General features: G+C 72.9%; 44 protein-coding genes, 1 pseudogene and 1 riboswitch (2 of these 46 only partly in view). Of the genes and pseudogenes, 19 read left to right on the top strand and 26 right to left on the bottom strand.

Features of this window, described 5'->3' with window-relative positions:
* From Sco07f_RS16145 to Sco07f_RS16135, 3 genes are all read right to left on the bottom strand, one after another.
* Positions 1-1,150 carry the 5' portion of a vWA domain-containing protein gene (locus Sco07f_RS16145; RefSeq protein ID WP_167468117.1) on the bottom strand. The gene continues 50 nt to the left of window position 1, outside the view, so the window shows 1,150 of its 1,200 coding nt (coding positions 1-1,150); its start codon is at positions 1,148-1,150; its stop codon lies off the left edge, out of view.
* Complete coding sequence (locus Sco07f_RS16140; protein WP_108988220.1) at positions 1,147-3,591, bottom strand: DUF5682 family protein; 2,445 nt, start codon at positions 3,589-3,591, stop codon at positions 1,147-1,149. Before Sco07f_RS16140 ends, Sco07f_RS16145 begins: the two co-directional genes overlap by 4 nt.
* A gap of 126 nt (positions 3,592-3,717) precedes the next feature.
* Positions 3,718-4,827, bottom strand: a complete 1,110-nt coding sequence (locus Sco07f_RS16135; protein WP_108988219.1) for an ATP-binding protein — start codon at positions 4,825-4,827, stop codon at positions 3,718-3,720.
* Between the two features lie 131 nt (positions 4,828-4,958).
* Here Sco07f_RS16135 and Sco07f_RS16130 point away from each other — a divergent pair, with 131 nt between their 5' ends.
* Both Sco07f_RS16130 and Sco07f_RS16125 read left to right on the top strand, forming a co-directional pair.
* Positions 4,959-5,996, top strand: coding sequence for an SWIM zinc finger family protein (locus tag Sco07f_RS16130; protein WP_108988218.1), 1,038 nt, complete (start codon positions 4,959-4,961; stop codon positions 5,994-5,996).
* 240 nt (positions 5,997-6,236) lie between these two features.
* Positions 6,237-7,991, top strand: coding sequence for a DUF5691 domain-containing protein (locus tag Sco07f_RS16125; RefSeq protein ID WP_244942062.1), 1,755 nt, complete (start codon positions 6,237-6,239; stop codon positions 7,989-7,991).
* A 256-nt stretch (positions 7,992-8,247) separates the two neighbouring features.
* Here Sco07f_RS16125 and icmB read toward each other — a convergent pair whose 3' ends face one another.
* On the bottom strand, positions 8,248-8,664 hold the full coding sequence (icmB, locus tag Sco07f_RS16120; RefSeq protein WP_108988216.1) for a coenzyme B12-dependent isobutyryl CoA mutase small subunit: 417 nt from the start codon (positions 8,662-8,664) through the stop codon (positions 8,248-8,250).
* 467 nt (positions 8,665-9,131) lie between these two features.
* Here icmB and Sco07f_RS16115 point away from each other — a divergent pair, with 467 nt between their 5' ends.
* Positions 9,132-10,151, top strand: coding sequence for an esterase/lipase family protein (locus tag Sco07f_RS16115; RefSeq protein ID WP_108988215.1), 1,020 nt, complete (start codon positions 9,132-9,134; stop codon positions 10,149-10,151).
* Positions 10,152-10,347: 196 nt separating this feature from the next.
* Positions 10,348-12,045 carry a M23 family metallopeptidase gene (locus Sco07f_RS16110; protein ID WP_108988214.1) on the top strand — a complete coding sequence of 566 codons (1,698 nt, stop codon included), beginning with the start codon at positions 10,348-10,350 and terminating at the stop codon, positions 12,043-12,045.
* Positions 12,046-12,146: 101 nt separating this feature from the next.
* On the opposite strand, the gene pcrA is transcribed toward Sco07f_RS16110, so the two are convergent.
* Complete coding sequence (pcrA, locus tag Sco07f_RS16105) at positions 12,147-14,636, bottom strand: DNA helicase PcrA (RefSeq protein ID WP_108988213.1); 2,490 nt, start codon at positions 14,634-14,636, stop codon at positions 12,147-12,149.
* A 254-nt stretch (positions 14,637-14,890) separates the two neighbouring features.
* A riboswitch (cyclic di-AMP (ydaO/yuaA leader) is annotated at positions 14,891-15,076 on the top strand.
* A 6-nt stretch (positions 15,077-15,082) separates the two neighbouring features.
* Between pcrA and Sco07f_RS16100 the strand changes: the two genes are divergently transcribed.
* Positions 15,083-16,279: a C40 family peptidase gene (locus tag Sco07f_RS16100; protein WP_007444076.1), complete on the top strand. Its 1,197-nt coding sequence runs from the start codon at positions 15,083-15,085 to the stop codon at positions 16,277-16,279.
* A gap of 27 nt (positions 16,280-16,306) precedes the next feature.
* Entirely contained in the window at positions 16,307-17,326 is a 1,020-nt protein-coding gene (locus Sco07f_RS16095; RefSeq protein WP_108988353.1) for a tellurite resistance/C4-dicarboxylate transporter family protein, read from the top strand.
* Here Sco07f_RS16095 and Sco07f_RS16090 read toward each other — a convergent pair.
* Positions 17,304-17,657: a hypothetical protein gene (locus Sco07f_RS16090; RefSeq protein WP_007444092.1), complete on the bottom strand. Its 354-nt coding sequence runs from the start codon at positions 17,655-17,657 to the stop codon at positions 17,304-17,306. The genes Sco07f_RS16095 and Sco07f_RS16090 overlap by 23 nt on opposite strands.
* A 308-nt stretch (positions 17,658-17,965) precedes the next feature.
* On the opposite strand from Sco07f_RS16090, the gene Sco07f_RS16085 reads away from it, so the two are divergent.
* The gene (locus tag Sco07f_RS16085; protein WP_087789800.1) at positions 17,966-19,009 is read left to right on the top strand and encodes a C40 family peptidase; all 1,044 of its coding nucleotides are present in this window, start codon (positions 17,966-17,968) and stop codon (positions 19,007-19,009) included.
* A gap of 56 nt (positions 19,010-19,065) precedes the next feature.
* Here the strand turns inward: Sco07f_RS16085 and Sco07f_RS16080 are convergent, their stop codons facing one another.
* Complete coding sequence (locus tag Sco07f_RS16080; protein ID WP_087789801.1) at positions 19,066-19,821, bottom strand: LuxR C-terminal-related transcriptional regulator; 756 nt, start codon at positions 19,819-19,821, stop codon at positions 19,066-19,068.
* Positions 19,818-21,110 (bottom strand): ATP-binding protein, encoded by a 1,293-nt coding sequence (locus Sco07f_RS16075; RefSeq protein ID WP_007444081.1) that lies wholly within the window; start codon positions 21,108-21,110, stop codon positions 19,818-19,820. The genes Sco07f_RS16080 and Sco07f_RS16075 overlap by 4 nt, the downstream gene beginning before the upstream one ends.
* A 190-nt stretch (positions 21,111-21,300) precedes the next feature.
* On the opposite strand from Sco07f_RS16075, the gene Sco07f_RS16070 reads away from it, so the two are divergent.
* A complete protein-coding gene (locus Sco07f_RS16070) occupies positions 21,301-22,749 on the top strand; it encodes a PspC domain-containing protein (protein ID WP_108988212.1) in 1,449 nt (482 codons plus the stop codon).
* The gene (locus Sco07f_RS16065) at positions 22,736-22,981 is read left to right on the top strand and encodes a hypothetical protein (RefSeq protein ID WP_108988211.1); all 246 of its coding nucleotides are present in this window, start codon (positions 22,736-22,738) and stop codon (positions 22,979-22,981) included. The genes Sco07f_RS16070 and Sco07f_RS16065 overlap by 14 nt, the downstream gene beginning before the upstream one ends.
* Before the next feature lie 94 nt (positions 22,982-23,075).
* On the opposite strand, the gene Sco07f_RS16060 is transcribed toward Sco07f_RS16065, so the two are convergent.
* Positions 23,076-23,594 carry a DoxX family membrane protein gene (locus Sco07f_RS16060; protein WP_108988210.1) on the bottom strand — a complete coding sequence of 173 codons (519 nt, stop codon included), beginning with the start codon at positions 23,592-23,594 and terminating at the stop codon, positions 23,076-23,078.
* 166 nt (positions 23,595-23,760) lie between these two features.
* Positions 23,761-25,059, bottom strand: a complete 1,299-nt coding sequence (locus Sco07f_RS16055) for a hypothetical protein (protein WP_108988209.1) — start codon at positions 25,057-25,059, stop codon at positions 23,761-23,763.
* 238 nt (positions 25,060-25,297) lie between these two features.
* On the opposite strand from Sco07f_RS16055, the gene Sco07f_RS16050 reads away from it, so the two are divergent.
* A complete protein-coding gene (locus Sco07f_RS16050) occupies positions 25,298-25,783 on the top strand; it encodes a pyridoxamine 5'-phosphate oxidase family protein (protein WP_054099519.1) in 486 nt (161 codons plus the stop codon).
* Positions 25,784-25,803: 20 nt separating this feature from the next.
* Here the strand turns inward: Sco07f_RS16050 and guaA are convergent, their stop codons facing one another.
* Positions 25,804-27,384 (bottom strand): glutamine-hydrolyzing GMP synthase, encoded by a 1,581-nt coding sequence (gene guaA / locus Sco07f_RS16045; protein WP_007444013.1) that lies wholly within the window; start codon positions 27,382-27,384, stop codon positions 25,804-25,806.
* Between the two features lie 343 nt (positions 27,385-27,727).
* Here guaA and Sco07f_RS16040 point away from each other — a divergent pair, with 343 nt between their 5' ends.
* Both Sco07f_RS16040 and Sco07f_RS40130 read left to right on the top strand, forming a co-directional pair.
* Positions 27,728-28,015: a chorismate mutase gene (locus Sco07f_RS16040; protein ID WP_054099518.1), complete on the top strand. Its 288-nt coding sequence runs from the start codon at positions 27,728-27,730 to the stop codon at positions 28,013-28,015.
* A 519-nt stretch (positions 28,016-28,534) separates the two neighbouring features.
* Positions 28,535-29,605 carry an LPXTG cell wall anchor domain-containing protein gene (locus tag Sco07f_RS40130; RefSeq protein WP_167468116.1) on the top strand — a complete coding sequence of 357 codons (1,071 nt, stop codon included), beginning with the start codon at positions 28,535-28,537 and terminating at the stop codon, positions 29,603-29,605.
* Between the two features lie 108 nt (positions 29,606-29,713).
* Here Sco07f_RS40130 and Sco07f_RS16030 read toward each other — a convergent pair whose 3' ends face one another.
* The 9 genes and pseudogenes from Sco07f_RS16030 to Sco07f_RS15990 form a co-directional block, all read right to left on the bottom strand.
* Positions 29,714-31,540: a GMC oxidoreductase gene (locus tag Sco07f_RS16030; RefSeq protein WP_108988208.1), complete on the bottom strand. Its 1,827-nt coding sequence runs from the start codon at positions 31,538-31,540 to the stop codon at positions 29,714-29,716.
* Between the two features lie 38 nt (positions 31,541-31,578).
* Positions 31,579-33,192, bottom strand: a complete 1,614-nt coding sequence (locus Sco07f_RS16025; RefSeq protein ID WP_108988207.1) for a succinic semialdehyde dehydrogenase — start codon at positions 33,190-33,192, stop codon at positions 31,579-31,581.
* A gap of 185 nt (positions 33,193-33,377) precedes the next feature.
* Positions 33,378-34,076, bottom strand: a pseudogene (locus Sco07f_RS16020) (serine/threonine-protein kinase); the annotation flags it as partial.
* Positions 34,076-35,794 (bottom strand): serine/threonine-protein kinase, encoded by a 1,719-nt coding sequence (locus Sco07f_RS16015; RefSeq protein WP_167468115.1) that lies wholly within the window; start codon positions 35,792-35,794, stop codon positions 34,076-34,078. The pseudogene Sco07f_RS16020 and the gene Sco07f_RS16015, both read right to left, overlap by 1 nt.
* A 92-nt stretch (positions 35,795-35,886) precedes the next feature.
* Positions 35,887-36,969: a serine/threonine-protein kinase gene (locus Sco07f_RS16010; protein ID WP_108988351.1), complete on the bottom strand. Its 1,083-nt coding sequence runs from the start codon at positions 36,967-36,969 to the stop codon at positions 35,887-35,889.
* 94 nt (positions 36,970-37,063) lie between these two features.
* Positions 37,064-38,884, bottom strand: coding sequence for a protein kinase domain-containing protein (locus tag Sco07f_RS16005; RefSeq protein ID WP_167468127.1), 1,821 nt, complete (start codon positions 38,882-38,884; stop codon positions 37,064-37,066).
* 145 nt (positions 38,885-39,029) lie between these two features.
* On the bottom strand, positions 39,030-41,834 hold the full coding sequence (locus Sco07f_RS16000) for a serine/threonine kinase C-terminal domain-containing protein (protein ID WP_108988204.1): 2,805 nt from the start codon (positions 41,832-41,834) through the stop codon (positions 39,030-39,032).
* 185 nt (positions 41,835-42,019) lie between these two features.
* Complete coding sequence (locus Sco07f_RS15995) at positions 42,020-44,098, bottom strand: serine/threonine-protein kinase (protein WP_108988203.1); 2,079 nt, start codon at positions 44,096-44,098, stop codon at positions 42,020-42,022.
* Positions 44,099-44,212: 114 nt separating this feature from the next.
* Complete coding sequence (locus Sco07f_RS15990) at positions 44,213-45,919, bottom strand: glycerol-3-phosphate dehydrogenase/oxidase (RefSeq protein WP_054099508.1); 1,707 nt, start codon at positions 45,917-45,919, stop codon at positions 44,213-44,215.
* Positions 45,920-46,255: 336 nt separating this feature from the next.
* Here Sco07f_RS15990 and Sco07f_RS15985 point away from each other — a divergent pair, with 336 nt between their 5' ends.
* Complete coding sequence (locus Sco07f_RS15985; RefSeq protein WP_108988202.1) at positions 46,256-47,473, top strand: nucleotide sugar dehydrogenase; 1,218 nt, start codon at positions 46,256-46,258, stop codon at positions 47,471-47,473.
* A 125-nt stretch (positions 47,474-47,598) separates the two neighbouring features.
* Here the strand turns inward: Sco07f_RS15985 and Sco07f_RS15980 are convergent, their stop codons facing one another.
* From Sco07f_RS15980 to Sco07f_RS15965, 4 genes are all read right to left on the bottom strand, one after another.
* The gene (locus Sco07f_RS15980; protein ID WP_007444036.1) at positions 47,599-48,723 is read right to left on the bottom strand and encodes a GuaB3 family IMP dehydrogenase-related protein; all 1,125 of its coding nucleotides are present in this window, start codon (positions 48,721-48,723) and stop codon (positions 47,599-47,601) included.
* Between the two features lie 124 nt (positions 48,724-48,847).
* Positions 48,848-50,353, bottom strand: coding sequence for an IMP dehydrogenase (guaB, locus tag Sco07f_RS15975; RefSeq protein ID WP_054099506.1), 1,506 nt, complete (start codon positions 50,351-50,353; stop codon positions 48,848-48,850).
* Between the two features lie 127 nt (positions 50,354-50,480).
* Complete coding sequence (locus Sco07f_RS15970; RefSeq protein WP_007444033.1) at positions 50,481-51,068, bottom strand: sigma-70 family RNA polymerase sigma factor; 588 nt, start codon at positions 51,066-51,068, stop codon at positions 50,481-50,483.
* 287 nt (positions 51,069-51,355) lie between these two features.
* Positions 51,356-51,967 carry a response regulator transcription factor gene (locus Sco07f_RS15965; protein ID WP_003948568.1) on the bottom strand — a complete coding sequence of 204 codons (612 nt, stop codon included), beginning with the start codon at positions 51,965-51,967 and terminating at the stop codon, positions 51,356-51,358.
* 381 nt (positions 51,968-52,348) lie between these two features.
* Here Sco07f_RS15965 and Sco07f_RS15960 point away from each other — a divergent pair, with 381 nt between their 5' ends.
* Positions 52,349-52,687 carry a WhiB family transcriptional regulator gene (locus Sco07f_RS15960; protein WP_007444023.1) on the top strand — a complete coding sequence of 113 codons (339 nt, stop codon included), beginning with the start codon at positions 52,349-52,351 and terminating at the stop codon, positions 52,685-52,687.
* A gap of 47 nt (positions 52,688-52,734) precedes the next feature.
* On the opposite strand, the gene Sco07f_RS15955 is transcribed toward Sco07f_RS15960, so the two are convergent.
* Entirely contained in the window at positions 52,735-53,649 is a 915-nt protein-coding gene (locus Sco07f_RS15955; RefSeq protein WP_108988201.1) for a LysR family transcriptional regulator, read from the bottom strand.
* Between the two features lie 95 nt (positions 53,650-53,744).
* On the opposite strand from Sco07f_RS15955, the gene Sco07f_RS15950 reads away from it, so the two are divergent.
* From Sco07f_RS15950 to Sco07f_RS15940, 4 genes are all read left to right on the top strand, one after another.
* Entirely contained in the window at positions 53,745-54,413 is a 669-nt protein-coding gene (locus Sco07f_RS15950) for an MOSC domain-containing protein (protein ID WP_174855373.1), read from the top strand.
* A gap of 84 nt (positions 54,414-54,497) precedes the next feature.
* The gene (locus tag Sco07f_RS15945; RefSeq protein ID WP_108988200.1) at positions 54,498-55,271 is read left to right on the top strand and encodes an SDR family NAD(P)-dependent oxidoreductase; all 774 of its coding nucleotides are present in this window, start codon (positions 54,498-54,500) and stop codon (positions 55,269-55,271) included.
* An 88-nt stretch (positions 55,272-55,359) separates the two neighbouring features.
* Positions 55,360-55,491 carry a hypothetical protein gene (locus Sco07f_RS41090; RefSeq protein ID WP_280524564.1) on the top strand — a complete coding sequence of 44 codons (132 nt, stop codon included), beginning with the start codon at positions 55,360-55,362 and terminating at the stop codon, positions 55,489-55,491.
* A complete protein-coding gene (locus Sco07f_RS15940; protein ID WP_108988199.1) occupies positions 55,488-56,132 on the top strand; it encodes a LysE family translocator in 645 nt (214 codons plus the stop codon). The genes Sco07f_RS41090 and Sco07f_RS15940 overlap by 4 nt, the downstream gene beginning before the upstream one ends.
* Before the next feature lie 375 nt (positions 56,133-56,507).
* Here the strand turns inward: Sco07f_RS15940 and Sco07f_RS15935 are convergent, their stop codons facing one another.
* Positions 56,508-56,957, bottom strand: coding sequence for a hypothetical protein (locus tag Sco07f_RS15935; protein WP_007444030.1), 450 nt, complete (start codon positions 56,955-56,957; stop codon positions 56,508-56,510).
* 247 nt (positions 56,958-57,204) lie between these two features.
* Here Sco07f_RS15935 and Sco07f_RS15930 point away from each other — a divergent pair, with 247 nt between their 5' ends.
* Positions 57,205-57,671: the 5' portion of a hypothetical protein gene (locus Sco07f_RS15930; RefSeq protein ID WP_108988198.1), read on the top strand. The gene runs 505 nt beyond the window's last position; the window shows 467 of its 972 coding nt (coding positions 1-467); its start codon is at positions 57,205-57,207; its stop codon lies off the right edge, out of view.

The following is a 57,671-nucleotide window of genomic DNA, read 5'->3' as shown; positions in this document are numbered from 1 at the left end:
TCACCTCCGGGAAGAGATCGGGGGTGCAGGCGAAGGCCGGTGCGCCGAGCGCGGCGAGGGACGCCGCGTGTTCCCGGTCGTACGCGGGCGTCCCCTCGTCGGACAGCGCCAGCAGCGTCACGAACTCCACTCCCGCGGACTTCATCGCCGCGACCCGCTTGAGCATCTCGTCGCGTATGCCTCCCTCGTACAGGTCGCTGATCAGCACGACCACCGTCTCCGCGGGCCGGGTGATCCGCGACTGGCAGTACGCCAGCGCGCGGTTGATGTCCGTACCGCCGCCCAGACGCGTGCCGAAGAGCACGTCGACCGGGTCCTCCAGCTGGTCGGTGAGGTCGACGACCGTCGTGTCGAAGACGACGAGCCGGGTGTCGATCGCGCGCATGGACGCCAGCACCGCGCCGAACACGGACGCGTACACGACGGACGCGGCCATCGACCCGGACTGGTCGACGCAGAGGACGACCTCCTTCTTCACCGAACGGGAGGCCCGCCCGTAGCCGATGAGCCGCTCCGGAACGACGGTCCGGTGTTCCGGCAGGTAGTGCTTGAGATTGGCCGCGATCGTGCGGTGCCAGTCGATGTCGTGGTGCCGGGGGCGGCTGACGCGGGCGCTGCGGTCCAGGGCACCGGTCAGGACGGCACGGGCACGGGTGGCGAGCCGCTCCTCCAGATCCTCGACGACCTTGCGCACGACGGTCCGTGCCGTCTCCTTCGTCATCTCCGGCATCGCCTGGTGCAGGGACAGCAGGGTGCCGACCAGGTGCACGTCGGCCTCCACCGCCTCGAGCATCTCCGGCTCCAGCAGGAGGGTGTCGAGCCCGAGCCGGTCGATCGCGTCCCGCTGCATGACCTGGACGACGGGGGAGGGGAAGTAGGTCCTGATGTCCCCCAGCCAGCGCGCCACTGCCGGTGCGGAGGCGCCCAGCCCGGCCGCACGGTCCCGGCCGGCCCGCGGTGTGCCGCCCTTCCCGTAGAGCGCGGTGAGTGCCCCGTCCATCGCGGCGTCCCGCCCGGACAGCGCGTGGCCGGTGCCGTCGGCCGCGTCACCGCCGAGGACGAGCCGCCACCGCCGCAGCCGTTCCCGCGCCGCCCCGTCGGCGTCCACCGGCTCGGTCGCCGTCGTGTGTCCGGTCGGGTGCCCCGTCATGTGCCCACTCCCACCAGGTCGTTGTCGTCCGGTGCCGGGTCCCGGCCCAGCAGCAGCCGGATCACCGGCAGGACCGCGTCGGCCCGCGCGGTGTCGAGGCCGGCCGCGAAGCCCGGTATGCCGGAGCCCGCCGTCGTCACGCTCCCCCGTGCCTCCGGCCCGCGTCTGACCAGCTCACCGACGCTGCGGCGCACTCCCGGCTCGTAGGCGGAGAAGGTGCGGCGCAGCAGGGGCAGTACGTCCGTGAACGCGTCCGCCGGCACGCCGGTCAGCCAGGCGTCGATCAGGGTCAGCAGCCGCTCGTCGTGCAGGAGGAGCATGCCGCCGCCCGAGCCGCCGCCGACGAAGCCCTCGATCCAGGCCGCCGCGTCCGCCGGCGCGGTCCCCGGGGACAGCACCAGGCCCATGATCCGCGCCGCCTCGTCCGGCGCCAGCTCACCGTCGTCCAGCAGCAGCCGTACGGCACGCCCGCGGACGATGCCGGGCACCGCGTCCCGTGCGGAGAGGGTCCGCAGCACTGCCCGCCAGCGGGACCGCAGGTCGCCGTGGCCCGGCGCGGGAGCGTCGCCGAGCAGGCCCACGGCCGTGTGCACGGAGTCCACGTGACGGCGCATCTCCTCGGCCGCGTCGGCGTCCAGTGCGGCGCAGGCCGCGGGCAGGCCGACGAAGACGCGCTCGGCGAGGCCCGCGGCGACCTCGGCCAGCGCTCCGGTGTCCGTGCCGCGCACATCGCCGTAGCGCAGCGAACGGACGAGGGCGGGCAGGGCCTCGGCGAGGTGGCCGACGTCCGTGTCGAGCGCCGCGCGGTCGGCGAGGATCCGCATCACCGGCGTGAGCGCTTCCGGCAGTTCGGCCAGCAGGCAGCGTTCCGCTAGCGCGGTGACCTCGGCCAGGCCCCGGGCGGTGACGGCGTCCGCCTCGGCCCTGGCCGTGGCCGCGGCGAGCACCGTGGTGCCCCACACCCCGGCCTCGGCGACGCGCACCGACAGCTCCGGCTCCCACCGCAGCCGCCACGTCTCCCGGAACGTGCCGGTGCTGCGCGAGGCGGTCGGCTCGCCCCAGCCGACGCCGAGGAGCCGCAGCCGGTGCAGGAGTCTGCTGCGCCCGGTGTCGGTCTCCTTGCGCAGGTCCAGCTCCAGCTCACGCTCCGCGGCCTCGGGTCTGAGCCGCAGCCGCCGCTGGATCCGGGTCAGGTCCCGCTGCAACGGCACCGCGGGCGCCCCCGCGGGAACCTCGCCCAGCACGTCCCCCACCACCAGCCGATCGTGGACCAGCGCCAGCGGCACGTCCGAACCGTCGCACAGCACCGCCCGCACGGCGTCCGTCGTCTCGCTCAGTCCGGCCAGCGGGCGTCCACGGATCGCCGCGAGCGCCCCGGCCAGCCGCGCCGCCTCGATGACGTGCGCCGGGGAGACGGTCCTGCCCTCCTCCCGCAGCAGTCCGGCCACCCTGGTCAGCCATCGCTCGACGGGCCGGTCGACCGCGGCGAACAGATGCCCGTACCAGCCCGGTGACTCGATGCCCGCCCCGTACCCCCCGGCCCGGGACAACCGGCGATGGGTCCAGGGCACCCAGGTCATGTCCACCTTGGTCCTGGGCAGCCCCTTCACCAGGGCCCGGTCGGCGGCGACGGCGGCCCTGCGCCGCAGCGCGGGCACGTGCCAGGCCCCGCAGACCACGGCCACGCCCTCGGCGAACTCCCGCCGCGCGGCCCGGACCTGGAGCCGCATGTAGGCCTCCCGCACGAGGTCCCGGTCGTGCGCGGTGTCCCCCTCGCCGCCCTCCTCGGTCTCGCGCAGCGCCGTCATGGCCTCCTCCAGCGCCGTGAACGGGGCGAACACGTCCCCCTCCCCCGGGCCCCGGTGCTCGATCACGTCCTCCCACCAGCGCTCCGGGTCGTCGTGCCCGGCGGCCGCAGCGAGGACGGCGAGCGGGTCGCCCCGGACGTCGAGGGAAGCCGCACCGGGCACGTCCCCTTCTTCCCGGCCGTCCCCCTGCCCGGTCACCTCCTCGTCCGCCTCCCCGGTCGTCTCCCCCGTCTCCTCGTCCGCCACTCGCCAGGCGAGCGTGTGCGCGGCCGGGAGGTCGATGAAGCGGGCCGGGACTCCGTGTTCCAGGGCCCAGCGGACGGCCACCCACTCGGGGGAGAACTCGGCCAGCGGCCAGAACGCCGAGCGCCCCGGCTCGTCCACGGCGTGGGCGAGGAGGGCGACCGGCGGCCGCATGTCCTCGTCGGCGGCCAGCGGGATCAGGGCGTCGGCCTCCGGCGGCCCTTCGACCAGCACCACCCCCGGCCGGGCGGCCTCCAGCGCGGCCCGCACGGCCCGCGCCGACCCCGGCCCGTGGTGGCGGACGCCCAGCAGCGACAGCCAGCCTCCAGGTTCGCCGGTGCCGCCGGGACCGCCGGACCCGCCGCTCCCGGCCCGGTCAGTGCCCGCCACGCCGTCCCCCTCGCCTACGGGTCCAGCTCGAGTCCCCGTCGTCCCCCGCGCCCGCCGTCGTACCGGTCACCGCGGCTCCCGTCACCGCGGCGCCCGCCCCACCTCGCGTCCACATCCCCTTGCCGCTCATACGGACACCTCCCGGCAGGCCCGGTAGAAGTCCTGCCAGCCGTCGCGTTCGCGCACGACCGTCTCCAGGTACTCCTGCCAGACGACGCGGTCGGTTCCCGGGTCGCGGACGACCGCGCCGAGGACGCCCGCCGCGACGTCGCCGGGCCGCAGCACCCCGTCGCCGAAGTGGGCGGACAGGGCGAGGCCGCCGGTGACGACGGAGATCGCCTCGGCCGTGGACAGCGTGCCGCTGGGCGACTTGACCTTCGTACGGCCGTCGCTCGTCATCCCGTCGCGCAACTCGCGGAAGACGGTGACGACACGGCGGATCTCGTCGGTGCCGTCGGGCGCCGACGGCAGGTCGAGGGAGCGGCCGATCTGGTCGACGCGACGCGTGACGATGTCGACCTCGGCCTCGGCGCTCTCCGGGAGCGGCAGCACGACGGTGTTGAAGCGGCGGCGCAGGGCACTGGACAGCTCGTTGACCCCGCGGTCGCGGTCGTTGGCGGTGGCGATCAGGTTGAAGCCGCGTACCGCCTGCACCTCCTGGCCCAGTTCCGGTATGGGCAGGGTCTTCTCCGACAGGATGGTGATCAGGGTGTCCTGTACATCGGCCGGAATGCGGGTCAGCTCCTCCACCCGGGCGGTCATGCCCTCCGCCATGGCCCGCATCACCGGGCTGGGCACCAGGGCGTCCCGGTCGGGGCCGTGGGCGAGGAGCCGTGCGTAGTTCCAGCCGTAGCGGATCGCTTCCTCCGGTGTGCCGGCCGTCCCCTGGACCAGCAGGGTCGAGTCGCCGCTGACGGCCGCGGCGAGGTGTTCGGACACCCAGGTCTTCGCCGTACCGGGCAGCCCGAGCAGGAGCAGTGCGCGGTCGGTGGCGAGGGTGCTGACGGCGACCTCGACGACGCGGCGCGGGCCCACGTACTTCGGGGTGATCACCGTGCCGTCGGGCAGCGTCCCGCCGCGCAGGTAGAGGGCGACCGCCCACGGCGACAGCCTCCAGCGGTCCGGACGCGGACGGTCGTCCTGCGCGGCGAGCGCGGCCAGTTCGGCCGCGAACGCGTGCTCGGCGTGCGGCCGCAGGACCTCGGTCCCGGACGTCTGCACTGCACCTGCGGACATGGCTGATTCCCCCTCCAGCTAGACCGGTTCGATCTGTCGTCCACGGTGCACCACGCCACTGACAATCGCCCTGACCTGCACAAACACGCTCGCCCACGTCATTGTCAGTGGCGGGACCTACCTTCGATGGCATGACTCAGCAGGGGGCGAGCCGGACCGAACGGCACGAGCACGCGGAGGAGGGGACGGCGGCCCCGTCCGCCCCCTCGGCCGTGACCGGTGATCCCGAGGCGGCGCGGCGCCGTGCGGAGCGGCGGGCCGAGCGGATCACCGCGGGGGCGACGGAGTTGGAGCAGCGCCTCGCGGACCTCCTGCGCGGCGGTCTGGCCGACGCCGGACGAGCGGGGCCCGGGCTGTGGGAGGAGACGGCGGCCCGCATGGTCGACGCCCAGGCGCCGGGACTGGCCTCGCGGGTGAGGGAGCTGGGGTCCATACCGGCGTCGGGCCCCGGCTGGCCGGTACGGCTGCTCGAGGAGTGCGCCCTGCTCCATCTGCTCGACCAGGGCTGGTTGCGCCGCGAGCGGCTGCCGGACGGCCTGGCGGCGACGGTCCGTTCACGCGTGGGCCTGCAAGCGGCCGCGGACGGCCCGCCGGTGCGGGACCACTGGCTGGTGCTCGCCCAGTACGACACCGCGGACACCCGGCTGACGACCCGTCGCGTCTGGTTGCACGGCGCGGAGTCGGAGCGCACGGCGCTGCTCCTCTCCTACGGAGCCGGGGGCCGGGCACCGGAGCTGACGCTGCCGGTCGGGCTCGCCCTGGACGCGGAGCTCTCGGCGTACCCGGGAGCGGGGCGGCGGCGAGCGGCCCTCGGCCGGCGGTTCGCACCGCCCGAGCCCGCGCGGACACGCCCCAGGGGGCTCACGACGTCCCAGGCGGCCGTCCGTTACGGCGGGGCCCTCCGCGGCGACCCGTGGCTGGACTCGGTGCCGGTGACCCTGGACCGGGTGGTCCCCGTGCCGGACGGCGACGGCTGGCAACTGGCGGACGCCGACGGGGACACGGCCCTGCCGCTCACCCCGGCCGCCGGGAGCCGGTCGGGACTGTGGCGGCTGGTCGCCCTGTCGGGCGGCGCGCCGGTCACGGTCTTCGGGGAGTGCGGCCACCGAGGCTTCACGCCGCTGACGGCCTGGCCGGCCGGGCCGGGCCCGGCGGTGCCGCTGTGCTGACCCGTCCCGGGCGACGGGACCGGAACGGAACCTGAGGGGAACGACATGACCACGACTCCCACCCCCGCGGACACGTCCGCACCGGCGTCGGCCACCGTGTCGGGGCCGGGGGCAGCCGTCGAAGCCACGATCTCCGCATCGGCCCACGCGGCCGCGGGTCCCACGCCGTCCGGGGCGGGCACCACGCCGTCCGGGGCGAGCCCCGGGCTCCGGGCAGACGCCGTAACCAAGGTGGACTCCATGCCTCTAGCTCCGGTTGGGACAGCAGCCACCAACGGGCCCGAATCCACATCCGAAACCGAAACCGAAGCCGAAACCGAAGAGGCCGTGCCGTCGGCGGAGACGGTCCGCCGACCGACTCCGGCCCGCCCGCCGGCGGCCTCCTCCCCACCCCCGGGGGGTTCTGAGCCCGGAGTGTGGGAGGAGCTGGTCACCTCGGCGCTGCTGGGTACGGACCGGCGTACTCCCCCGGGCGGCGAGCACGGGCCCGGCGCCGCGGGTGCCCTGCTGGACGCGGCGGCCGCGGAGACCGTACGCCGTCGCGCGGGACTGCGACCGGCCCGCGCGGCCCGGCGCCTCGACCCCGCGCCCGAGGACCGCCGCCCGCCGCTGCCGGCCGCGGCCGCCCGCCGCCTCATGATGCTGCTCACCGACCGACCCGGCGCGGCGGGCGGCGGCCGCAGGGGCAGCGCGCCCGATCTGATGGAGCTGCTGCCCCAATGGCTGGCGACGGCGAACGCCCGCGGTTTCGCGGCACCGCCCCAGGCGCTTCCGGCACTGCTGGACGCGGCGCGGGGCCGTACGGACCTGCGGCCGGCGGCGCTGACGTTCGCGGGGCCCCGTGCCCTGTGGCTGGCCCGGCTGAACCCGGACTGGCGGTTCGCCCTGCGGGCCACGCACGGTGGCGTCGCCACCCTGTCCGGTCCGGATGCCACCGGGCGGGTGCGGCGGCTCTGGGACGAGGGTCTGTTCGCCGAACGGATCGCTCTCCTGGCGTCCCTGCGCACCCGCGACCCCGCGGGCGCACGCGAGTTGCTGGAGTCGACCTGGGCCACGGAACGGGCCGAGGACCGGTTGATGTTCCTCGACTCGCTGCGGACGGGGCTGGAAGCGGCGGACGAGCCGTTCCTGGAACAGGCGCTGGCCGACCGCAGCCGCAACGTCCGGGCCACGGCGGCGGAGTTGCTGTCGGCGCTGCCGCTCTCGGCGCTGGCCGCGCGCATGGGGGCGCGAGCCGTGACCTGTGTGTCCCTCGATCGCAGCCTCACTCCACCGGCGATCGTCGTCGAAGCGCCCCACGAGTGCGACGCGGGCATGGAGCGGGACGGTGTGGTGGCCAAGCCGCCCGCGGGACGGGGTGAACGTTCGTGGTGGCTCGACCAGTTGGTGGAGGCGGCTCCGCTGGCATGCTGGCCGGACCGGCTCGCGGGGCGTACGGCCGAGGAGATCGTCGCACTCCCGGTGTCGGACGGCTGGCAGAGCGAGCTGCACGCGGCGTGGTGCCGCGCGGCGGTACGACAGCGCGACGGCGCTTGGGCGAGGGCGTTGCTGGGAGCGCCCACCGCGCCCGAGGCCGGCGGTCCTGGCGCGGTGTCCCTGGCCGAGCGGGCCAAGTTGCTCGGCACCCTGAACGCCGGCGAGCGCGCCGAGTGGGTCGCCGGGTTCATCGCGACGCACGGACTGTCCGAGGCGTTCCAGCTGCTGGGCATGTGTGGGGTGCCGTGGGCCACGCCGCTCGGACGCGCGGTGGTCGACGCGCTCAACATCGCCCGCGACGCCGGGAGCTACCCATGGAGCTTCAGCGGCGTGATGGGGCTGGCAGAACGCTGCCTCGACCCCTCGGAGGCAGGCCGCCTCGACGGCCTGCTGGCGATACCGGACGAGTCGGCGGACGCGTCACCGGGGGCGGGAGGGTACTGGGCGGAAGCCTTCCAACGGCTCGTGACGACGTTGCGGTTGCGGGCGGCGATGGCCGCGGAGCTCCGGGCCGGGTAACGACGGCTCCGGGCCGGGTAACGACGGCTCCGGGCCGGGTAACGAGGGCGCCGCGTCGGCACAGGGCACGGGACGCGCCGTCGCGCAGGGCGTCGCGCACGCGCGCCCACACCCACCGGCACACACCGGCCCCACCAGCGCCTACAGGCACCCACCCGCGCCCAACGGCACACACGCGCGGGCCCACAGGCACCCCCGCGCCCCCGGGCCACCGGCGCACGCGCCCGGGGATCCGCACCCGCCCGGCGGGTCGCGGCTACGCCCCCGCGTGCTCCCGCACGTTCGCCCGGACCCATTCCACGATGGACGCCGTGGTCGCGCCGGGCGTGAAGATCTCCGCGACGCCCTTCTCCTTCAGCGGGGCGATGTCCGCCTCGGGGATGATCCCGCCGCCGAAGACCAGGATGTCGGCCGCGTCCCGCTCCCGGAGCAGCTCGATCACCGCGGCGAAGAGCGTGTTGTGCGCACCGGAGAGGATGGACAGCCCGATCGCGTCGGCGTCCTCCTGGATCGCGGTGTCGACGATCTGCTCGGGAGTCTGGTGGAGCCCGGTGTAGATGACCTCCATACCGGCGTCGCGCAGGGCCCGCGCGATCACCTTGGCCCCGCGATCGTGGCCGTCGAGCCCCGGCTTGGCCACCACCACGCGGATCGGACCGGCTGCCACACCCATCACTGCCTCCATGAAGCGACTACATCCATCCGTACCGACAAGTACCGCACACTTCGCGTCTCACGGCGCGGAGACCCCGCACCACAACGTCCGGGGAAGTGAACGAACGTTATCGCCAGCATCCCGCAACCGGCAGTTTCGCGGTGGATACAGAGGGGGAAATCACACGGTGGGACATGTTCGCCGCGCACCGCACCAGGGCGCGGCGGCACATTGCGCACGGAGCGCCGCAGCGAGGGCGTCACAGGACGGCGGCGAGCGAGCCTCGCCACCCGCCGTTTCACCTCACGCACACCACAGGCCTCGTACAGCTCGTACGGCTCGTACGACCCACACGGCACACGTGGGCCACGTGGCCCTGAGACGTGCGTAAACCTCGCGAACATCACCAATCTCTGGTGTCACGGCGCTCCACGAGGGCACACGGGAGACAGAGGCGTCCCTGCGTGCCGACAGGAGGTCGGCCCATGAAGGTCACCACGGCAGCACTGCCCCTTCTCCCGCTCTTTCAGCGTCTCCTGCCCGGCCTGCCAGGGCTCCCCGCGATCCCAGGACTCCCCGCCCTCCCGGGGCTGTCCGAGGTGGCGGCCCTTCCCGGCCGGCTGACCGGGCTCTCCCTGAACCTCCTGAAGGCGAGCGCCCTCGAGGCCGCGATCCTCGCCGGGCACCTCCTCCTCTATCCCTCCGGGATCATCCAGGAGCGCCGTCCGGCCCAGACGCTCCGGCCGACGGGCTCCGGGGACCCGCAGCCGTCGCCCCCGCCCCTCAGGCTCCCGGTTCCCACCAGTCCCCCGGTCGTGCTGCTGCACGGCTTCATCGACAACCGCTCGGTCTTCCTGCTGCTGCGCCGCAGCCTGGCCCAGCACGGCAGGCACGAGATCGAGTCGCTGAACTACTCCCCTCTGACCTGCGACATCCGCACCGCCGCCGAACTGCTGGGCCGGCACGTCGAGGAGATCTGCGAGCGGACCGGCAGCGAGCGCGTCGACGTGGTCGGGCACAGCCTCGGCGGCCTGATCGCGCGCTACTACGTGCAGTGCCTCGGCGGAGACCTCCGGGTCCGCACCCTCGTGACGCTCGGCACTCCGCACGCCGGCACCAAGGTGGTACCGCTGGCGAACGCGCACCCGATCGTGCGCCAGATGCGTCCCGGGTCGGCGGTGATCGAGGAGCTGACCCGGCCGGCGCCCGGCTGCCGTACCCGCTTCGTCAGCTTCTGGAGCGACCTGGACCACGTCATGGACCCGCTGGAGACGGCCTGCCTCGACCATCCCGACCTGAGCGTGCAGAACGTACGGGTGAGCGGCATCGGCCACCTCGCGCTGCCCGTGCACCCCACCGTCGCCACCGGGATCCGGCAGGCACTCGACACCGCCGGACCGGAACCGGAAACGGACTCCGAATCCGAACCGGGAACGAGAACGGGGACGGGAACAGGAACGGGAACAGGAACGGGCAAGCACAGCGGTGGACTCACCATCGCCTGAGACCGAAGCAACCCGTTCGGACTCGAACGGAAGTCGAACACAAAGCCAAACCCGTGCCCGCCCTCCCCCAAAACACGGCCGATTGCCCGTTTCCTTCGCGCGCGAAACCTGCGGAAGATTGTCGTGCCCGTATACCGCCGGGTACAGTCGCCGCACTGCTCTGGCAGCCCCTGTTGTCGAGGCGAAAGAGAAGTTGGTGAACGACCGTCACCCGTCGGGGACCGGAAACACCCCGGCTTCGGCTTCCGACGCCGCTTCGGCGCAGTACGCGCCGTACGGCACAGGGGAGGCCCAGTACGGCGACCTCACCACGTACGGCGGCTACGACGCCACCGGTTTCTCCACCGGCGGTGCCGACCCCGCCGCCTTCGACGCGGACCCCCTCTTCGGCAGCATGCCGGGCCACTACACCGGGACCCACGAGGCCACGGGCTCGTACGACGCCACCCAGTGGTCCACCGGCGGGGCGCAGACCCTGCACTACGACGCGTACGCGGCCCAGCACCAGGCCGCCTACGACACCGGCGCCTACGACGCGACGACCTGGTCGACCGGATACCAGCAGCCGGGCTCCATGACGCCGCAGGCGACGACCACCGACGCCACCGGGCAGTGGGACACCGGCGCCTGGAGCACACCGGACCAGTCGGGCGACCCGGCCGACGGGACCCAGCAGTGGCACTGGGGAACGCAGACCCTCGAAACGGGCACTTTCGAGACGGGCGCCTTCGCGACGGGCGCCTTCGGAACCACCACACACGACACCGGCGCCTACGAGACGGGCGCCTTTGCGACCGGCACGTTCCACGCCGGCGCGTTCGCGGGCGGCCCGGTGGACACCGGCGCCTACGACGCCACCCAGTGGAACGCGGACGCCACCGCCACCGCCACCGCCGTGATCGAGGACCCGACCCGGCCGGCCGGGCACCCCGCACCGGACGACGGCGCGCAGGACGCCCCGCCCGTCGCCGAGGACTCCGGCTTCGCCCCGTCGGCGGGCTCTGCGGAATCCGCCCCGTACGACGTCGAGTTGGCCGCCACCGGTGAACTTCCCGCCGTGACCGCCCTCCTGGACGACCAGGAGGAGGTCACGCCGGCCGCCCGGATCCCGGCCGCACGCACCGGTTCCCGCGCCGGGGCGCGTTCCCGCCGCCGCCAGCCCGCCAAGCGCTCCGCGCTGCTGACCATCGCGGTGCCCTCGGCCTGCGTGATGAGCGTCGCCGGTATCGCGGCCGCCTCCGTCGGCAGCCTGACCGGCGACGAGGGCACGGACACCGCGGCGTCGGCGCCCGACCCGGGCAACGCGAAGGCAGCACCGGTGAAACCGTCCGCCGCCAACAACAAGCTGGACACCCAGCTCACCAGCCTGGCCGCCGGAGCCGACGACTTCGCCGACCGGGCCAGCCGGACGCAGGAGCGCATCGACCTCAAGGCCGAGCAGGCCGCCGAGAAGAAGCGGGCGGCGCAGGAAGCGGCCCGCAAGGAGCGGCTGCGCCCCAAGTTCGCCCTCCCGGTGGAGCAGCACGGCCTCAGCGCGTACTACGGGCAGGCCGGCATCAACTGGATGTCCTCGCACACCGGTATCGACTTCCCCGTGCTCCAGGGAACGACGGTGATGGCGGCGACCGACGGTACCGTGCGGACGCAGTTCAACAGCGCGTACGGCAACATGATGATCGTGACCGCGAAGGACGGCACGGAGACGTGGTACTGCCACCTCTCCAGCTACCAGGTTCCCTCCGGCACCACCGTGAAGGCGGGCGACGCGATCGCGTACTCCGGCGACTCGGGCAACTCCACCGGTCCGCACCTGCACTTCGAGGTGCGCCCCGCGGGCGGCTCGTCGATCGACCCGCTCCCGTGGCTGCGCAGCCACGGCCTCAACCCGACGTGACGCCGTAACGTCTCAGCAGATCGCCGGGCCCGTCCCCGAGCCGGTCCCGGGCCGGTCCCGGACGACCGTCCGGGACCTCGCCGCGTCCGTCGAACCGCCCCTCAGAGCTTCTCCACCGGCGCGTACCGCAGCAGCAGCCGCTTCGGCTTGGTGTCCCCGAAGTCGATCGTCGCCTCCGCGTTGGACCCGGTGCCCTTGACCCCGACGACCGTGCCGAGTCCGAACTGGTCGTGCGTGACGCGGTCGCCGACCGCCAGCGAGACCGTCGGCTGCTCGGCGCCGGCCGACCTGCGGGTGGCGAAGCCGGACGCGCCCGACGCCGACGAGCGGGAACGCGACGAGGACAGCGACGCCGCCACGCCCGAGACCGGCGCGGAGGGCGCGGGACCGTTCGCCCCGGTCCGCTTCCACTCCAGGTGGGGGGCCGGGATCTCCTCCAGGAACCGCGAGGGCGGGTTGTACGACGGCTGGCCCCAGGCGCTGCGCAGCGTCGACCGGGTCAGGTAGAGGCGCTCACGGGCGCGCGTGATGCCGACGTAGGCGAGGCGCCGTTCCTCCTCCAGCTCCTTGGCCTGGCCGAGGGCGCGCATGTGCGGGAAGACGCCGTCCTCCATGCCGGTGAGGAAGACGACCGGGAACTCCAGGCCCTTGGCGGTGTGCAGGGTCATCAGGGTGACGACGCCGTCGCCGTCCTCCTCGTCCGGGATCTGGTCGGAGTCCGCGACGAGCGCGACCTTCTCCAGGAAGTCGGCCAGCGTCCCGGCCTCCTCGTCCTCGGCCCGCTCCTGCTCGAACTCCAGGGCGACGGCCGCGAGTTCCTGGAGGTTCTCGATGCGGGTCTCGTCCTGCGGGTCGGTGGAGGCCTGCAACTCCGCCAGGTACCCCGTGCGTTCGAGGATCGCCTCGAGGACGGTCGCCGGTCCGGCGCCGGACTCGACGATCGTACGGAGGTCCTCCATGAGCGTGTTGAACCGCTTGACGGCGTTCGCGGAGCGCGCGGCCATCCCGTACGCCTCGTCGACGCGCCTGAGCGCCTGCGGGAAGCTGATCCTCTCGCGCTGGGAGAGGGCGTCGATCATCGCCTCGGCGCGGTCGCCGATGCCGCGCTTGGGGACGTTGAGGATGCGGCGCAGCGGCACCGAGTCCTCGGGGTTGGCCAGCACCCGCAGGTAGGCCAGGACGTCCCGGACCTCCTTGCGCTCGTAGAAGCGGACGCCGCCGACGACCTTGTAGGGCAGGCCGGTGCGGATGAAGACCTCTTCGAAGACACGGGACTGCGCGTTGGTCCGGTAGAAGACCGCGACGTCTCCGGCCTTGGCCTCGCCCGCGTCGGTGAGGCGGTCTATCTCGTCGGCGACGAACTGCGCCTCGTCGTGCTCGGTGTCGGCGACGTACCCGGTGATCTGCGCGCCGCTGCCCTGGTTGGTCCACAGGTTCTTGGGGCGGCGGGACTCGTTGCGCTCGATGACCGCGTTGGCGGCGCTGAGGATGGTCTGCGTGGAGCGGTAGTTCTGCTCGAGCAGGATCGTCGTCGCGTCCGGGTAGTCCTCCTCGAACTGGAGGATGTTGCGGATGGTGGCGCCGCGGAAGGCGTAGATCGACTGGTCGGCGTCGCCCACCACGCACAGCTCGGCGGGCGGCACCTCGGCCTCCGGCGGCACGTCGACGGGGTGCTCCGAGGGCACGCCGACCAGCTCGCGCACCAGGGCGTACTGGGCGTGGTTGGTGTCCTGGTACTCGTCGACCAGGACGTGCCGGAAGCGGCGGCGGTAGTGCTCGGCGACGTCCGGGAAGGCGCGCAGCAGGTTGACCGTCGTCATGATCAGGTCGTCGAAGTCGAGGGCGTTGGCCTCGCGCAGCCGCGACTGGTACATGGCGTAGGCCTGGGCAAGCGTCTTCTCGAAGCCGTCGGCGGCCTGGGCGGCGAAGTCCTCCTCGTCGATCAGCTCGTTCTTCAGGTTGCTGATCTTCGCGCTGAACGACTTCGGCGGGAAGCGCTTGGGGTCGAGGTCCAGGTCTCGGCAGACCAGTGCCATGAGCCGCTTGGAGTCGGCGGCGTCGTAGATCGAGAACGACGAGGTGAAGCCGAGCCTCTTCGACTCGCGGCGCAGGATGCGCACGCACGCGCTGTGGAAGGTCATCACCCACATCGCGTTGGCGCGCGGGCCGACGAGCTGCTCGACCCGCTCCTTCATCTCGCCCGCGGCCTTGTTGGTGAAGGTGATCGCGAGGATCTGCCCGGGATGGACGCTCCGCTCGGCCAGCAGGTGGGCGATGCGGTGGGTGAGGACGCGGGTCTTGCCGGAACCGGCACCGGCCACGATGAGCAGCGGGGAGCCGGAGTGGACGACGGCGGCGCGCTGGTTCTCGTTCAGCCCCTCCAGGAGGGCCGCGGCGTCCAGGGCGGGGCGCGGGGCGCCGTCCCGGTAGTGGGTGTCCCGCTCCGGGGGCGCGTCGAACTTCCCGCCGAACAGATCGTGCGGAACCGGCTCCGGTCCGTGATCGTCCTCGGGCGGCGGCGGGGGTTCCTCCTCGTGACCCCGGGGGGTCTGGAGGCTCGCCAGGAAGCTGTCGTCAAAGAGGCTGCTCATCGCTCTCCGAGTCTAGGGCGCCCCACCGACAACCCGGTGCCACCCCGGAAAATGCCCACCGCACCCCGGCGCGGGCACGCCCTGCGACCAGCGGAACCACGAAGAGTGACGTTCGCGACCGGCCCGGAAGCACCCGAACGAAAGGTCACGAAAATGTATCGGGCATATCACCCACCAACCTTCACAGCGGCCACACGAGTTGGCTACGGTGCGGGGCAGGCCGCTCGACCCCCTCCGGCGAACCTCGCCGGGCCGCGCGGCCTCCGCCGAGTCCGGTCTGCCCGCACGGCACCCGGAGCCGGGGACCCACCGAGACCTTGGGGTGAATCGGCCGCACCGCCCTCGCCGAGACGAAGAGGGCGGGCCGCCGTAGGGCAACCCTTCCGAACCACCGCCCGAACCCGACAGCTAACCCGGTAGGCGGAGCACTGGAAGGAGTCGCCTCCTTGGCGTCGCACCGCAAGTCGCGTCCCACCGGTCCCCGCGTCGCGGGCATACGGACCCCGGCCCTCGCCACCGCGGCCCTCACCTCCGTCGCCCTGTTGTCCCAGACGGCGAACGCCACGCCGTCGGACGACCGGCCGACCCTGGAGGAGGTCGAGAAGAAGGTCGACGACCTCTACCGGCAGGCCGGGTCGGCGACCGAGAAGTACAACGCGGCCAAGGAGAAGACCTCCAAGCAGCGCAAGAAGGTCGACGGCCTCCTCGACGACGTCGCCCAGCGCACCCAGAAGCTCAACGACGCGCGCGAGGAGCTGGGTTCGTTCGCCTCCGCCCAGTACCGCACGGGCGCCGCGGTCCCGGAGACCGCGACCCTGCTGCTCGCGGACTCGCCGCAGGACTACTTCGACCAGAACCAGCTGATGAACCGGCTCACCGGCCGGCAGAAGAGCGCCGTCGACGACTACGTCACCCAGCAGTCCGAGACCATGAAGAAGCGCCGGGAGGCCACCGAGGGCCTCGAGACGCTCACCGAGTCGCAGAACGATCTGAAGACGGCCAAGTCGACCGTCCAGAAGAAGCTCGCCACCGCGCGGGAGCTGCTGTCGGAACTGACCGCCGAGGAGAAGGCCCGGCTGGCGGCGATCGAGAAGAAGAAGCAGGAGGAGGCCGACCGCAAGGCCGCCGAGCTGGCGAAGAAGCAGCAGGCGCAGCAGGAGGCCGAGCGCCGGCGGCAGGAGGAGGCCGCCCAGCAGCAGGAGAGCGGCGCCGGATCCGGGGGAACCTCCGGCGGCACCGGTTCGTCGGACTCCTCGGGCTCGTCGACGCCGGGCACCTCGACCGGCACCAAGGCCGACAAGGCGATCGCCTTCGCCCGCGCCCAGATCGGCAAGCCGTACGTCTGGGGCGCCACGGGCCCCGGCTCCTACGACTGTTCGGGCCTCACCCAGGCCGCTTGGAAGGCCGCAGGCGTGACGCTGCCGCGCGTCACCTACGACCAGGTCAACGCCGGCACGACCGTCCCCGTCTCCCAGGCACAACCCGGTGACCTGGTCTTCTTCTACGACGACATCAGCCACGTCGGCCTGTACATCGGCGACGGCATGATGATCCACGCCCCGAAGCCGGGCGCGTACGTCCGCGAGGAGTCGATCTTCTACGACGGCGAGTCGTCGATCTACAGCGTGGTGCGTCCCGGCTGACCAGCACGGTTCTCTACCATCGTGGTCATGTCATCGGCCACCCATCACCCCTCCGCGCTGCGCACCTGGCTGGAGCAACGCCCACCGGCGGCCGGGGCCGCGGTGATGGCGACCGGCATCGTGTCGGTCGCCCTGCATCTGACCGGCCGCGAGGTCCTGTCCCGGATCGCCCTGGCCCTGGCCTGTGCCGCCTGGCTGATACTGGCCGCGAACTTCGTCTACCTGCTGTGCGCAAACCGGCCGCAGTGGATCGAGCGGGCGGGGACGCCGGGCGCGCTGACCGCCGTCGCCGCGACGACCGTGCTCGGCACCCGTTTCTCCCTCCTCGGCTGGACGCTCCTGGCGGCGGTGCTGCTGGTGCTGGCGGCCCTGCTGTGGCCGTGGCTGCTGCTCCTGGTGGTGCAGCACTGGGGGCGGAGGATGCCCGGAGCGGTGTTCCTGGGCTGCGTGGCCACGGAGGGGCTGGCCGTGCTCGCCGCAACGCTGTCCGCGGCCACCTCGACGCCCTGGCTGGCGCACGCGGCGCTGGTGCCGTTCTGGCTGGGGATCGTGCTCTACCTGATCGCGCTGTTCCGCTTCGACCTGCGACAGGTGGCCCGGGGCTCCGGGGACCACTGGGTGGCGGGCGGCGCGCTCGCCATCTCGGCCCTCGCCGGGGCCAAGCTGCTCGCGGCGGCCGGCACCGGCATGTACCTGTGGAACGCCGACGACCAGGCCGTCCTGCACGACCTGACGGTGTTCCTGCTCGCCCTGGACCTGGCCTGGTACGCCGTGCTGCTGGCCGCCGAGATCGCCTGGCCGCGCCTCCGCTACGACGTGCGCCGCTGGTCGACGGTCTTCCCGCTCGGCATGACGGCGGCGGCGACGCTGTCGGTGTCCGCCGTCGTCGACGTCCCGTGGCTGGACGCGCCGGGCCGGGCGCTGCTGTGGATCGCGGTGGCCGGTTGGCTGGCGGTCGCTACGGGGGCGGTCGCCCGGGCCCGCTCCGGGCTGCGGTCCGCGGCGGCGGACTCCGGAACGGCGGTCAGGTCCACAGCACCGCGATGAAGACGTTCACCAGGGTCAGCCCGCCCACCAGGCCGAACAGCGGCTTCTCCACCTTCTCCTCGTCGCGCTTCACGTAGACCAGCCCGAGGATCACGATCAGTACGGCGAGCTTCACGCCCATCTTGACGTTGTCGACGGCAGTGTCCTGGGCCTGGTTGAGGCCGATCAGGACGGCACCGGTGACCAGCATCGTCAGCGCGCCGTGCAGCATCGCGGGGGTGAACCGGGCGGTGCCCTGACCCATCGCCTTCATCTGGGTCAGGAAGCCGCCGAGGAGCGCGGCGATGCCGATGATGTGCAGGCCGACGAAGATGTGGATGAGTACGTCCATGAGGCCGGAGCCTAATGAGCCCTCGAACGGCCCCGGACACCGGCCCGTCCCGGCACCTCCCGTAGCAGCTCACGTCCCGACCTGCGTCCGGTCCGACATATCGGTCATCACCCTGCGTGAAGAAGACGGGCTCTGGAGAGTCTTGCGGTCACATACGGTCGCCACCTGATCCACTGCCGCCACTTCCGCGCATCCCGTCACCGGACCGTTACCGACGCGCCTAGCGTCCTGGCCCAGGCGACCGGAGCGAACCGGAGCCGCCCCGGCACGGGCCGGAGCCGAGTCGTACGGAAGGACGTGGATCGCAGGTGGGAACGCACCGCAGGCCGCGACAGCGCGCGAAGGGCGGCGGCAGAGCCCGTACGGCGGCCACGATCACCCTCGCGGGGGCGGCCACCGCGACGGGCCTGGGCGGGACGACCGTGCAGGCCGCTCCGCAGCCGACTGCGGCGCAGGTCAGGGCCAAGGTGGACAAGCTCTACCAGGAGGCCGAGGTGGCCACGGAGAAGTACAACGGCGCGAAGGAGAAGGCGGACGCCGCCGAACAGCGCCTGGAGGAACTGCGGGACGAGGCCGCCCGCAAGGAGGACCGGCTGAACTCGGCACGGGAGACGCTGGGTTCGGTCGCGGCGGCGCAGTACCGCAACGGCGGCCTGGACCCTGCGCTGCAACTGGCGCTCTCCTCCGACCCGGACCGGTACCTCGACGGCGCCGCCTTCGCCGAGCGCGCGGGCAGCCGGCAACGGGCCACGGTGGGCCGCGTGCGCAAGGAGCTCCGCGACATCGAGCAGCTGCGGGGCGCCGCCCGCATCGAGGTGACCTCCCTGAAGTCCCGCCGGGCGGAGCTGAAACGTCACCGCGAGACCGTCACCGGCAAGCTCGAGAAGGCCCGCAGCCTGCTGTCCCGGCTGACCACCGAGGAACGCGCCGGCGCCGGCAACCGGGCCTCCCGCTCGACGCCGGGCCCCCGCGAGAGCCTGTCCGCCTCGTCCCAGGCCCCCAACTCCCGTGCCGCCGCGGCCGTCGCCTACGCCTACCAGAAGCTCGGCAGCCCTTACGTGTGGGGCGCGACCGGCCCGAACGCCTTCGACTGCTCGGGCCTCACCCAGGCCGCCTACCGTGCCGCCGGAGTCTCCCTCCCCCGCACGACCTACGCCCAGATCGACGCGGGCCGCCGCGTCTCGCGGTCCGAACTCCTCCCGGGCGACCTGGTCTTCTTCTACTCCGGCATCAGCCACGTCGGCATCTACGTCGGCAACGGGCAGATGATCCACGCCCCGAACCCGTCGGCACCGGTCCGCGTCGCCCCGGTGGACGAGATGCCGTTCGCGGGGGCTACGCGGGTGGTGTGACGCTCCGGGCCCCCACCGCCGTCACGGTCGGCGGACCGTCGCGGTGACTCGTCCGGTCACACCAGCCGTCGTGCCGTCGCCCACCGGGTCAGCTCGTGCCGGTTGGACAGCTGGAGCTTGCGCAGGACCGCGGAGACGTGGGACTCGACGGTCTTGACCGAGATGTAGAGCTGCTTGGCGATCTCCTTGTACGCGTAGCCGCGGGCGATCAGGCGCAGTACCTCGCGCTCGCGCTGGGTGAGGCGGTCGAGGTCCTCGTCGACCGGCGGGGCGTCGGTGGAGGCGAACGCGTCGAGGACGAAGCCGGCCAGGCGGGGGGAGAAGACGGCGTCGCCCTCCTGTACGCGGAAGACGGAGTTGACCAGGTCGGTGCCGGTGATGGTCTTGGTGACGTAGCCCCGGGCGCCGCCGCGGATCACACCGATCACGTCCTCCGCCGCGTCCGAGACGGACAGGGCGAGGAAGCGGACGGGCCGCTCGGCGTCGCTCATCAGGGGCGCGCAGCGGCGCAGCACCTCGACCCCGCCGCCGCCGGGGAGGTGGACGTCGAGGAGGACGACCTCGGGGCGGGTCGCGGTGATGACCGTGACGGCCTGGTCGACGTCGGCGGCCTCGCCGACGACCTCGACCCCGGTCTCGGCGGTCTGGCCGATCTCGGCCTGGACGCCGGTGCGGAACATGCGGTGGTCGTCGACGAGCACCACCCGTACGTGACGCTCCCCCGCGCCGTCACCGGCCGGCCGCGCGGGCTGGGCCGCCTCGCCCGCCCCCGCCGTTCCCGCCGTTCCGTTCGCCTCGGTCGGGTCGCTCATGACGTCTTCTCCGCCCTCTCCATTTCCAGTTCGACCTCCGTGCCGCCGTCCGGCACCGCGCGCAGCCGCGCCGTGCCGCCGTTGCGCTCCATGCGGCCGATGATCGATTCTCTGACGCCCATGCGGTCGGCGGGTATCGAGTCGAGGTCGAAGCCGGGGCCGCGGTCCCGGACGGACACGAAGACCGTCCTTCCCTCGACTTCGGCGAAGACCTGTACGGCACCGCCCTCGCCACCGTACTTGGCCGCGTTCACCATCGCTTCGCGTGCCGCCTGCATCTGTGCGCTGGTCCTCTCGTCGAGCGGGCAGTCGCCGACGACGACCACCTCGAGGGGGACACCGTGCTTGTCCTCGACCTCCGCGGCGTTGCGCTTGACGGCCTCGGCGAGGGTGGTGGGCTCGTCGTCCTCGTCCTTGCCGTTGCCCTCGGGCTTGTAGAGCCAGGCTCTCAGGTCGCGCTCCTGGGCGCGGGCGAGGCGGCGCACCTCCCCCGCGTTCTCCGCGTTGCGCTGGATCAGGGTCAGGGTGTGCAGCACGGAGTCGTGGACGTGGGCGGCGACCTCGGCGCGCTCCTGGGCGCGGATGCGCATCAGCCGCTCCTCGGAGAGGTCCTGCGTCATCCGCACCAGGTAGGGGCCCGCGAGGAGTGTTATCCCGACGAGGACGGCGAGGGCCGCCTGGAGGACGGAGCCGAGGTGGGCGGCGGATCCCTGGAGGACGAAGATGCCGGTGACTCCGGCGGTCACCAGCAGGACGCCGGCCACCGAGCGCAGCAGGGTGACGGTACGGCGGTGGCGTCCCACCTCCGCCCAGCGGGCCCGGCGCGCGTTGTCCGCCTGGCGCCAGACGAGGGCGACGCCGGCGCCGACGAGCACGGTCGGCCAGAGGTACACCTTGGCTCCGCCGCCGAGGTCGACGTTGCCCACGAAGACCAGGGCGACGACGACCATGAGGAGCAGGGCGACTATCTGCCCCTTGTCCGGCTTGCGGGCGACGAGTCTGCGGCGGCCGTCCGGCGCGGTCTCGGAGGTGACGAGGGACGGCGGCTTCTGCGCCTCCACGCCCCCGACGCCCAGCGGCACGAAGAACCAGAAGGCCGCGTACAGCAGCGCGCCCAGGCCGTCGGCCATGAACAGGCCGACGAAGGCGAACCGGACCCAGATGACGGGCAGCCCGAGATGTCCGGCGAGCCCCCGCGCCACCCCGCCGAGCCAGCGTCCGTCGCTGCTTCGGTAGAGCTTGCGCGGCGGCCGCGGTTCGACGACGGGTGCTGCTGCGGCTTCCGGCATGACACCGATATTCACACGGGTGCGGGAGCCGGGGCATCAGGGTCGTTCCCCCACTCACCCCTGATCTTCGGCCCGCCGAGGGCCGGGCGGTCCTCGAACGCTCCCCGGGCTCGGAGTCAGGGCCGATATCAGGGTCCGACCAGGGTCGAACCGACTGCCGTCACGGCGTCGCGCCCGTCACCATGGACTCATGACAGATCACGAGCACGCCGCGACGGGTCCGGGACCCGGCTCCGGCCCGCGCCCTCCGCGGGGCGCCGGGCCGCAGGATGCCGCGCCCGCCGCGGATGCCGGTGCGGGCGGCGCGGGCGTCCCGGCCGGCGCGGGCGCCGTCGGCGGCGCGGATGCCCCCGGGCCGCCGCACCGGTTCCGGCGGGACCGGCGGCACAAGTCGCTCGCCGGCGTCTGCGCCGGCCTCGGACGGCAGTGCGACCTGGATCCGGTGATCTTCCGGATCACCCTGGCGGTGCTCTCCGCGACCGGCGGCATAGGCCTCATCTTCTACGGCTTCGCCTGGCTCTTCGTCCCCTACGACGATGAGGAGGAGAACGAGGTGCGCAAGCTGCTGACCGGCCGGGTCGACGGCCAGGCACTGGCGGCCGTGCTCTTCGCCCTGGTCGGCTGCGGGGTCTTCCTCACCATGCTGAACAACGGCGGCGTGCTCACCTTCGGCGTCGTCCTCTCCCTGCTCCTCGCGGGCGCGGGGTACTGGTCCCGGCAGCGCAGGACACCGGAACCGGACCCGCTCTCGGCCCAGGCCGTCGCCGACGCCCCGCCGGAGGCCCAGGCGCCGCCGATCATGTACACCTGGCCCTCCTGGTGGCGCGACCCCATCGTCAAGGACGGCACCCATGACGGCGGGACGGGCTACATGTGGGGGCCGCCGGACTCCGTGGAGCGTGACATCGCCGCGGCCGTCAACATCGGCCGCGGCATCCCGGGACGCCGCGAAAGCGCCCTGGCGGGCGACCGGAGTTCCCGGGCCGTGCAGACGCGTGGGCCGCGCGGCATCGGCGGCTGGGTGTTCCTCCTCGCCCTGCTCGCCGGCTTCCTCGGGACCCGGCTGACCTGGGACGACCATGCGCTCGGCAGCAGCCTGCAGACCGGCCTGGCGTGCGCGCTCGCCGTCTTCGGCCTCGGTATCGCGGTCAGTGCGTTCATCGGGCGCACGGGAGCCGGTTCGATCTTCCTGGCGATCATCACGGCGGGTCTGCTGGCCGGGTCGGTGGCGATTCCGGAGAACGTCGGCACCGAGTGGGTGCGGACCACCTGGAAGCCCGTGGTGGCGACCGACGTGCGCGATCAGTACGACATCGGCGCGGGCAGCGGCACCCTCGACCTGTCCCGGCTGGACCTGGGCGAGGGGCAGACGGTGAGCACACGGGCCGACGTGGGCATGGGCCGAATACGGGTCGTCGTGCCGCAGGACGTGACCGTGCGGCTGAGCGTCGAGGTGGGCGTGGGCGACATCCAGCTGCCCGGCGACGACGAGAAGGACGTGGACGTGGCACCGGGCAAGCACAAGGAGATCACCCTGCCCCCCGCCAAGGGTGCCAAGGGCGCCGAGAACGCCGGCACGCTCGAGCTCGACCTCCAGGTCGGCGTCGGTCAGGCGGAGGTGACCCGTGCTGCGTCATAGGTTCCAGCCGGGACGACTGGTGGCCGGTGTCTTCCTGATGCTGGCCGGGGTCGTCTACGCCGGTGACGCGCGCGGCCTCTGGGAGACGCCGTGGTTCGTGCTGATCCCGCTCGTCAACGGCGGGCTCTGCATCGCGGGTGTCGTCGGGATGGTGGCCCGCTCCGCGCACCGGCGCCGCGGAGCACCGGGCGTGGCGGCGCCCGACGACCCCCGGGCGGACCTCCCCCGCTGACGGCGCCCCTCGGGCTGCCGGCATCCGCCGGTGCGCCGTACGGCGTCGGCTCGGGCTGCCGGTACCCGCCGGCGCCGTACGGCCTCGGCTCGGGCTACCGGTACCCGCCGCCGGCTGGTCCCCGGCGCCGGGAGCGCAGTATGGCGTCCAGTGACAGCAGCGGGGCGCCCGCCAGGACGAGAGGGAGCCAGGCCATGAGGTAGGCGAGATCATTTCCGTAGTAGTACGGATCGGCGGCCCAGCTGACGGTCAGCCACAGGCTGAGGGAGATCAGCGCCCCGCCGAGCGCCGCCAGACGGGTGAGGAGTCCGAGCAGGGTGCCGATGCCGACGGCCAGCTCGCCCAGGGCGATGGCGTACCCGAAGCCGGCCGGGCTCTTCAGGGCCAGGTCGACCAGGGCGGGGACGGCCGAGGAGTCGCGGACCGCGCGCATCATGTCGCCGACGGAGCCGGCGCCCGCGTCCTTCATGAAGGCGCTGTCGGTGAGCTTGTCCAGACCGGCGTAGACGAACGTGACACCGAGGAAGATCCGCAGGGGAAGGAGGGCGTACCGGGCGGCGATGTCCCGCCGGCCTCCCCCGCCCCCGGGCGAGGTGTAGACATCCGTCCGCATCCCGTGAGTCATCACTGCCAGCCGCCTCTCGCCGCGCATGCCCAGACCCCCCACCAGACCATACGTAGGAGACGTGGGCCCCGCTCAACCCTCGGCGGCGGGTTTCTTGCTGTCGGTTTCGACAGGTCGCCGGCCGGAACCCTCGGCCGGGCGCCGCCCCCCGGTGTCAGTCCGTCACGTCGATCGCGTACCGGTTGGTCTCGACGCCCGCGCCGGTGACCACCTGGACCTCCACCCGGCCGGGTTCGACGTCCGCCGGGACGGGGACCGTCAGCAGGTCGTCCGAGGGGTTGCTGAAGCCGCCCGTCACCGGGACCAGGGGGACGTGGACGTGGACGGTGCCGACGCGGACGACCATCCGGGACAGCCGGTCCGCCCGCTGGGCACCCGGCGGCACGAAGCCCGCGCCGCGGATCTCGATGTCGTCGCCGGTGCGGATCGGCGCGTCCAGGTCACCGGCCTCCCGGGCCCGGACCACGGAGAGGATCACCGGCCGGCCGCCCTCGGCGTACTTCCCGGCCACGTAGGTCGCCGCCGACACGAGCACCACCACCGCCAGACCCCACGGCAGGTCGGGCAGCTGTTCCGGGCGCCGGGCCAGCCGTACCGCGGCGAACACCAGGGCCACGGCGCTGATCACGACGTACTGGATGTCGGCGAAGGTCCCGCGGCCGGCGTCGTCCGTCAGCAGGTCGGAGGCGCGCGGCCGGTCGGCCCGGACCTTCTGCAGCCGCTGCCCCAGCACCCTGAGCCCGACCACCCGCCGCACCAGGACCGCCACCGCGCAGACCACCGCGAGGACGGTCACCGCGCCGGCGCCGCGGCCGAGTTCGAGGCCCGAGATCAGCGCGTCCCGCCGGTCGTGCCCCGAGGCGACGGCCAGTTGCCCGGCCAGCACGAGTACCGCGTAGGCGACGAAGAGCACCCAGGCGACCGCCACGGCACGTGAGGTGGACAGGCGGTTGTCCTCACCGATGACCGGGGCCAGCGCCCCGCCCCGGCCGCGGTGGAACCAGGACGCCGCGGTCAGCGCACCGGCCACCACCAGCGCCGCCGCGAGCCCGGCGGTGCGTGCCGCCGACCAGCCCGCGCCGACCGCGGTGAGGGCCTGCCCGAGCAGCAGCGAGACGACCGCCGCCCACACCACGGCCGCCGTGCGCCGGCCCAGCCCGGCGAGCCAGGCGTCACCCTCGGCACGGCCGCGTTCGGCGACGGCTTCCGCGGACTGGGTCAGTTCCTCCGAGATCCACTGGCGGGATGCGGAGGCCGAGTGGGCCACCGCGGCCGGCAGCCCCTGCCCGGCCGCGAACTCGTCCCGCCGCAGCAGAAACGCGGCGACCGCCCGGCGGTGGCCCTCACGAGCGCCGTGCGGGCAGTCCCCGCAGGTGCAGCCGCCGCCGTGCGCGGCCGTCTCGTACGCGCCCTTGTCCGAGCCGCTCCCGCGTCTCGCCTCCTGCACCGCCACGCCCGACGCCGCCTTCCCGCACCCTGTGCACCCTGTGAAAGAACCCGTCCGGAAAACCCGGGAGCAGAAGGCCGTGGGAGCCTCCAAATCCCTTGGGACGCCAGCGAATTGTGCCGTATCCCGGCCCTCCCCCGCCCATGGGCCCGCCTTACGTCTGCTCAGCGGGGGTGACGCGCGGATCACCGTGTTGACCGGTATCCCGACAGGAGGTGTCGGTATTCGGGGCCACACTCGGCGTATGACTTCAGGCACCCCCGTGAACTGGGCCGGTTTCGCCGCCGCCGAACCCGCGCTGGCCGGCACCGTCGAGGCGCGCTTCGGCGCGTACACGCACCACGTCCTCGCCACCCTCCGCAAGGACGGCTCGCCCCGCACCACCGGCCTGGAGGTGCGTTTCCTGAGCGGCGAGCTGTGGCTCGGCATGATGCCGGGCTCCCTCAAGGCGCTCGACCTGCGCCGCGACCCGCGCTTCGCACTCCAGGCGAACCCGGGGGACGGCACCGGCATGGGCGGTGGAGACGTACGGATCGCCGGGCGGGCGGTCGAGGTGGACGACCCGGAGACGAAGAGCGGGTACGTGAAAGAGGTGGAACCGCCGGAGCCGTTCCACCTCTTCCGTACCGAGCTGACGGAGGTCGTGCGCACCTCCGTGGAGGACGACAGGTACCTGGTCGTCGAAATCTGGCAGCCCGGAAAGCCTCTGCGCACCGTCAGGCGCGCCTAGGACCTACTGGCCCACTGGGCCTACTCCCACTCGATCGTCCCCGGCGGCTTCGAGGTCACGTCGAGGACGACGCGGTTGACGTCCTTGACCTCGTTGGTGATGCGGGTCGAGATCCTGGACAGCACGTCGTACGGCAGCCGGGACCAGTCCGCCGTCATGGCGTCCTCGGAGGAGACCGGGCGCAGGACGATCGGGTGGCCGTAGGTGCGGCCGTCGCCCTGGACCCCGACGGAGCGGACGTCGGCCAGCAGCACCACGGGGCACTGCCAGATGTCGCGGTCGAGGCCGGCCGCGGTCAGCTCCTCGCGGGCGATGGCGTCGGCCTCGCGGAGCAGGTCGAGCCGTTCCTTGGTGACCTCGCCGACGATGCGGATGCCGAGGCCCGGGCCCGGGAACGGCTGGCGCTGGACGATCTCGTCCGGCAGGCCCAGCTCCTGGCCGACCATCCGGACCTCGTCCTTGAACAGCTGGCGCAGCGGCTCGACGAGCTCGAACTCGATGTCGTCGGGGAGGCCGCCCACGTTGTGGTGGGACTTGATGTTGGCGGTGCCGGTGCCGCCGCCGGACTCGACGACGTCCGGGTAGAGCGTGCCCTGCACGAGGAAGGCGACCTCCGGGCCGTCCTCCTTCATGATCTCCAGCTGCGCCTGCTCGAAGACCCGGATGAACTCGCGCCCGATGATCTTCCGCTTCTCCTCGGGGTCGGACACCCCGGCGAGCGCCTTGAGGAACCGCTCCTCGGCGTCCACGACCTTCAGCTGCACGCCGGTCGCGGCCACGAAGTCCTTCTCGACCTGCTCGGTCTCACCCTTGCGCATCAGGCCGTGGTCGACGTAGACGCAGGTCAGCTGGGAGCCGATGGCCTTCTGGACGAGGGCCGCGGCGACCGCGGAGTCCACGCCGCCGGACAGGCCGCAGATGGCGCGCTTGTCGCCGACCTGCTCGCGGATGGCGGCGACCTGCTCCTCGATCACGTTGCCCGTGGTCCAGTCGGGGCGCAGGCCCGCACCGCGGTACAGGAAGTGCTCCAGCACCTGCTGCCCGTGCGTGGAGTGCATGACCTCGGGGTGGTACTGGACGCCGTAGAGCTTCTTCTCGTCGTTCTCGAAGGCGGCGACCGGGACGACGTCCGTGGAGCCGGTGACGGTGAAGCCCTCGGGGGCGGCGGAGCAGGCGTCGCCGTGCGACATCCACACCTCCTGCTCCGCCGGGGTGCCCTCGAAGAGGGTGGAGGACGGCTTGGAGACCGTGAGGTCGGTCCGGCCGTACTCGCGGGCGCCGGAGTTGTCGACGGTGCCGCCGAGGGTCCGCGCCATCAGCTGGAAGCCGTAGCACATGCCGAAGACGGGGACGCCGGCCTCGAACAGGGAGCGGTCGAGGGTCGGGGCACCCGGCTCGTACACCGAGGAGGGGCCGCCCGAGAGGATGATGGCCGCCGGGTTCTTGGCGAGGATCTCCTCGACCGGCATGGAACTCGGCACGATCTCGCTGTAGACCCGCGCCTCGCGGACACGGCGGGCGATGAGCTGGGCGTACTGCGCGCCGAAGTCGACGACCAGGACGGTGTCGGGGGCGGCGGCAGCGGGAGTCGCTGATGACACGGGGTGCCTTCCGGCGGTCGGGCGGGGGCTTGTCCTCCCGATTCTACCGAGGTGGGCGGGCGCCCCGGCCCCACCGTCTCCCCGGTCCGGGTCCCGCCGCCGGGTCTCACCATGCGAACCGGCTTGGACACCGACCGTCGCGGGGGCATACTGGGCCCATGCGCAAGCACCAGACCTTCCTGTTTACCTATGGCAACCGGCCCACCGGCTGCCATGGTCGTGCTGCTTGAGCAACTGACAAGCGACTTCCCAGGCGCCCCGGGCCGACAAGGTCCGGGGCGCCTGGCGTTTGCGGACCGTGCCGGTCCGGGGTGCCGCCACCCTTCGGCGAGGAGCCACCGACATGACCGCCACCGCTTCGGACAAGACCGGCGCCCACACCCCCGAGGCCGCCGACGTGATCACCGGCGCGCGCGAGCGCATCGACTCCCTGGACGACCGGATCATCGGGCTGATCCAGGAACGGATGGCCGTCTCCGCGGTCATCCAGGAGGCGCGGATCACCTCGGGCGGCCGGCGCGTGAACCTCTCGCGCGAGATGGAGGTGCTCGACCACTACCGGCAGGCGCTGGGCAAGCCGGGCACGGCGCTGGCGATGACGATGCTGGAGCTGTGCCGCGGGCGCGTCTGACACGTCCGCGAGAGCGGCGCGAGCGGGGTCGTATCTGAGTTCGGGCGCCTTCTCACCCGTACGGCGCGTGACCGGCGGGCGAGCGGCTTCGTTGGTCCCGGTGTCCGTGTCAGCCAGGGGCGGGCCCGAAAGAACCACGCGTGGCTCGCTGGAGCGATGAGACGTACGGATCGTGCCGGACGTCGTGGGACCTCGCTCCAGGAAAGTGACCGGACGGCAGGGGACAGCAGCCCGGTCACCCAAGAGAACGGCCGGCTCCGGGGACGCCCGGGGCCGGCCGACGGGACGGGTCCCCCGTTCACACAGGCATCCCAGGCAAGCGGCGCAACCCCCCGGCGCCGCTCCGAGGCACCGGCGCCGCCCTGACGCCGGTGCCGGCTGAGAGGGAGGGCCCTGCGGCCGCAGCCCGCGGGGCCCTTCGCCGTGCCGCCCACCGACGACGATGCAGTGACGCAGGCCACATAAGGATTCTGTGAATGTGGGGACAACCATTCACAGGTTTCGTTGATCACACCGGGCATGAAGCTTCGTCGCGCCCTGGCCGCAGCCGCCGTCACGGCGGTGGTCGCCCCCGCCGCGCTCCTCGCGGCCCCGTCCGCCCATGCGACGGGTGACACGTCGGCGTCCCCGTCCGCCTCCACGTCCGCCTCACCGGACGAGACGGATGTGACCGACGAGACGGCGAGCGAGACCGCGACCGACCCCGCTCCCGGCGACGCCACAGGCAGCCCGACGGGCTCCCCGAGCGCGACGGAGGAAACCGGCGAGGAGGGCACCGGCGAGGAGGAGTCCCCCGCCCCCGACTCCTCGGAGTCGACCACGTCCGCCCCCGCGGTCCCGTCCCCGAGCGCCTCCGCTCCGGAGGAATCGGGGGAATCGGGGGAACCGGAGGAATCGCAGGCCCCGGACCCCGAGCCGTCCGTGTGCGCGGACACCAAGGTCGACGTCGACATCGAGGGCCTGCCCGGCGAGATCGCGGCGGGCAGCGGCTGGCACGAGTTCTCGCTGAACGTGGCCAACAACTCCGGTTCGACGCTTCAGAACCTCGAGTACCTGGCCGGCGCCTCCGCCGACCTCGACGGCGAGGACCTGTTCGAGAGCGAGAAGGTCGGCCTCCAGGCCTGGAACCCCCAGGACGAGTCCTGGGAGGACCTCGACGAACTCGGCTACGCGGTCGGATACATCGGTTACACCGACGAGCTGGCGCCCGACTACGAGGTCGCCATCCCGATGCGGATCAACGTGCGGGCCGGCGCTCCGGTCGGCGCGGGCTTCACGCTCGGCGCGACGATCTACGGCGACGCCGACGGCGAGTGCACCGGCTTCGGCGACGTCGCCTACAAGTTCCGGATCGTGGCCCCCGGCACGGACACGGAGGGCACCCGGCCGCAGGAAGGCGGCAAGGCACCCGTCGCGCCCGTCACCGTCGAGAAGCAGGCCGCCGACGCCCCGGAGGTCACCGGCAGCCTCGCCTCGACCGGCGCCGGCTCGGCGCTGCCGGTGATCGGCCTCGTCGGCGGGCTCGCCGTGGTCGTCGGCGGCGGTGCGGTGTTCGTGGTGCGCCGGCGCAAGGCCGGCTCGGACGCGTGACGCCCGCTGCGGCGGTGTGACACAGGCTGGGTGAGTGGAACCCGCGCTCGGAGGGGGGTGCGGGTCCCACTCACCTTTTTCGTTTCTCCGGAGGCCGCCGGGGCGCCGCTACTTCTTCGGCGGCACGGCGGGCACGTCGAGGAGCGGCAGCCGCAGCGCGCCGAACGCCTTCTCCGGGACGGCCGGGGCGTGGGGCTCGACGGCGGCGAGACGTGCGTACGCGGCACCCTGCGCGGGGCGCGGGTCGCTCTCGCCCTTGTTGGGCCAGTACGACATGGCGCGCTCGGCCTGCGCCGTGATGGTCAGGGACGGATTGACACCGAGGTTGGCCGAGACGGCGGCGCCGTCGACGACCGAGATGCCGGGGTGGCCGTAGAGCCGGTGGTACGGGTCGATGACGCCGGTCTCGCGGGAGGCGCCGATGGGGCAGCCGCCGAGGAAGTGGGCGGTGAGCGGGGTGCCCATCAGTTCGCCGACGTTGGAGCCGGCGAAGCCGTTGATCTCGGCGGCGAGTGCGGAGGCGCCCTCGGTGGCGGCCTCGATCTGCTTGGGGTTGGGCGAGCCGTGGCCCTGGCGGGCGGTGAGCAGGCCCTTGCCGACGCCCGTGGGCTTCAGGTGCGTGGTCAGGGAGTTGTCCAGGGACTGCATGACCAGGCCGATGATGGTCCGCTCGGACCACTTGCGGTTGGACAGCGAACGCAGGACCAGCAGCGGGTGCTTGGCCGCGTGGCCGAGGAAGCCCAGGACGCGCGAGGCCCCGGACGCGGTCTGCCCGGCGTAGGGGACCTGGAGGATGGACAGGCCGCCCATCGAGTTGGAGCCCTTGCCGTAACGCACCGGTTCGATGTGGGTGTTGGCGTCCGGATGGACCGAGGACGTGATGGCGACGCCGCGCGTGAAGTCGGCCCGTGCCTCGCCGGTGGCCCGGCGGTAGCGCCGGTCGTCGGTCTGGGCGCCCACCAGCGCCTCGGAGTTGGTGCGGGTCAGGTCACCGAGCTTGTCGGACAGGTAAGGGAGCTGGCCGCCCGCCTTCATGCGGTGCAGCAGGGTCTGGGTGCCGTAGGTGCCGGCGGCTATGACGACCCGGCGGGCGGTGAAGGTGCGGCCCGCGGCCTTCTTCCCACGGCCCTTGCGGTCGGTGGGGAGCGTGGCGACGGCGAATCCGCCCCGCGAGTCGTCCGTGACGGAGACGACCGTCGTCATCGGGTGCACGACGGCGCCCGCCTTCTCGGCGAGGTACAGGTAGTTCTCGTTGAGGGTGTTCTTCGCGCCGTGCCGGCAGCCGGTCATGCACTCGCCGCACTCGTTGCAGGCCTTGCGGTCGGGGCCCGCACCGCCGAAGTACGGGTCGGGCACCTGCTCGCCGGGCCTGGCCCTCGTCTTGCCGTCGGCGTCCTCGCCGTCGCCGAAGAAGACGCCGACCGGGGCCATGTGGAAGGTGTCGCCGCAGCCCATCTTCTCGGCGGCGGCCTTCAGGTGCACGTCGGAGGGGGTCATCGTCGGGTTCAGGCGGACGCCGAGCATGCGCCGGGCCTGGTCGTAGTACGGCGTCAGCTCCTCGTGCCAGTCGGTGATGTCGCGCCACTGGGGGTCGTCGAAGAAGGGCTTCGGCGGCACGTAGAGGGTGTTGGCGTAGTTGAGGGAGCCACCGCCGACGCCGGCGCCCGCCAGGACCATGACATTCCCGAGCAGGTGGATGCGCTGGATGCCGAACATGCCGAGCCTGGGCGCCCAGAGGTAGTTCTTCAGGTCCCAGGAGTTCTTGGGCAGGGACTCGCGGGTGAAGCGGCGGCCGGCCTCCAGGACGCCGACGCGGTAGCCCTTCTCGGTGAGGCGGAGGGCGGACACGGAGCCGCCGAAGCCGGATCCCACGACGAGGACGTCGTAGTCGTACCCGTTCTCGTCCCGGGTCTGGACAGAGTTCTCCTGCGACACGTGCTCTCCTCGTTGAGAACGGGCGGTGGTTGGGTGGGTCAGCGGAAGCGGAACGCCTTCATCAGGCGCAGGCTGCGGCTCATGAACGCCGCGTACTTCTCGTCGTCCATGCCGAGGGACGGCGCCATCGGCAGCAGGCGCTGGTGGGCGACCGTCTGGGCCTCGGTGTACTTGAGGATGCCCTCGGAGCCGTGCCGGCGGCCGAGGCCGGAGTCCTTCATGCCGCCCATCGGGGACTGGGCGCTGCCGTAGGCGGGGGCGTACCCCTCGTTGATGTTGACGGTGCCGGTGCGCATCCGCGCGGCGACCTCGTGGCCGCGCCGGGCGTTCTTCGTCCACACCGAGGAGTTCAGGCCGTACGGCGTGGAGTTGGCGTGCTCGACGGCCTCGTCCTCGGTCGTGAAGCGGTAGACGGAGACGACCGGGCCGAAGGTCTCCTCGGTGCACACGGTCATGGGGGCGGCGACACCGTCGAGGATGGTCGGCTCGTAGAAGTACGGGCCGATGTCCGGGCGGGCGACGCCGCCGGCGACGAGCTTGGCGCCCCGTTCCACGGCGTCCGCGACGTGCCGCGTCACGGTTTCCAGCTGCCGCTCCCCCACCAGCGAGCCCATGTCGGCGCCGTAGGAGAGGGAGGTGCCGAGCCGCATGGCCCTGGTGCGGGCGGCGAAGCGGTCCAGGAAGGCGTCGGCGACGGACTCGTGGACGTAGAGCCGCTCGATGGAGATGCAGAGCTGGCCGGCCGAGGAGAAGCAGGCGCGGACGGCGCCCGCCGCGGCCTTCTCGATGTCGGCGTCCTCCAGGACCAGCATGGCGTTCTTGCCGCCGAGTTCGAGGGAGACGCCGACCAGGCGGGCCGCCGCGCCCTGGGCGACCTCGCGGCCGGTGCGGGTGGAGCCGGTGAAGGAGACGTAGTCGGCGTGCTTGACGACCTCGGGGCCGACGACGGGTCCTTCGCCGAGGACGACCTGGAAGACCTCGGCGGGCAGCCCGGCCTCGACGAGCAGGTCGCGGGCCCACAGGGCGGTCAGGCAGGTCTCGGTGTCGGGCTTCATCACGACGGCGTTGCCCGCGACGAAGGCGGGGAGCGCGTCGCCGACGGACAGCTCCAGGGGGTAGTTCCAGGGGGCGATCTGGCCGACGACGCCGCGCGGGTGGCGCAGCTCGGTCACCTTGGTGAGGGTCGGTACGGCGCCGGTGTGCCGCTTGGGGCGCAGGTACGCCGGGGCCTTGCGGCCGTAGTGCCGGGCGGCGACGGCGACGGCCTGGACCTCCTCGTGGGCGTGCAGGCGGGCCTTGCCGGTCTCCAGCTGGATGAGGTCGAGGACCTCGGCCTGGCGCGCGAGGACCAGGTCGTGGAAGCGCAGCAGGACCGCGGCCCGCTGCCGCACCGGCACCTGCGCCCACACGGCCTGGGCGGCGCGGGCCCGTTCGAAGGCGCCGGCGACGTCCTCGGGCGTGGACTCGGGCAGGTCGGCCAGCTTCTCGCCGGTGAACGGGGTGTGGTTGGCGGTGCGGCCGGACCCGGCCACGCCCTTGGTGAGCTGGGCGACCAGCTCGGGCGTGACCACGTCGGCAGCCGTGCGGGCGCCCTCCGGGGTGGGGGCGAGGGGGTTCGTGCCGGTGAGTTCCGGGGCCTGCGCGTCCGTCATGAGCCGCAGGGTATGACGCCGGACGCACTTTGTGTACCCGTCGGTAACGGTGATTCACCGTGATTCACCGAGTGCTCACACACCGCCAGTGATCGCTGGCAACAAACCCGCTGATCAGGGGGTTACGTCGAAGGGCTGGACCGGATCGCTTCTCTTCGCTCCGGGGCGGGCGCCGCGACGGAGATCACCGCCTCAAGCAGCCGGGCGGTCTCCTCCGCCCCCGGCCGCTCCCCGGCGTCCGGCGACCGCAGCCGGCCGGCCAGCGCCCCCAGCGGGCCCAGCGGCCCGCCCGCCGGCCCGTCGCCCGTCACGGCGGTGTGCAGCAGGGCGCCCAGGGACCGCAGGTCGGCCGCGGGGCCGCCGCCCCGGAGGGCTTCCTCGCCGGGCGGGCGGGCGGTGCCGAAGCCGGTGAGGGCGACGCGGCCGTGCGGGCCGAGCAGCACGTTGGCGGGTCCGACCGCGCGGTGCACGATGCCGACGGCGTGCGCGGCGCGCAGTGCGCCCAGGACGGCGAGGCCGACGCGGGCCGCCTCGGGGGGCGGGAGCGGACCGCGCAGGAGCGCCTCGTGCAGGGACTCGCCGGGGACCCACTCCATGACGATCCAGGGCAGTCCGTCGGGCCCGGCCTCCTCGACGACCACGTCGTGGATGCGGACGGCGGCGGGGTGGTCGACGCGGGCGGCGGCCCGGACCTCGTGGTGGAGACGGTGGGCGGCCCGGCGGTACGCCTCGTCGCCCGGGTCACCGGGCAGCCGCGGCCGCCTGACGGCGACGTCGCGCCCGGCGGCCTCGTCGAGACCGCGCCAGACGGTGCCCTGCGCGCCGGAGCCGACGCGCCGCAGCAGCCGGTAGCGCTCGCCGACCAGCCGTCCCCGGTCCGTCATCAGAGCTTGTCGACCTCCCAGTTGGCGATCACCGTCCGGGCGATCTCCCGTCCCTCGTCGGCGAAGTAGCCCTCGCGGGGGTAGTCGACCGACACCTTGTACATGTCACCGTTGCCGGCCCGGTAGTACAGGATGCGGAACTCGCGGGCGCGGGGGTTCTGCGTGTCCGCGGTCGTGTAGCGGATGGTGTTCTCGGCGGCCTTCTCGCCCTTGTACTCGGCCTCGCTCGGCTCGCCCTCGGGCGCGGGGTCGGCGGCGAAGTCCCAGGAGTACTCGCCGTCCTTGAGCATCTCCCAGTCCGCCCAGGCGTTGGCGCCGGCGGTGTCCGGGATCTTGTCGTCCTTGTCGTCGGCCTTGATGTCCCGGTCCACGACGACGGTGACGGCCCCGCTCGGGTCGGCGAACGTCTCGTTGGTGCCGTCCCAGTCCTCCGGGTGCTTCCCCTTCACGAACTCGGCGGGCACACCGACGCTCATGCCCACCTTGTCGCCCAGGTCGTGCTGCTTCCAGCCCTCGGGCAGGGTGCCCGCGAAGGGGTCGGCGACCACGAGGTACGACGCCACCGCCGCCGCGACGGCCACCGCGCCGAGGGTGATCCACGCGTTGCGGCCGAGCCGGACGCTCCAGCGGGACGGGGGCGCCGCGCCCGGTCCCTGCGGCGCTTCGAGCCGGACCGCCTGGGTGGGCGGCGGCGCGGGCGGGTTGGCGGCGGCGTCCAGCAGGGCACGGACCCGGGCGGCGTCCGGACGGCGCTCCGGGTCCTTGTCCAGCAGGCCGGTGATCACCTCGGCCAGCGGGCCCTGCGCGGAGGCGGGCGGCGCGGGCATGGCGTTGAGCACCGACTGGAGCGTGGCGGGGGTGTTGCTGCGCCGGAACGGCGAGACGCCCTCCGTCGCCGCGTACAGCACCACGCCCAGGGACCACAGGTCGCTCGCCGGTCCGGGGCGCCGGCCCAGCACCCGTTCCGGGGCGATGTACTCGGGCGAGCCGACGAAGCCGCCGGTGTCGGTCAGGCTGGTCTCGCCCTCGATCTGGGCGATGCCGAAGTCGGTGAGCACGACCCGCTCGTGCCGGCCGAGCAGGACGTTGTCCGGCTTCACGTCCCGGTGCAGGACGCCGGCGGCGTGCGCCGCCTCCAGTGCGCCGAGCACCTCCAGACCGATCCGGGCCGCCTCGCGCGCGCCCAGGGTGCCCTCCTGGAGGACGTCGCCCAGGGAGCGCCCGCGCACCAGCTCCATCACGATCCACGGCTGCCCGTCCACGACCGCCACGTCGTGCACGCCGACCACCGCGGGGTGGTCGAGCCGGGCCGCGGCGCGCGCCTCGCGGCGCATCCGCTCGAAGGCGTTGTCCCGTTCGCGTTCGGGAAGGTGGTCGGGGACGCGGGGCTCCTTGACGGCGACCTCGCGGCCCACGGTCTCGTCCTGCGCGCGCCACACGGTGCCCATGCCGCCGTGCCCGAGCCTGGCGGTCAGCCGGTAACGCCCGGCGACGAGCCGCCCGGCCCCCGGGTCCGGCGCAGCGGCCGAGGGAGCCGGCGGGGTCGGCGAGGGCGCCTGCGGGGTCGGCGAGGGCACCTGCGACGGCGACGGTACGACCTGGGTCGGTGCCGCGTACGGATTGCCCGGATGCGGCACCGCGGCGGCCCGGTTCGGTGGTTGCAGCTCAAAAGTCGTCGGCTCGTCCGCCCCGCTGCGGGGCCCCCCGTCACTGCTCATGGGTCCATCCATACCGCGCCGGACGCGGGCCTTTCCACCGCGGGTGCCCAGCGGTCACAGACCCGTGACGCGGGTTGCCGCTTATATCCCGTTTAGCTACCGGAAGACAGAGTCGGCGTCGGAGTCGGTTCCGGCTCCGTCGTGGGCGTCGCGGGCACCGAACTCGCCGGCGTACCGCCCCCGTCGTCGCCGCCGTCCGCGAACAGCGCGGCCGCCGTGGCGCCCGCGCCCGCCGCGGCGACGACCAGCAGCACCGCCATGAGCACGCCGCGCTTCACGCTCCGCCGCGGGCGCGGCGGCCCGCCGGTCGCGGCCGCCTCCGGTGTCGCGGGCGTACGGCCCGTGCTGAGGAAGGCCCGCAGCATCCGCTGCGCCGACAACGCGTCCAGCCGCTGTCGCGGATCGCGCTCCAGCAGGCCCCGTACGACCGGCAGGAGGGGTGCGGCCTGCGCGGGCGGGCGGATCTCGTCGGTGACCACGGCGTGCAGCACACCGCCCAGGGAGTCGCGGTGGAAGGGGGACGCGCCGCTGAGGACCGCGCACAGCAGCACGCCCAGCGACCACAGGTCGGACTCCGGACCGGTCCCGGCCCCGGACATCCGCTCCGGAGCGGTGTACTCGGGGGAGCCGACGAAGGAGCCGTTCTCGGTGAGCGTGGTGGAGCCCGCGACCTGGGCCACGCCGAAGTCGGTGAGGACGACCCGGCCGTCCTCGGCGAGCAGCACGTTCGACGGTTTCACGTCCCGGTGCAGGATCCCGGAGGCGTGGGCGGTGCCCAGGGCGTCGAGCAGGGCGATGCCGATGCGGGCGGCCTCGGCGGCGTCGACGGGACCGTCGCCGAGGACACGGTCGGCGAGCGAGCCGCCCTCGACCAGTTCCATGACCATGTACGCGCGTTCGTCGTCCTCGACCACGTCGTGCACGACGATGACGTGCGGATGCCGCAACCGCGCGACCGCGCGGGCCTCGCGCAGGGTGCGTTCGCGGCGCCGTCGGGCCTCGGCCGCGGAGAGGGTCTCGTCGAGGGGGAGCGCCTTCACGGCCACTTCACGGGCGAGGAGTTGGTCGGTGGCCCGCCACACGATGCCCATGCCGCCGCTGCCGAGCCGCTCGTGGAGCCGGTAACGGCCCGCGATGACACGCCCGCCCGCCCCCTCGGTCACCATGCGTCCCATCATGCCCCACCGGACGCACCGGCTCCGGGCCGCTGTCACACGGGTGGCCGACAACCGACGGGTCGCGGCGGCGCCGGCACGGTCACGGCGCGGTTCAGCCGGTCTTCTCCTGCCAGCCCTGGAGCACCGCCGCGAACCGCCGTTGCGTGACCGCCCAGTCGCTCGCCGGTCCCGACATGTTGAGGGCGTACTCGACGCCGTCGCGGGACATGTACGTCTGCGACACGGCGCGGCGCGGGCCGGGGAACTCGGTGTCCTTGGCCAGCGCGGTCCAGGTGTACTCCCACCGGGCGCTGTCGCGGTCGCGGTAGCCGACGCGTTCCAGGGCGATGCGCCGGTAGCCGACCAGCCGCCCGTCGAGCTGTGCGTCCAGGTCCTGCTGGTGTGCGTACGGGTCGTTGTAGTCGGGAGCGGTGTCGACGGATATGCGCAGGACGTGTTCGCCGCCGTCGGGGGTGTAGTCGATCTGCCGGAGTTCGCCGCTGTCGCCGCCGAAGTCCTTCCGCCGCCAGTTCTCGGGCAGGTAGAGGCTGAAACCCAGCGGGTCGTCGCGGTTCACCCAGCCGGCCGGAACGGCGCCGCCGGGCCCCTGGCCGGTCGTGGCGGAGGGGGACGCGGAGCCGGACGGCGCGCGGGTGGGGCCGGAGTCGGCCGACGAGCCTCCCCCGTCCCGCTGTTGCAGCACCACGGCGGTGCCGGCGCCGATGAGCGCGGCGACGGCGACGACCATGGCGAGGGTGCGCATGCGGACCCGCCGGGAGCTTCGGGGGGCGGCCGCCGGAGCGATGCCGCCCGCGGTCCCGATCGTCGTCCCGCCCGCGGTCCCGCCCGTCGCGTAACCCGGCGCCGTGTACCCCGCCGGAGCGGGGCCGACCGTGGTGGGGCCGGTCGTCGGCGGGTACGGCGTGGCGGTGGTCCCGCCCATCGGTCCCGGGGCCGCTTGCGCTCCCGGTGTCCCTGGAGCCCCTGGCGCCCCCGGTGTCCCGGGCGCCCCCGGCATCGCCGCCGCCCCGGGCGTCCCCTGGTGGAGCGTGTCGCCCGACCCCGGCCGGGGCCCCGGGTACCGGGTGGTCGGCACGTACGCCTGGGCCGCGTCAGGGCGCCGGCCCTCGGCCGCCTGGGCGAGCAGGTGCTCGGCCTCGGTCGGGTCGGGCCGTTCGGCCGGATCCTTGCGCAGCAGGGCGCTGATGACGGGCGCGAGCGCTCCGGCGTACCGGGGCTCGGTGGCCTCCTCCTCCACGACCGCCTGCATGGTGGTCAGCGGCGAGGTGCGGCGGAACGGCGACCTGCCCTCCACCGCCGTGTACAGCGTCGCGCCGAGCGCCCACAGGTCGGAGGAGGGCCCGGGATCGTGGCCGCGGACGCGTTCGGGCGCGAGGTAGTCGACGGAGCCGACGACCTCTCCGGTCCGGGTGATGGTGGAGTCGCCCTCGATCTGTGCGATGCCGAAGTCGGTGAGCAGCACCCGGCCGTCGTCGGCGAGCAGCACGTTGCCCGGCTTGACGTCGCGGTGCAGGACCCCGGCGGTGTGCGCGGCGCACAGGGCCCGCAGCACCCACAGGCCGATCCGGGCGGCCTCGCGCGGGTCAACCCGCTCCTCCTCCTTGACGGCGTCGGCCAGCGAGCGGCCCTCGACCAGTTCCATCACGATCCACGGCCGGCCGTCGTGCTCGAGCACGTCGTGCACGGTGACGACGGCGGAGTGGTTGATCCGCGCCGCCGCGCGCGCCTCGCCCCGGGTGCGCGCCAGGAGGATGGCCTGGTCGCTCTCCGAGACGTAGAGCGCGGCGGTCAACTCCTTGATGGCGACGGTCCGGTGCAGCACCTCGTCGTGTGCGCGCCACACCCGGCCCATGCCGCCGCTGCCGATGGCTTCCCCGAGCCGGTAGCGTCCCGCGACGAGCCGGCCCTGCATCTGATTCACGTTGCCCCGCAATGGTCTTGTCAGGGTCAGACTAGGGACCGGCTCCCGCCCGGGGAACGGGTGGGGTGGCATGGAAACAGCTCTGTGACGGTTGTCGCTTTCCGTGACGGGAGGCAACCATCGGGCCGAACTGCCGTCAGCGCGTGTACTGGTAGGTGGCCGAAGCCTGTTCGAACAGCCGGCTCACCTCGTCACGCTCCGCCTCCGGACCGCGGACCTGCACCACGTGGTAACGCCCGTCGATCAGCATGGCGACATTGCGCACGTACAGCTCGCCGCCCGCGCCGCTCCAGGTGAACTGCCCCTCCGCCATGGTCCGTCCGCCGACCTCGATGGTCTTCAGACCGCTGGAGGTGGCCCAGCTGGAGGCACGGTACGACGCCAACTCGGGTTCGCTGTCGCGCTGGTAGGTCATCGGGTCGTCGCCGAACTCGGAGGCGCGGTCGCGGCCGGGTACGACGAGGAGCTCGAAGTCGCCCTTGCCGTAGACGACCTGGCCGCTGCCGTTGCGCGGGGTGCGGTTCCAGCCCTCGGCCACCGCTACGCGGAAGCCCTCCGGGTCCTTGCGCAGGGTGAACCCCTCGGCGATGTTGGACTGCGTCTCGGTGCCGCCCGCCGTCCGCGAGGCTTCGGGTTCGGGCTTCGGGGACGTCCGGTCCGGCCGGGGCTCGTCACCGGCCTCCGGAGACCGCGCGGGCGGCGCCTGGCTCGCGTCGCCGGCGGCGCCGGTCCGGTCGGCGCCCGTGTCGCCCTTGGGCATGAAGAACATGGCGTAGGCGACCGCGCCGGCCAGCGCCAGCAGTATCAGCAGGAGCAGGGTCCGACCGAGGCTGCGGGGGGAGCGGCCGGTCTCCTGCCTGCCGCGCTTGTGCCGTCCGTGGTGCGCGGGCAGTGCGGCGCGCCGCCTGCGCACCAGCTCGCCGCGGCGGCGGACTATGGGCAGCCGGCCGGTCTCGACGGGCGGCGGCGCGGAGATGACGTGCAGACCGGCCTCGGGCTCGGGCGCGGACCGTACGAGGGAACGCAGCCAGCCGCTCAGTTCCTCGAACTCGATGCGCTCGGTGGGGTCCTGACGCAGCAGCGACTCCACGACCGGCCGCAGCGGCCCGCACTCCTCGGCGAACGCGGGCGGCTCCGCGCACACGATCTGCACCAGTTCGGCCGTCGACTCCTCCGGGTAGGGCGCGTGGCCCTGTACGGCGCGGAAGAGCAGGGCGCCCAGGGCCCACAGGTCGGTCGCGGGGCCGATGGGCGCGGCCAGCTGCCAGTTCTCGTGCACGGGCCCGGCCTGTTCCGGCGCCCAGCGCTCGGTCACGGGGCCGACCACGGCCATCCGCGTCTGCCGGGCCCGCTCGGCGGCGAGCGCGGTGGCCGGACCGCGCGGCGCGGGGGTGCGGGCGACCAGGTCGTCCCAGCGGGCGGCGGGCGCGGATCCGCCGCCCGGCGGCGGGGCGGTCGGCCCGGAGACGGCCTCGTGCGGCGGGGCGTCGGGCCCGGGCGCGGCCTCCTGCGGCCGCGCGGCGGTCCCGGCGGCGGTCTCGCCGCACGCGGCGCCTGCCCCTGGCGTACCCTCCTGGCGCGCGGCGGGCAGCGCCGTCCCGGCCGCCGGTTCACCGGCGGGACGGGGGGCGGGGAAGGACGGGTCCCCCGTGCGACGGGCGGCGGAGGACGCCTGGTCGTCGAGGGTGCGGGGGGTGGCGGCGTGCCAGGAGGTGGTGCGTACGCCGTAGGGGTCGGCGATCTGCCCGGGAGGGACCTGCGCGCCGGACGACGCGGTGTCGTCGGGGCCGCCGTCGCCCCCTGGACCCCTGGACACGGCATCGGTCCCGGCGGCCTGCTCCCCCACTCCCGCACCGGCGCCGTGGGCGGTCCCCGCCCCACCGGCTTCGATGCCCTGCGGAGAACGGCCGTCGTCACCGTCGTACGCACCGCCGGGCCCGGGACCGGTGGTCCACGCGGTGGTGTCCGGGGCGGGGCGGGCGCCCGGCAGGGCGGCGCGGCCGTTCTGGGCCTCCTGGACGCGCGCCGCGGCCCTGGCCCCCGCACGGTAGGCGGCGATCGCACCCGCGCGAGCGGCACGGGCGTCCCCGCCGGCCTCGAGCGCCGCGGGCGCGAGCCCGGCGGGGGATCCGCCCGGCCCGGGGGCCCCGGGCGCCGGAAGCCCGCCGACGCCCCGTGCCTCGATGGCGGCCCGCCGGGCGGCCTCGGGGTCGGCGTCGCCCGGTCCGAAGACCGCGGCCCGCGTGACACCGCCGCCGGGGCCGAAGGTGCCGTTCGGGTCCACGGCGGGGCCCGGCTCCTCGTCCGGGGGCGGGGGCACCGGGTCGTAACCGCACAGCGCCTCCTCCGCCGCCCCGACCGCCAGGCCGGTCAGCACGACCCGCCCGTCGTCGCAGACGAGCACGGTGCGCGCGGTGATGTTGCGGTGCACCCAGCCGTACGTGTGCAGCACCCGCAGCGCCAGCAGGACGTCGGAGGCCACCTCGGCCGCCCGGTACGGCGTCAGGCTCTGTTCGGCGAGCAGCGCGGCCAGCGGCCTCGCGGCCACCAGTTCGCTGACGATCCACAGCGAACCGCCCTCGGCGAAGACGTCGAAGACCTGGTCCAGACGCGGATGGTCGGGCACCGCCGCCGCGGCTTGGGCGGCCTCCACGGCGCGCCGGACCACGGGGTCGGCCGGCCGCCTGGTTCCGCCGCCGGCGGCCGGTGTCCGCCTGCCGGGGCGCCGGGCGCCGCCGTCCCGGGCCGTGAAGCCGTCGGGCAGGCCGTCCGCGTCGAGCACCTCGGCCTCGACGACTTCGGGCAATGGCACCTGGCGGACCAGGACCTCCTGACCGCTGTAGGTGTCGAAGGCGCGGCTCTCGGTGAGTTCGTACTCGTCGGACGGCGGCAGCGGCAGGCGGTAGCGGTCGGCGAGCACCCGTCCCGCGTAGTCGTCCACGTCGCCACCCCCGGCAGCCGTCGGTCAATTCCGTTCGTCCGGCGGGCCGTTCCGGCTGCGTACGGTCCGCAAGCACTCACGATACGTGCCGGAGGCAACCCGCAATGAGCTGATGCCAGATCTCGGGCGGCTCAAACCCGGGCCGGGACCGGCGGGCCGGGGCCCGGGACGTCGGCCCCGGCCGCTCAGGACTTCGGTTCGAAGGTCTTCGACAGGGTCCGCCAGGTGTCCCGGCGCAGATCGTCGCCCCAGTCGGCGGCCTTCGCGGTGTACATGAGCGCGTAGCCCTGGTGGTCGTTGACGACGAACCCCCGGTCCACGGTGCGGTACTTGGTGCCGCCGTCGGTGTAGGTGAACTCCCAGTCGGCCGCGTTCCAGCCCCGGTAGCCCACCTTCTCTATGCGGATCTTCTTGTAGTTCGAGCGGACCATGTACTGCTCCTGGTTCTTCCAGTCCGCGACCGGGTCGCCCTTGGGCGTGGAGGTCCAGGCGACCAGCAGCTTCTGTCCGCGGGGCCCGGTGAACCGGTCGCCGGCGGAGCCCTTGGAGGCGAACTTCCAGCCCTCGGGCAGTCCGATGCGGTACCCCTGGCCGCCCTGGTGGGTGACGGCCACGCCCTCGTCGTCGTCGGACTTCCCGGCGTCGTCCGACTCGCTGCCGCCCTTGTCGCCGGCCTCGCCGGACGCGTTCGTTCCGGTGTCCGGGGCGCCGTTCGCGTCCCCGTTCGCCGCCGGGTCGGAGGCGGAGCCGTCGGTGCCGGTGCCGCTCCCCTCGTCCTGCTTGGTGTCGCCGCTCGCGCCGGCGGATGCGACGGTCTTGCCGCCGTCGCCGCCCGCGGCGCCCTTGTCGTCGTCGCCCCCGCCGAGCGTGAGGGCCAGTACGGTGCCGAGCACGGCCAGCGCCACGACCACCGCGATGACGATCAGCGTCCGGCGCGGCACCACATCGGTGAGCGGCGCCCGCGGCACCGACCGGGCCGGCAGGTCCGGCGGCGGTACGACCGGCCAGCCGGAACTCTTCGCGCCCCCGGCGGCATCCGGCGCGCCGGCCCCCGGGCCGGCCGCACCGCCGACGGCACCGGCGCGCGTACCGGTACCGGGACCCGTCCGCGGCGCCGGCGGGGCAGCGGTCGCGCCCGCCGCACCCGCGGAAGCCGTTCGGCCCGCGGCACCCGCCTGAGTCCCGACGCCGTCGCCCGGCCTGGTCCGCGAGGAGGCCGCGGCACCGGCCGCACCGGCCCCGACGGCGGCCTTGCGCACGGAACGCAGCGCTCCGCGAAGCTTCTCCCCGGCCTCCTCGGCCCGCTTGGCACCCGTGCCGGCGGCACCGCCGCGCCGCCCGCGCCCGTCCGGCTGCGGGGGCAGCGGCACGACCTTGGTGGCGTCCACCGGCTCGGCCCCGGCGGCCTGCTCCGGGGCGTGAACGACCCTGTTGAGCATCGCGCGGGCGCCCGCGTCGTCGAGCCGCTGGTCGGGGTCCTTGGTGAGCAGCCCGTAGATGACATCCCGCAGCGGGCCGGCGTTCTTCGGTTCCTCCAGGTTCTCCGTCATCACCGCGGTGAGCGTCGCGATGGCCGAGCCCCGGTCGTAGGGCGGGGTGCCCTCGACGGCGGCGTACAGGAGCCCTCCCAGCGACCAGAGGTCGGCGGCCGGGCCGGGCTTGTGGCCGCGGGCACGCTCGGGGGAGATGTAGGAGGGGGCGCCGACGAGCATGCCGGTGGAGGTGATGGAGGGGTCGCCCTCGACCTGGGCGATGCCGAAGTCGGTGAGCACGACCCGGCCGTCCTCGGCGATCAGGACGTTCGACGGCTTCACGTCGCGGTGCAGGATGCCCTCGCGGTGCGCCGAGCGCAGCACGTCCAGGACGGCCAGGCCGACCTCGGCGGCGCGCTTCGGCTCCAGCAGTCCGTCCTCACGGATGGCCTCGGCGAGCGACTTGCCCTCGACGAGTTCCATCACGATCCACGGCCGGTCGTCCTCCTCGACCACGTCGTAGACCGTGACGGCGCTGTTGTTGCGGATCCGCGCGATCGCCTTCGCCTCGCGCAGCGTGCGCGTGATCAGGCGCCGCTTCTCCTCCTCGTCGATGTTCCCCGGGAACCGCAGCTCCTTGACGGCGACCGTGCGTCCGAGGGTCTCGTCCTCCGCCCGCCACACCGTCCCCATGCCGCCGCGGCCGAGCACGTCTCCCAGCCGGTACCGCCCGGCGAGGAGACGTGCGCTCTTGTCCGTACGGGATGTCCCCGCCCGCTCCGCCTCCGACATGCGTCCCCTCATGCAACCCGCCCTGACAGAGCCTTCATTGTCCCTCACCCGACAAGTGCTCTACGCCCAGGGGGCCCGCAGGGTTCCCTCCCCGCCCTCCTCGGGGTGGGTGTTCTACCGCGCCGCGATGTCCGGCGCCCCCAGCCTGGCCGCGTCGGCCGTCAGGTCGTCCGGCTGGCGCTGCGACTCTCGCTCGGCCTCGACCCGCTTCTCGTAGTGCTGGACCTCCCGTTCGACCTGGCCCTTGTCCCAGCCGAGCACCGGCGCCATCAGCTCGGCGGCCTCGCGGGCACAGCGCGTGCCCCGGTCGAAGGTCTCGATGGAGATGCGGGTGCGCCGGGTGAGTACGTCGTCCAGGTGCCGCGCGCCCTCGTGCGAGGCGGCGTAGACGACTTCGGCGCGCAGGTAGTCGTCGGCGCCGGTGAGGGGCTCGCCCAGGGAAGGGTCGGCGGTGACGAGTTCGAGCAGTTCCTCCGTCAACGCGCCGTAACGGTTCAGCAGATGCTCGACGCGTACGACGTGCAGTCCGGTGCGCGCGGCGATCCGGGCCCGCGCGTTCCACAGTGCGTGGTAGCCCTCGGCGCCGAGCAGCGGGGTCTCCTCCGTGACACAGTCGGCGACCCGGAGGTCGAGCCCGTGCACCGCCTCGTCCACGGCGTCCTTGGCCATCACCCGGTACGTCGTGTACTTGCCGCCCGCGACCACGACCAGGCCGGGCACCGGGTGGGCGACGGTGTGCTCGCGCGACAGCTTGCTGGTGGCGTCCGACTCGCCGGCCAGCAGCGGGCGCAGCCCGGCGTACACGCCCTCGACGTCGTCGCGGGTGAGGGGCACGGACAGCACGGAGTTGACGTGTTCCAGCAGGTAGTCGATGTCGGCGCTGGAGGCGGCCGGATGGGCCTTGTCCAGGTCCCAGTCGGTGTCCGTGGTGCCGATGATCCAGTGCCGGCCCCAGGGGATGACGAACAGCACGGACTTCTCGGTGCGCAGGATCAGACCGGTGCTGGAGTGGATGCGGTCCTTGGGCACGACCAGGTGGATGCCCTTGGAGGCCCGCACGTGGAACTGGCCGCGCTCGCCCACCATCGCCTGGGTGTCGTCGGTCCACACCCCGGTCGCGTTCACCACCTGCTTGGCGCGGACCTCGTACTCGCCGCCCGCCTCGACGTCCTGGACCCGCGCGCCGACCACCCGTTCGCCCTCGCGCAGGAAGGAGGTGACCCGGGCGCGGTTGGCGACCTTGGCGCCGTACGCCGCAGCGGTGCGCACCAGCGTGGCCACGAAGCGGGCGTCGTCCATCTGGGCGTCGTAGTACTGGAGCGCGCCGACCAGCGCGTCCTTCTTCAGCGCGGGTGCCACGCGCAGGGCGTGACGGCGGCTCAGGTGCCGGTGCAGGGGCAGGCCCCGGCCGTGGCCGCGGGCCATGGACATGGCGTCGTAGAGCGCGACGCCGGAGCCCGCGTACAGCCGCTCCCAGCCCTTGTGCTGGAGCGGGTACAGGAACGGCACCGGCTTCACCAAGTGCGGCGCCAGCCGTTCGAGCAGCAGCCCGCGCTCCTTCAGCGCCTCCCGCACGAGTACGAAGTCGAGCATCTCCAGATAGCGCAGGCCGCCGTGGATCAGCTTGCTGGACCTGCTGGAGGTGCCGGAGGCCCAGTCCCGGGCCTCGACGAGGCCGACGGACAGGCCGCGCGTCACCGCGTCGAGCGCGGTGCCGGCACCGACCACGCCCGCGCCCACCACCAGGACGTCGAGCTCGCGCTCGGCCATGGCGGCGAGCGACTCGGCGCGCTGCTCCGGCCCAAGGGTCGCTGTCCTCACTGCTGCCTCCCGCTGTCGGTCGCGTCGGCCGCACCCGTCGGGCGAGCCCGGTTCCTGGTACCCACCATGCCCAGATTCTGACCTTCCTGCCCGACTTCGGCAGCCGCGGGCCCGAACCTGTGGACAAGCCCGGGACCCGATGGACCCCAGCCTGTGGACAACCTCCCCACGGACCCGTACCGGCAGGCACCGCGCCGTCGACACTCGCCGAAACTCCGCAGATCAATCCCACAAATCGGTCATATTTACTCCTAGTCTGACGTTGTGCTCGCCCATCCTGTCCACCGGGCTTGCGCACCTGTCCCGCTTCGGCTACTGGGAAGGACGGCCCACGCCATGCCCGCAGATCTCGCCGTCATCGGACTCGGCCCGTACGGCCTGCCGCTGGCCCAGGCCGCCGTCGCCGCCGGCATCCCCACCCTCGGCTACCGCACCGGCCCCGAGGCCGACCCGCTCACGCCCGCCGAGGTGCGCCGGATGCTCGCCACGGGCTTCCGCACCCCGACCGGACCGACCGGACCGGCCGAGCTGGGCCGGGTCCGCACCGCCGTCATCTGCGCGCCCACCCCGCCGGGCGCGGACGGCGGCCTGGACCTCACCCAGGTGGAGGCCGCGGCCCGCACCCTCGCCGCCCACATGCGCCCGCACACCACCGTCATCCTGGAGTCGCCGGTGCGGCCCGGCACGACGGAGGACTTCCTGCGCCCGCTCCTGGAGCAGGGCTCGGGGCTGCGCGCCGGCCGGGACTTCCACCTCGCCTACTCCCCCAGCCGCGTGGACCCCGGCAACCGCGACTTCACCCCGGCCAACACGCCGAAGGTCATCGGCGGCCTCACCCCCGCCTGCACCGAGTCGGCCGCCGCCTTCTACAGCCGCCTCACCGACAAGGTGGTCCGCGCGCGGGGCCCGCGGGAGGCGGAGACGGTGCAGCTCCTGGAGACCAACTTCCGGCACGTGAACATCGCCCTGGTCAACGAGATGGCCGTGCTCTGCGACGACCTCGGCGTCGACCTGTGGGACGTCCTGCGCTGCGCGGAGACCAAACCCTTCGGCTTCCAGGCCTTCCGCCCCGGCCCCGGCGTCGGCGGACACTCCGTCGCCCAGGACCTCACCGGCCGGGCCCCGCACAGCCTGCGCATGGTGGAGCTGGCCCAGCAGGTCAACTCGCAGATGCCCCGCTACGTCGTCCAGCGCGCCGCCGCCCTCCTCAACGAGCACGGCAAGTCCGCGCGCGGCGCCCGCGTCCTCCTCCTCGGCGTCACCTACAAGGCCGACCTCGCCGACCAGCAGGCCACCCCGGCCGAGGAGATCGCGACCCGCCTGATGTCCATGGGCGCCGCCGTGAGCTACCACGACCCGCACATCCCGTCCTGGAACGTCGCCGACCGCCCCGTCCCCCGCGCCGACTCCCTCTACGAGGCCGCCGCCGACGCCGACCTCACGATCCTGCTCCAGCAGCACCGCACGTACGACCTCCAGGGCCTGTCGGTCAAGGCCCAGCTCCTCCTGGACACGCGGGGGGCCACACCGACGGGGGCGGCGCACCGGTTGTGAGGCGGGGGCGCACGGGGGTGACCGTGCCACGGAGCTGGTGGTGGGAGGCCCCCTCAAGGGCCTCCGAGCACGCGAAAGGGGCCGGCCACCCATCGGGTGACCGGCCCCTTCACCTGCCGTAGCGACTACCGCCGGTGCTGCGAGTCCGCGACCGTCACCTCGACGCGCTGGAACTCCTTCAGCTCGCTGTAGCCGGTGGTGGCCATGGCGCGGCGCAGGGCGCCGAAGAAGTTCATCGAGCCGTCGGGGGTGCGGGACGGGCCGGTGAGGACCTCCTCGATGGTGCCGACCGTGCCGAGGTCGACCTTCTGGCCGCGCGGCAGCTCCTCGTTGACGGCCTCCATGCCCCAGTGGTGGCCCTTGCCCGGCGCGTCGGTCGCGCGGGCCAGCGGGGAGCCCATCATCACGGAGTCGGCGCCGCAGGCGATGGCCTTGGGCAGGTCGCCGGACCAGCCGACGCCGCCGTCGGCGATGACGTGGACGTAGCGGCCGCCGGACTCGTCCATGTAGTCCCGGCGGGCGGCGGCCACGTCGGCGACCGCGGTGGCCATGGGCACCTGGATGCCCAGCACGTTGCGCGTGGTGTGGGCGGCGCCGCCGCCGAAGCCGACGAGGACGCCCGCGGCGCCGGTGCGCATCAGGTGCAGGGCGGCGGTGTAGGTGGCGCAGCCGCCGACGATCACCGGGACGTCGAGTTCGTAGATGAACTGCTTCAGGTTGAGCGGCTCGTGCGAGCCGGAGACGTGCTCCGCGGAGACGGTGGTGCCGCGGATGACGAAGATGTCGACGCCCGCGTCCACGACGGCCTTGGAGAACTGGGCGGTGCGCTGCGGGGAGAGCGCGGCGGCGGTGACGACGCCCGAGTCGCGCACCTCCTTGATGCGCTGCCCGATCAGCTCCTCCTTGATGGGGGCGGAGTAGATCTCCTGGAGGCGGCGGGTCGCGGTCTCCGCGTCGAGGCCGACGACCTCGTCGAGCAGCGGCTGCGGGTCCTCGTGCCGGGTCCAGAGCCCTTCCAGGTTGAGGACGCCGAGGCCGCCCAGCTCGCCGATGCGGATGGCGGTGGCCGGGGAGACGACCGAGTCCATGGGAGCGGCCAGGAACGGCAGCTCGAAGCGGTAGGCGTCGATCTGCCAGGCGATCGAGACCTCCTTCGGGTCCCGCGTACGGCGGCTGGGGACGACGGCGATGTCGTCGAAGGCGTACGCCCGGCGGCCGCGCTTGCCGCGCCCGATCTCGATCTCAGTCACGTCTGTGGCCTTTCCCTGATGCGTTGCAGCGCCTTCCAGTATCCCCGACGGGCTCGCCGGGGCACCGCAGAGGGCGGCCCCGGATGCTCCGGAGCCGCCCTCGGGAGGCTGCTGCCTGCTGTGCTTACTTGCTGCGGCTGTAGTTCGGCGCCTCGACCGTCATCTGGATGTCGTGCGGGTGGCTCTCCTTGAGGCCCGCGGAGGTGATCCGGACGAAGCGGCCCTTGGACTCCATCTCCTCGATGGTGGCCGCGCCCACGTAGCCCATGGTCTGGCGCAGACCGCCGACGAGCTGGTGCAGGACGTTGGCGAGCGGGCCGCGGTAGGGAACCTGGCCCTCGATGCCCTCGGGCACGAGCTTGTCGTCGGAGGCGACCTCGGCCTGGAAGTACCGGTCCTTCGAGAACGACTTGCCCTGGCCGCGGGACTGCATGGCGCCCAGCGAGCCCATGCCGCGGTACGACTTGAACTGCTTGCCGTTGATGAACTGCAACTCGCCGGGCGACTCCTCGCAGCCCGCCAGCAGGCTGCCCAGCATCACGGTGTCGGCGCCGGCGGCGAGCGCCTTGCCGATGTCGCCGGAGTACTGGAGGCCGCCGTCACCGATGAGGGGCACACCGGCGGCGCGGGCGGCCAGGGAGGCCTCGTAGATCGCGGTGACCTGGGGGACGCCGATGCCGGCGACGACGCGGGTGGTGCAGATGGAGCCGGGGCCGACGCCGACCTTGATGCCGTCGACACCGGCGTCGATCAGGGCCTGGGCGCCGTCGCGGGTGGCGACGTTGCCGCCGACGACGTCGATGCCGACGCTCGACTTGATCTTCGACATCCAGCTCAGCGCGTTGCTGTTGTGGCCGTGCGAGGTGTCGACGACGAGGAAGTCGACCCCGGCCTCGGCGAGGGCCTGGGCGCGGTCGAGGGCCTCGGGGCTGGCACCCACGGCGGCGCCGACGAGCAGGCGGCCCTTGCCGTCCTTGGCGGCGTGCGGGTACTGCTCGGCCTTGACGAAGTCCTTGACCGTGATCAGGCCCTTGAGGACGCCGTCGCCGTCGACCAGCGGAAGCTTCTCGATCTTGTGGCGGCGCAGCAGCTCCATGGCGTCCACGCCGGAGATGCCGACCTGGCCGGTGACCAGCGGCATCGGCGTCATGACCTCGCGCACCTGCCGGGTGCGGTCGGTCTCGAAGGCCATGTCGCGGTTGGTGACGATGCCGAGCAGCTTGCCCGCGCCGTCGGTGACCGGGACGCCGCTGATGCGGAACTTGGCGCACAGGGCGTCGGCCTCGCCGAGGGTGGCGTCCGGGTGGATGGTGATGGGGTTGGCCACCATGCCGGACTCGGAGCGCTTCACCAGGTCGACCTGGTTGGCCTGGTCCTCGATGGACAGGTTGCGGTGGAGGACGCCGACGCCGCCCTGGCGGGCCATGGAGATGGCCATCCGGGACTCGGTCACCTTGTCCATGGCCGCGGAGAGCAGCGGGATGTTGACCCGCACGTTGCGGGAGATGCGGGACGAGGTGTCGACCGCGTTCGGGAGCACCGCGGAGGCGCCCGGCAGCAGCAGCACGTCGTCGTAGGTCAGCCCGAGTGTCGCGAATTTCTCGGGCACTCCGTCGACGTTGGCAGTCATGACACCTTCCCCAAATGGCCTTGATCGGTGCGGATGTCCATGCTAACGGGAAGTGGACGTGGCTCATTCCACGATCAAGCAAGCGTGCGACCTTCGTGCTTTCGCACGAAGAGGGCTCCTGCCCGGACTACTGCTCCGCCAGCGCCCGCAGGCGGCTCAGCGCCCGGTGCTGGGCGACCCGCACGGCCCCCGGTGACATTCCCAACATCTGCCCGGTCTCCTCCGCCGTGAGCCCGACCGCGATGCGCAGCAGGAGCAGCTCGCGCTGGTTCTGCGGCAGGTTGGCCAGCAGTTTCTTGGCCCAGGCGGCGTCGCTGTTGAGCAGCGCCCGCTCCTCGGGGCCCAGGGAGTCGTCCGGCCGCTCGGGCATCTCGTCGGACGGGACGGCCGTCGAACCGGGGTGGCGCATCGCGGCGCGCTGGAGGTCGGCGACCTTGTGGGCGGCGATGGCGAAGACGAACGCCTCGAAGGGGCGCCCGGTGTCCTTGTAGCGGGGCAGCGCGAGCAGCACCGCGACGCAGACCTCCTGGGCGAGGTCCTCGACGAAGTGCCGGGCGTCGCCGGGCAGCCGGGACAGCCGCGTGCGGCAGTAGCGCAGCGCCAGGGGGTGGACATGGGCGAGCAGGTCGTGCGTGGCCTGCTCGTCCCCGTCCACGGCGCGGTGGACGAGCCCACCGACCGACCCCTGGTCCGGGGGCGCCTCGTCGTCACGCATCGGTCCATGGTGCCTTGCGGCCGTCCGATCCGTGGCTCCGTGCCCGTTGTTGTGCACCGAAGCGTTATGAGCAGGTGCGCCGGAACTCATCCCCTGCGCCCTCCCCTTCCGCTCGACCGACTCGTCCCCGAGGAACTCCACACCTCAAGGATGCGTCATCCGCGGCGAAACGAGCAGCGGGCCTCCGGCGGGTCGCCTTGTCACCCCCGCCCACCTCGCGATAAGCGGGGATCGCCACGTCTCCGACGGGCCCTCTGGAACTCCCTCGCACGGGGGCTCCCCAGGGCCTAGCGGACCAGGCCCCACCGGAAGCCGAGCGCCACGGCGTGTGCCCGGTCCGAGGCGCCGAGCTTCTTGAAGAGCCGACGGGCGTGGGTCTTGACGGTGTCCTCGGAGAGGAACAGCTCGCGGCCGATCTCCGCGTTGGAGCGGCCGTGGCTCATGCCCTCCAGGACCTGGATCTCCCGCGCGGTGAGCGTGGGCGCGGCGCCCATCTCGGCCGAGCGCAGCCGGCGCGGGGCGAGCCGCCAGGTCGGGTCGGCGAGGGCCTGGGTCACGGTGGCGCGCAGTTCGGCGCGCGAGGCGTCCTTGTGCAGGTAGCCACGGGCGCCGGCGGCGACCGCGAGGGCCACGCCGTCCAGGTCCTCGGCGACGGTGAGCATGATGATGCGCGCGCCGGGGTCGGCGGACAGCAGCCGCCGGACGGTCTCGACGCCGCCCAGGCCGGGCATGCGCACGTCCATCAGAATCAGGTCCGAGCGGTCGGCTCCCCAGCGGCGGAGGACTTCCTCGCCGTTGGCGGCCGTCGTCACGCGCTCGACGCCGGGCACGGTCGCGACCGCGCGGCGGAGCGCCTCTCGGGCAAGCGGGGAGTCGTCGCAGACGAGGACGGAAGTCATGGCCGTCCTCCGCAGCTCTTGCGCGTCACGTTGAGCCTCCAGGCTGGTACGAAATCGTCACCTGTGCGGTCGACCGTCCCGGACGCCCGCCCGAGCACTTGTTCCTTCAACCGCCTCCGCACTCTCAACGATGGTCACTCGAAAGAGTTACGGGGCTGTGTGTCGTCTTCGGCACTCTACGTGAGGGGGCGGCCACGCAGCAGACATGCGCGTGGGACCCGCGCCGTTTCATCACAACCGGTGCCCCATTTAGCCGCTTTTCTTCCACTTCGCTGGTGTCTGCGGCTAGATTCGCAATGAGTCATATTTTCATCTCCTTAGATCGTAGTTGTACGGTCGTGGACACCGTATCCACCCAGAACGGCTACAAGGGGTCACGCAATGGCAGATTTCTCCCGCCTTCCCGGACCGAACGCGGACCTGTGGGACTGGCAGCTCCTGGCCGCGTGCCGCGGGGTGGACAGCTCGCTCTTCTTCCATCCGGAAGGCGAACGCGGTGCGGCACGGAGCGCTCGCGAGAACTCGGCCAAGGAGGTCTGCATGAGGTGCCCGGTCCGCGCCGAGTGCGCGGCGCACGCGCTGGCGGTGCGTGAGCCGTACGGCGTGTGGGGCGGGCTGACCGAGGACGAACGCGAAGAACTCATGGGACGGGCCCGCAACCGCCTGGTGGCGGCGACGGCCTCGGCGTCGGCCGGCGGGGAGACGGCCGCGCCTCACTGAAGGAACGTTTCTCTGGAAGAACCCCGAAGCAGGGTCCCCCGAAGCGGTCAGCGCGTCGCCGACTGACGCGCCCCCGCACGGGCCAGCTCGTCCAGGGTGGCCGTCACCGCAGGCACCTGCGCCAGGTCGGGCAGTGTGAGCGCGACGATCTCCCGCCGCACGGCCGGCTCCAGCGTGACCGTACGCGCGCCCCGGGGCCGTACGGACTCGACGGCGAGCTGGGGCAGCACGGCCACGCCGAGACCCGCGCCGACCAGGCCGACCACCGCCGGGTAGTCGTCGGTGGCGAAGTCGATGCGGGGGGAGAAACCGGCCCCCTCGCACACCTCGACCAGCTGTCCGCGGCAGCGCGGGCAGCCCGCGATCCAGGACTCCCGGGCCAGCTCCCCGATGCCCACGGCCCCTTCCGTACGGGCGAGCCGGTGCTCCTCGGGGACCAGCGCCACCAGCCGGTCGGTCAGCAGCGGCCGTACGACGAGGTCGTCCCACTCCTCCGCGCCGGCCGCGCCCTCGTAGCGGAAGGCGAGCGCCACGTCGCAGTCGCCCTCGCGCAGCAGCTCGACGGAGTTCGGCGGCTCGGCCTCCTCCAGGGAGACCCGGGTGCCGGGGTGCGCGGCGCGCAGCGCGGCCAGGGCGGTCGGTACGAGGGTGGAGCTGCCGCTGGGGAAGGAGACCAGCCGGACCCGTCCGGCGCGCAGCCCGGCGATCGCGGCGACCTCTTCCTCGGCCGCCGTGAGCCCGGCGATGATCCCGGCGGCGTGCCGCACCAGCGCCTCTCCGGCCTGGGTCAGCCGCATCTCGCGTCCGGTGCGCACGAGCAGGGGGGTGCCGACCGAGGACTCCAGGGCCTTCATCTGCTGGCTGACGGCGGGCTGGGTGCAGCCCAGCTCGCGCCCCGCGGCGGAGAAGGAACCGGTCGATGCCACGGCGCGCAGTACACGGAGATGACGAGCCTCGATCACACCCCCGAGGATAAGCGACCCTTTGACCGAACGCCCAATAACGCGTCGACGCTTTGACCGCGATGACCTACCGTTCTCGCATGCACCTTCCCGCCATGAGGCTCCTGTCCGTCAACCTGGGGCGTGCGACGGCGGTGCCGTACACGGACCAGCCCGAGGGCGTCACCGGCATCGACAAGCGTCCGGCCGACGGCCCCGTCCGGGTGGCGGCGCCCGGCTCCAAGGGCACCGGGGCGAGCGGCCTGGCCGGCGACGCCGTCTGCGACACACGGCACCACGGCGGCACCGACCAGGCGGTGTACGCGATGGCGCGCGAGGACATGGACGCCTGGGGACGCGAACTGGGCCGCGAGCTGCCGAACGGCGCGTTCGGGGAGAACCTCACCACCACGGGCCTGGACCTCACCGGCGCCCTGATCGGCGAGCGCTGGCGGGTCGGCCCGGAACTGCTCCTGGAGGTGACGTCCGGACGCATCCCGTGCCGCACCTTCCAGGGCCACATGGGTGAGCCGCGCTGGGTGAAGCGCTTCATGGAGAAGGGTGCGCCGGGCGCCTACTTCCGCGTCCTCGAGCCCGGTGGAATCCGCGCGGGCGACCCGGTGCGAATCGTGCACCGCCCCTCCCACGAGGTGACGGTGGCCCTGCAGTTCCGCGCCGTGACGACCCAGCGCGAGCTGCTCCCCCGGCTGCTCGCGGCGGGCGACGCGCTGCACCCGGAGGCGCTCGCGACGGCGCGGAAGTACGTGGCGGAGTACGGCGGCTGACGGACGTACGTTGCCGGGTACGACGGCCGGGCGAAGCGGACGTGCCCGGTCCGCACCGGTGATCGCGCACCCTAACCTTGCGCCATGACAACGGCATTGATTACGGGATCGACGGCGGGCCTCGGGGCGGCGTTCGCGCGTCGGCTGGCGGCCGACGGACACGACCTGGTGCTGGTGGCCCGCGACACCAAGCGGCTGCGCGAGCAGGCCACCGAACTGCACGACCGGCACGGCATCGAGGCGGAGGTGCTGACGGCGGACCTGTCGACTGACGCCGGCATCGAGGCGGTGGCCGCCCGTCTGTCGGACCCCAGGAACCCCGTCGACCTGCTGATCAACAATGCCGGTTTCGGCAACAAGGGCCGTTTCCTCGACGTCTCCATGGCCGACGAGCTGACCATGCTCAAGGTGCACTGCGAGGCGGTCCTCCGGCTGACCTCGGCGGCGGTGGCGGGCATGCGGGAGCGCGGCCGCGGCGGCGTCGTCAACGTGGCCTCGGTCGCCGCCTTCGTCCCGCGCGGCACCTACGGCGCCTCCAAGGCGTGGGTCGTGCAGTTCACCCAGGGCGTGGCGAAGGACCTGGCCGGCAGCGGCGTACGGCTGATGGCCCTCGCCCCCGGCTTCGTGCGCACCGAGTTCCACCAGCGCGCCGGCATGGGCACGGACAACATCCCGAACTGGATGTGGCTCGACGCGGACAACGTCGTCGCCGCGGCCCTCACGGACCTCTCCCGCGGCAGGTCCCTGTCGATCCCCGACCCCCGCTACAAGACCCTGATGGGCGCGGCGAAGCTGGTGCCGCGGGGGCTGCTGGGCGGGATCACGTCACGGACGGGGCGGAAGTACGGGCCGCAGTGAGGACGCGGGCCTGTCGGGGGCCTCTCCCGACTGAACCGACGGCTCGGTGTCCTTGCTCCCGCCTAGTATCGACCGCGGGGGTGGAGCAATGATGGAGCACAAGGACTTCATGCACGGTGCCGCGCCGGTGGCGATCGCGGGCTCGGAGACGTTCACCGAGTCCACCGCGCTCGGTCGAGCCGGCGTCACGTACGGGAGCCATGCCGTGGGGGACCTGTGATCAGCCCGGCCGCAGCGGGGGGAGTGGCCCTGGTCGAACTGGGCATGGCCCTGACTCCGGGACCGAACATGATCCACCTCGCCTCTCGGGCGATCACCCAAGGCCGCAGGGCGGGCCTGGTCAGTCTGAGCGGGACCGCTGTGGGATTCCTGTGCTACCTGCTGGCCGCGGCCGCCGGCCTGTCCGCCTTGTTCGCGGCCGTGCCGCTGGCGTACACGGTGGTCAAGCTCGCCGGGGCCGCCTACCTGGCCTACCTGGCCTGGGACATGCTCAGGCCCGGTGGCCGCTCGCCCTTCGCCCCGGCCCGGGACCTGCCTCCCGTCTCCGACGCCCGCCTGTTCTCGATGGGGCTCCTGACCAACCTGCTCAACCCCAAGATCGCTCTCTTGTACGCGGCTCTCCTCCCCCAGTTCATGGATCCGCAGGCGGGCCCGGGCTGGGCGCAGCTGCTCCAGCTCGGTGGGGTGCAGATCGTCGTGGGGGTCTCCGTGAACGCCTTGGTCATGCTGGGCGCGGCACGGGTGTCGGGGTACCTGGCCGCTCGGCCACGCGTGATGACCGCTCAGCGGTTCGCCTCAGGCGGCCTGCTCGGCATCTTCGCGCTGCGCACCGCCCTGTCCCGTACGCCTGTCTCGGCCTGAGCCGGGCCCTCGCGCCGGTTATCGTTCGGCAAACAGTGCCCATAGACAGTACGGGCGCGGCAACGCGCCAGCAGTCTTCCGACAATGGGAGTCTCAGCTCGACTCCGAGGGACGCCGCCACAGGATCGAGGTGTTTCGCTTCGATACGCGTGAGGTGACGGATCCCTTGCGAGACACAGTGCTGGACGCTGGTTGGACTTGGCGGGGAGTGCTCAAGCTCTGACCTTCCCTCACTGAGCGTTTTCAACGAGGCTCGCAGTCTCAGCCCGTCATGACGACTTGAGGTTGGATATCACGGTCTGTGTGCCGACCACCGAGCGGCGCTGGCCCCAGGTGGAGGTACAGCCGACGGCGGCAGCGACGCCCTAATACGTCTCACGGAGCCTCGTTCTGTGCTTCTTCCAATCTGCGCTTCAGCCAGTCCGGGGTGTTTTCCTCAGTGCGTGGGAAGTGCCGCATGTCGTCGAGGTAGCTGGCGGCGTTGATCTGTGGCACGAAGTCGGGCTCGGAGTCGTAGTCGAAGTTCGCCTGATACCGCAGAGAGCTGTCTGCGGTGATCAGCGCAGTGAACCAGGTTCCCTTCTCGAGCTCATGCATGGCATGGCGAAGGTCATCCAGGGCGTCGAAAACCGCGACCGGCGCCGTCCCGACCTCCTTGCTGCCGTCGCGCATGGTGAATTCGAGGTCCGAGTTGCTGAACCCGACCGTGGACCTGTAGGCGTACCTGAGCTCGGACCATCCCTCCGGTGCCCTGCTGACGAGCCCTTGAAGGGCCTCTTGAATACACCGGGACTGTTCGTCCAGTTCCAGCTCAGATTTGGTCATTACCGCACCTGTCTTCAGAGTTGGGGTGCAATCACTAGGATGCGCGTGCGTCAACATGGGCCTTGAGCGGGCAAGTTGCCTCGTGTGAGTGAACGCCGGTCAGCGAAAGCTTTCTTCACTCAACGCAGCCGTACGGACACAATCCGTGCGCTACCGTCCATCTCAGCGTCACCATGCAAAGCAGCCCTCACCGACGGCTTAGGACCCGTCGGCAAGGGCCTCAACCACCAGTGGAAGTGACTCCACCGTGATCTACCGGCACTTTATCGCGCCCCCGCGCGCCTTCACCCAGTTCTCGCACGACCTCATCCGGCATCCCCGGCTCTCCTCCGACGCCGTTCGCCTCCTGACCTGGCAGCTCTCCCTCCCGCCCGGCACCCGGGAATCCCTCTCCCGTACGGCTGAACGCGCCCGCATCGGTGGCTGCGCCTTCACCCGGGCCAAGCGGCAGCTCAAGGACGAGGGATTCGTGCACGAACGGCGGCTCCAGGGGGCCGGTGGGCTCTGGGTCACCCAACAGCTCGTCTCCAACGTGCCCTTGAGCGAGGCCGAAGCGCTCAAGCTGCTCGCCCAGATGCACGCGGGGCCTGCGGGGACGATCACCACCGAGCGCGTCGCACCGCCGCAGCTCGCGCCGGGTCGTCGTTCACCGGCCGTCGGTGAGCCGACCCCTCCGCCCACCGACGGTCATCCACTCCAAAACCATGAGGGAAA

This window comes from Streptomyces coelicoflavus, assembly GCF_003112555.1.
In the GTDB taxonomy this organism is placed as follows: Bacteria; Actinomycetota; Actinomycetes; order Streptomycetales; family Streptomycetaceae; genus Streptomyces; species Streptomyces coelicoflavus.
The sequence above is the reverse complement of the archived record's forward strand: the minus strand, read 5'-3'. Positions and strand labels throughout refer to the sequence as shown.

Bases quoted from the DNA above. Each gene is read 5' to 3' on its own strand.
- Sco07f_RS15985 (WP_108988202.1), top strand. From the start codon at position 46,256: ATGCCCGCAGATCTCGCCGTCATCGGACTCGGCCCGTACGGCCTGCCG.
- Sco07f_RS16050 (WP_054099519.1), top strand. From the start codon at position 25,298: ATGACTTCAGGCACCCCCGTGAACTGGGCCGGTTTCGCCGCCGCCGAA.
- Sco07f_RS15945 (WP_108988200.1), top strand. From the start codon at position 54,498: ATGACAACGGCATTGATTACGGGATCGACGGCGGGCCTCGGGGCGGCG.
- Sco07f_RS15970 (WP_007444033.1), bottom strand. From the start codon at position 51,068: ATGCGTGACGACGAGGCGCCCCCGGACCAGGGGTCGGTCGGTGGGCTC.
- Sco07f_RS15960 (WP_007444023.1), top strand. From the start codon at position 52,349: ATGGCAGATTTCTCCCGCCTTCCCGGACCGAACGCGGACCTGTGGGAC.
- Sco07f_RS16090 (WP_007444092.1), bottom strand. From the start codon at position 17,657: ATGGACGTACTCATCCACATCTTCGTCGGCCTGCACATCATCGGCATC.
- Sco07f_RS16115 (WP_108988215.1), top strand. From the start codon at position 9,132: ATGAAGGTCACCACGGCAGCACTGCCCCTTCTCCCGCTCTTTCAGCGT.
- Sco07f_RS16015 (WP_167468115.1), bottom strand. From the start codon at position 35,794: ATGAGCAGTGACGGGGGGCCCCGCAGCGGGGCGGACGAGCCGACGACT.
- Sco07f_RS16130 (WP_108988218.1), top strand. From the start codon at position 4,959: ATGACTCAGCAGGGGGCGAGCCGGACCGAACGGCACGAGCACGCGGAG.
- Sco07f_RS40130 (WP_167468116.1), top strand. From the start codon at position 28,535: ATGAAGCTTCGTCGCGCCCTGGCCGCAGCCGCCGTCACGGCGGTGGTC.
- guaB (WP_054099506.1), bottom strand. From the start codon at position 50,353: ATGACTGCCAACGTCGACGGAGTGCCCGAGAAATTCGCGACACTCGGG.
- Sco07f_RS16075 (WP_007444081.1), bottom strand. From the start codon at position 21,110: ATGCCGGAAGCCGCAGCAGCACCCGTCGTCGAACCGCGGCCGCCGCGC.
- Sco07f_RS16025 (WP_108988207.1), bottom strand. From the start codon at position 33,192: ATGACGGACGCGCAGGCCCCGGAACTCACCGGCACGAACCCCCTCGCC.
- Sco07f_RS16060 (WP_108988210.1), bottom strand. From the start codon at position 23,594: ATGCGGACGGATGTCTACACCTCGCCCGGGGGCGGGGGAGGCCGGCGG.
- Sco07f_RS15965 (WP_003948568.1), bottom strand. From the start codon at position 51,967: ATGACTTCCGTCCTCGTCTGCGACGACTCCCCGCTTGCCCGAGAGGCG.
- Sco07f_RS15950 (WP_174855373.1), top strand. From the start codon at position 53,745: ATGAGGCTCCTGTCCGTCAACCTGGGGCGTGCGACGGCGGTGCCGTAC.
- Sco07f_RS16005 (WP_167468127.1), bottom strand. From the start codon at position 38,884: ATGCAGGGCCGGCTCGTCGCGGGACGCTACCGGCTCGGGGAAGCCATC.
- Sco07f_RS16040 (WP_054099518.1), top strand. From the start codon at position 27,728: ATGACCGCCACCGCTTCGGACAAGACCGGCGCCCACACCCCCGAGGCC.
- Sco07f_RS16080 (WP_087789801.1), bottom strand. From the start codon at position 19,821: ATGAGCGACCCGACCGAGGCGAACGGAACGGCGGGAACGGCGGGGGCG.
- Sco07f_RS16010 (WP_108988351.1), bottom strand. From the start codon at position 36,969: ATGGGACGCATGGTGACCGAGGGGGCGGGCGGGCGTGTCATCGCGGGC.
- Sco07f_RS41090 (WP_280524564.1), top strand. From the start codon at position 55,360: ATGATGGAGCACAAGGACTTCATGCACGGTGCCGCGCCGGTGGCGATC.
- Sco07f_RS16125 (WP_244942062.1), top strand. From the start codon at position 6,237: ATGCCTCTAGCTCCGGTTGGGACAGCAGCCACCAACGGGCCCGAATCC.
- Sco07f_RS15995 (WP_108988203.1), bottom strand. From the start codon at position 44,098: ATGTCGGAGGCGGAGCGGGCGGGGACATCCCGTACGGACAAGAGCGCA.
- Sco07f_RS15935 (WP_007444030.1), bottom strand. From the start codon at position 56,957: ATGACCAAATCTGAGCTGGAACTGGACGAACAGTCCCGGTGTATTCAA.
- Sco07f_RS16095 (WP_108988353.1), top strand. From the start codon at position 16,307: ATGTCATCGGCCACCCATCACCCCTCCGCGCTGCGCACCTGGCTGGAG.
- Sco07f_RS16135 (WP_108988219.1), bottom strand. From the start codon at position 4,827: ATGTCCGCAGGTGCAGTGCAGACGTCCGGGACCGAGGTCCTGCGGCCG.
- Sco07f_RS16070 (WP_108988212.1), top strand. From the start codon at position 21,301: ATGACAGATCACGAGCACGCCGCGACGGGTCCGGGACCCGGCTCCGGC.
- icmB (WP_108988216.1), bottom strand. From the start codon at position 8,664: ATGGGTGTGGCAGCCGGTCCGATCCGCGTGGTGGTGGCCAAGCCGGGG.
- pcrA (WP_108988213.1), bottom strand. From the start codon at position 14,636: ATGAGCAGCCTCTTTGACGACAGCTTCCTGGCGAGCCTCCAGACCCCC.